Genomic DNA, 56,954 nt, shown 5'->3' with positions numbered 1-56,954 from the left:
CAGCAGGCCTGCGGCGACCTCGTCGTTGGCGAAATGGCCGCGCGTGCCGAACATTTCCAGCCAGCCGTAATTGTCGATGAAGGCCTTGCCGAAATCAGCCTCGGTATAGGTCTGCCCCCAATGCAATTCGTTGCGCCGCTCGGCCAGCAATCGCACCAGGGGTTTCGCATCCGGCGGTGCCAGTTCGGCGGCGCGGTCGAGATGGCGCAGGCAGCCAAGCGGACGCGGCTCCAAATCGCGGGCCGGCATATCCCAGCCGATACGCGCCACGGCGTCGCGCACCAGGGCATCATCGACGGAAGCAAGATAGGCGTGGAACTGTCCCAACAGCTCATCGAATTTTGTCGTCACATCTTGCTCCGGACATGCATTGGTGCACAGCCGCTCCGCGGCGGCTCGGGTTGCGCGGCGGCATCATTGGTCTAGATTGGTGCGCGCGCAAAGCCAAAAACGACAGGCCAGCAGGTCAGACATCAGGGAGCACGCCATGGACGCCGCGGTCGATGCGAGCACCAGCCAGTTCGAACTCACCGAGGAACAGCGCGCCATCCAGGAGATGGCGCAGGCCTTCGCCGCCGATCGCGTCGCGCCGAACGCACTCGACTGGGACCGCAGGAAACTCTTCCCCGCCGACGTGATCCGCGAGACAGGGCCGCTCGGCCTCGGCGGCATCTACATCAGGGATGATGTCGGGGGATCGGCTCTCGGACGCCTCGACGCAGTGCTGATCTTCGAGGCGCTGTCGCACGCGGATCCGGCCTTTTCGTCCTTCATCTCTATCCACAACATGGTGGCATCGATGATCGACCGTTTCGGCAATGAGGAGCAGCGACAGCGCTTCCTGCCGAAGCTCACCTCGATGGAATGGCTGGCGAGCTACTGCCTGACCGAGCCGGGTTCCGGTTCCGATGCCGCCGCCCTGAAGACGCGCGCGGTGAAGAGCGGCGGCGACTATGTGCTCAACGGCGCAAAGCAGTTCATCTCCGGCGCCGGCGACAGCGATGTCTATGCCGTCATGGTGCGCACCGGCGCCGATGGCCCGAAAGGCATCTCCACCATCGTCGTGCCCAAGGATGCGCCAGGCCTGTCCTTCGGGGCCAACGAGCACAAGATGGGCTGGCACATGCAGTCGACCCGCCAAGTCATCTTCGAGGACTGCAAGGTGCCGGCCGAGAACCTCCTGTCGGGCGAAGGCGCCGGTTTCGGCATCGCCATGGCCGGGCTCGACGGCGGCCGGCTGAACATCGCCGCCTGTTCGCTGGGCGGCGCGCAGTCGGCGCTCGACAAGGCGTTGGCCTACACGGCCGAGCGCAAGGCCTTCGGCTCGAAGATCAACCAGTTCCAGGCGCTGCAGTTCAGGCTGGCCGACATGGAGACCGAACTGCAGGCAGCGCGCATCTTCCTCTATGCGGCGGCCTCGAAGCTCGACCGCAAGGCTCCGGACGCCGGTAAATGGTCGGCGATGGCAAAGCGCTTCGTCACCGACACCGGCTTCAACGTCGCCAACGATGCGCTGCAACTGCTCGGCGGCTATGGCTATCTGCATGATTACGGCATCGAGAAGCTGGTCCGCGACCTGCGCGTCCACCAGATTCTGGAAGGCACCAACGAGATCATGCGCGTCATCATCGCGCGGGCGCTGATAGGACGCTGAAGCCAGCAAACTCCGGGAGTGAGACAAATGACGACGATCGCCTTCATCGGCCTCGGTAACATGGGCAATCCGATGGCCGCCAATCTCGTCAAGGCGGGGCATGCGGTGCACGGCTTCGACCTGATGACAGAGAACCTGACGATCGCGCGCGAGCATGGCATCACAATCATGGCCAACGCCGTTGCCGCCGTGAAGGATGCCGATGTCGTCATCACCATGCTGCCTGCCGGCAAGCACGTGCTGTCGGTCTATGAGGATATCGCCCCCAAGGCGAAGAAAAATGCCTTGTTCATCGATTCCTCGACCATCGACGTGGAATCGGCGCGCAAGGCGCATGCAATCGCCGCCAAACACGGCCTGCTGTCGATCGATGCGCCGGTCTCCGGTGGCACCGGCGGGGCGACAGCCGGCACGTTGACCTTCATGGCCGGCGGTTCCGACGATGCCTTCGCCGCCGCCGAGCCGATCCTGAAGCCGATGGCCGGGCGCATCGTCCATTGCGGCGGTGACGGCGCCGGCCAGGCCGCCAAGATCTGCAACAACATGATCCTCGGCATTTCGATGATCGGCGTTGCCGAGGCCTTCGTGCTGGCGGAGAAACTCGGCCTGTCGCATCAGGCGCTGTTCGACGTCGCCTCGACCTCGTCGGGCCAATGCTGGTCTCTGACCACCTATTGCCCGGTGCCCGGCCCGGTGCCCACTTCGCCCGCCAACAGGGATTACAAGCCGGGATTTGCCGCGGCTCTCATGCTGAAAGACCTGAAATTGTCCCAGGAAGCAGCGCTTGGCGCGGGCGCCGTGACACCGCTCGGCGCCGAGGCGGCGCAGCTCTATGCGCTGTTCAACGCCCAGGGCCATGGCGGCGCCGATTTTTCCGGCATAATTAATTTTCTGCGCGGCAACCCGGCCTAAACAGCGGATTCGATAGACTTTTCCCGGGTCTTTGCGGAGAAAGACCCGCAAATTTAGATTTGCTTAAGCTCTCGATAACTCTGCGGTAACGATGTCCCTATAAAACGGATTGCGAGGCGGACATATCGCATCCGCCCGGCGCTCCGGATCAGGTCTCGCGTACCGGAGCCCGTAAGTTTCGCAAGTGTCTTCGTAGCGAAACGCCATGCGTATCTGGCAAAGCCGCGTTCCCGATGGGGCGCGGTTTTTGCATTTCAGGCCCCTTTGCTATCCACGATCATTTATATTCCGATCGCCGCACCCGGGATCGGCACGTGATCTTCATTGGTCAGCACGATCGGTGCATCGACGCCGTCGACGCGGACCACGAGCAGGCGCGTGCTCCATGTGCCTGCATTGCGAACGAGATGCGAAAACACGGTGCCCTTGCCCTTGGCGCCGTGGACGGGAATACTGAACTGGGCGTCGCCGGCGCCATTCGCATTGACATTGAGATTACCGCCGACCCAGAAATTATCGGCCACATCGTCGCCGATCGTGGCCTTCACCCGGGTGTCGGCACGGACGGCGTCCATGGTCATCCGGTAGGCGTCGCTGCCCTTGAGCACGAAAGGGATGCTGCCGACCATCGTCGCACAGCCGCCGATGCTGACCACCCAGACGGCAAGACCGGCAATCGCCCAGTTGCGCTGCGTCTTGCGGAATTGCTCGGCGTCGCGCCAGGCCCGGTTCCGCCAGGCCCAGCGGCTGCCGCGTGCGCCGAGCACGAAGATCATGATGAGGTTGACGACGGGGATCAGCGCCAGCAGCGCGATGAAGGTACTGTTGCCGATGCCCCAAATCCAGTTCAGGAAGAAGGCGCCCCAGTTCCAGCGGTCGAGTTCGGCTGGAATTTCAGCCGGCTGGTTGAGCGGTTGTCCGGCCATTGCTTCCCCCTCAGTAACTATACCGGCTGGTTCTAGCCCATGATCTGGACGATGCGCAAAATCAAAGTTCCGCGCACCCCCATGCGCCTGAGCAGACACTGTGGATCAGGTCTTTGTGGAAAGCCGGCGAAAATTCGCCTTCACCGCTCGGCTGGCGGGCTTCAGCGCGGCGCTGATTGATCGTTCCGCCGCAATGCCATTGAGCAGCGACGGAGTAAGGCCGGAAAAGATCTCGGGCCAGAAACGGGTCGCCGATTGCAGCAGGGACATCTGCGCCGCGATGACGCCTTCAGCCAGCGCAACCGTCTTCTCGTTGACTGCCCGCGCGGTTTCGGTTCCCCACGGCTGGCCGCTTCCGGCGTCCATTGCCATGAGAGGCAGGCGCATCATCGCCACCATCGGCGCCAGCATGAGATCGCTGCCGATCGTGACCGCTTCTCGGCGGCGCCGGCTCCTGCCAGTCCTGTTCATGAACACAATCCCCATAGGGCAGCCGCTGCGCTGCGCCATCAACTACGCGCGGTAGCAATATTCGTTCCGACCGCGACGATATTTTGAGGCAGGCGTCCGATTGGTGGGCGCCTGCCTCGTTTCTTAGCGCTTGCGCAGGTCGGCCTGCGCCAGGTCGAGCGCCTTGCCGATGCGCTCGCAGGCCATGTCGATGGTGTCGCGGGTCCAGATCAGCGGCGGCGACAGGATCATCGTGTCGCCGGTGGCGCGCAGCATCATGCCGTTGGCGATCGCGTGGTCGCGCACAACAACCGCAGCACTTCCCGACGGCAGGAAGCGCTCCTTCGTCGCCTTGTCCTTGACGATCTCGATCGCGCCCATCAGGCCGATGGAACGCACCTCGCCGACCAGATCATGCCCGGCGATGCGCTCCTGCAGCGCCTTGGCGAAATAGGGTCCGGTGTCGTTCCTGACGCGGTCGACCAGGCCTTCCCTCTCGATGATCTCGAGGTTCTTCAGCGCCACGGCGCAGGCAACGGGGTGCCCCGAATAGGTGTAGCCATGGTTGAACTCGCCGCCCTTCTCGACCAGCGCCGACGCAATGCGATCGCCCACCAGCAGCGCCGAGAGCGGCTGATAGCCCGACGTCAGCGCCTTGGCCGTGGTGATGGTGTCCGGTTCGATGCCGAAGGTCTGGGCCGCGAACCACTCGCCTGTGCGGCCATAGCCGGTGATGACCTCGTCCAGCATCAACAGCACATCGTATTTGCGGCAGATGCGCTGCACTTCGGGCCAGTAGCTTGCCGGCGGGATCTTGACGCCGCCCGCGCCCATCACCGGCTCGCCGATGAACGCCGCGACCTTCTCGGCGCCGGCCTCCAGGATGGCATCCTCGACCGATTTGGCCGCGCGCAGGCCGAAATCATGGTCGCTTTCGCCAGGCAGAGCCAGCTCATAGGCATAGGGCATCATCACATGGACGATGTTGGGCACCGCGCCGTTGAGCTGCTTGTGCATGGCATCCATGCCGCCGAGCGAGGTGCCGGCGATGGTCGAGCCGTGATAGGCCATCTTGCGCGAGATGACGCGGTTCTTCTCCGGCTTGCCTTCCAGCACCCAATAGTGGCGCACAAGCCGCAAGGCGGTGTCGTTGGCCTCTGAACCGGACGAGCCATAAAACACCTGGTTGACGTTTTTCGGTGCGATCTCGGCCAGCTTCTTCGACAACAGCACCGGCGTCGGCGTCGAGCATTTGAAGAAGGAATTGTAGTAAGGCAGTTCCTTCATCTGGGCATAGGCAGCCTCGGCCAGTTCGTCACGGCCGTAGCCGATATTGACGCACCACAGGCCGGCCATCCCATCCAGCAGTTCCGTCCCTTCGGAATCGTAGATGAACGGGCCATTGGCGTGAGTGATGACGCGCGCGCCAGCCTCGCGCAACTCCTTATGGTCGGTGAAGGGATGCAAGTGATGCGCGGCGTCGATCTGCTGAAGCTGCTTCAGCGAATAGTTCTGATAGGTCATTGATTTGATCTTTCCTCTGAAATCATTCCGGCGGCGCCGGGGCGAATTCGTCAGAGGACGGCAGGTGGCGAATAACCGATACGGGCGCACAGCCGCAAAAGCTCGGCGCGCAGCGTGCGCGATGACGGTGTCACCGCGACCCGAAACGCACGAGCTGATAGTCTAGCGAGAGCCATGAAGGTACCTTAGAGCAAAGGGCGGTCGAGGTGAACCACCCTTTGCTCAAGTGGTGCTGGAATGAGATCAGGCTTCGCCGCTCAGCGCCCGCTGCAGAAACACATACTTCATCGCCGTCTGCGCCGCCTGCGGCCGGCGGTCGCCGCGCCCGCCATGTCCGCCTTCGGTCTCCTCGAAGAACAGCGTTTTGCCATGTCCGGCCTCCAGCAGGCGGGCCGCCATCTTGCGCGCGTGGCCGGGGTGGACCCGGTCGTCGGCGGTCGAGGTGGTCAAGAGTACCGGCGGATAGGCGGCATCCGCCTTGACATGTTGATAGGGCGAATAGGCCGAAAGCCACTGGGCATCTTCCGGCTTTGACGGATCGCCATATTCGGCCATCCACGAAGCGCCCGGCGGCAATTCGGTGTAGCGCAGCATGTCGAGCAGCGGCACCTCGATGATGACGGCGCCGAAAAGCTCGGGATGCTGTGTCAGGGAAGCGCCGGTCAGCAGGCCGCCGTTGGAGCCGCCCTGAATGCCGAGCGATTGGGCTGTCGCAATACCGCGCCTGACGACATCCTCGGCCACCGCGGCAAAGTCGTCGAAGCCGTTCTGGCGCTTGCCTTTCAGCGCCGCCTGGTGCCAGCCAGGTCCGAATTCGCCACCACCGCGAATGCAGGCCTGCACATAGGCATTGCCTTTCTCCAGCCACAGCCTGCCGCGCACGCCGGCATAGCCAGGCAAGAGCGGCACTTCGAAGCCGCCATAGCCATAGAGCAGCGTCGGCACCGGCCCGTTCTGGTCCCGCCGCCTGACGACGAAGTAAGGGATCATCGTGCCGTCCTTCGATCGTGCCTCGAACTGTTCCGAGATCAGCGGCGAGGCATCGAAGCGGGCCGGCTGCGACTTCACGGTGGCCAGCGTCTCGCCATCGTCATCGGACCAGATGATCGAGCTTGGCGTGAGGAAATCGGTGAAGGAAAAGGACACGGTGGAGCCGAAATGCTCTGCATGGCTGATGCCGACAGTGCCGTTTTCAGGCAGCGCGACAGGCTTCAGCGACCAGGCGCCATCCTTGCGCTCGCAGACGATAACTTTGCCGCGGACATTGTCCATCAGGTTGATGAACAGGCGGTCCTGCGTTCTGGCGAGCCCGGCAATCGAGACGCGATGCGCCGGCGCCAGCAAGGTCTCGATGGCGCCAAAACCGCCAGTTTCGATCCAATACGCGAAGTCGAGCGAATAAAGCCCGTCCGGCTGGCATGCGGTGCCGTCCGGCGCCGTCCACGGAGTGCGCACCCCGAACACCAGCTGATCCCTGAAGAGCGCGGTGTCGGTAACGTCGTCGGGCAGCGGGATGCGGCGGTTCTCGCCCGAAGGGAGGCGCAGGAAACTGTGCGATGCGAAGAAGTTGAGTGTCCGCGCCAGAAACAGATGGCGCTTCTCGCCGTCGAACTCGACGCCGGCGCCAACGGCGAGATCCTCGGTCTTTCCCTCGAAGATCGGGGTTGCCTCTTCCAGCCTGGTGCCGCGCTTCCAGAGCTTGACCACGCGCGGATATCCGGACTCTGTCTTGTCGGCCTCTTCGAACGCGGCCGAGACGATGACCGTGTCCTCATCCAGCCAGCCGAAGCCCGATTTCGAGGCCGACGCCTGAAAACCGCCTTCGACGAAGGACTTGGCCGCGATGTCGAACTCGCGCATTGCACTGGCATCACCGCCATCGGGCGACATCGAGACCAGGCAGCGGTTGAAATCGGGGTAGAGTCTGACAGCGCCGCCGAACACCCACTTTATCCCCTCCTTCGCCGCCAGTTGGTCGAAGTCGATGATCGTTTCCCATTCGGGCTTGTCGGTCTTGTAGGAAGCGACTGTCGTGCGCCGCCACAGGCCGAGCGCATTGGTCTTGTCCTGCCAGAAATTGTAGACATGGCCCGCGATTGCCGCGCCGACCGCGATATTGTCCTCGGCCGTCATCAGGTCGAGTGCCGTCTGGAACGACGCCTGATAGGACGGATCGCCCTGCAATTGCGCCACCGTCACCTCATTCTGCTGGTGAACCCAGTCGAGCGATTGTTTGCTGGTCCTGTCCTCCAGCCAGAGAAAGGGATCTTGCGTCTCGTCAACTGGCCCTGGCTGCCTTTGTGCGATCGAATTGGTCATGCGGGTCTCCGAAAAATTCATCAGGCTCGGTGCCACAAACATCGGCATGACGCTACCGACATTCAACGGGAACACGTAAAACGGTTCGCGGACGCGACAGCTGTTCAGAGCAGGCAGCCGGCATGCAACATCTTCACATCGCAACCGAGAAGTTCAGCCCATTCCACGGAAGCGGGTGGAGGGAATACATCGAGTGGTCGGGCCTCACCCAGTTGACCGAAGTCGTTACGCTCGACGGAATGCTTTGCCCGGTTGCGCTCCCGCAGATCAAGGACAACTACCGGCCTCACATCGTCAACGAAGACAACATGCTCGATTTCTTTGTCGACCTGGACTTCCTGCTCTCGGAATTGGGCGATCCCGCCAACTTCAACATCCTTGGCGTCATCCGAAGGCCTCCGGCAGACGTACGATCGCTTGGTTGGGACGGGTTCACCTTCATGGGCTATGACCTGATGGATCAGGCTGTCGGCGTCAGCGCTTTGACCAATTGCGGTGGCTTCCCAGACGTGTTTGCAAATGCAGAGCTGTCCAGGGTCGGGCTGATTGATGACTTCGATCGAGCCGTGGAGATTCGGGATTCGCCGCGCAGGATGCATCCCGAAGAACGCCATGCCGACTGTGACCTCTGGGCCATTTTCAGGCTGGCGAGCAAACCGGGACCAGGGATTTGAGCATCCCGATACCCCGATGCTACACAACCCGTCTTCGAATAAGCGTCGCCAGCGCCAGCGTGGCGCAGATCGCGCCAAGCGTGGCCGGCAGGCCACCCGCGCCAAGCACATCCATCATGCCACCGGTAAGCGGCGGGACCAGAATGCCGCCGACGCCCCACATCAGCGAGAATGCCGCATTGCCGGCAACCAGCGCCGAGCCGGTAAAGCGCTCGCCGAGCTCGATGATCGACATCGTGTAGATGCCGTAGGACACCGCGCCCCAGACGAAGACGCAGGGCCATATCAGCGGGGTTTCGATCAGCAGCGGCAGCAGCACACAGCCGCCCAGCGTCAGCAAGACGCAGAGGAAACGTACCAGGCGGGCCGTCAGCCGCTCGGCCAGCAGGCCAAGCGGCACCTGCATGGCAATGTTGCCGGCAATCATGACCGCCAGCAGCGCCGACATGCGCGCCTCCGCGATGCCATGATGCGTGCCATAGACAGGCAGCAGCGCCAGCGCCGCCTGCTCGAAGCCGGCGGCCACGACCACCGCCGACAGAAGCAGCCAGGCAAGCGGCATGAAACCCATCACCGAAACCCGATGCCCGGCCTCGTCCACCCTGGGCAGCTGCGGCAGAACCGACGCCAGGCAAAAGCCGCACAGCACGAAGGCGCCAATCCCGACAAGGAATGGCGGCCAGCCTTCCGTGCCGACGGCAAGCAGGCAAAGCGGCCCGGTCGCGAAGCCGGCGGAAATGATCGTCGAATAGAGACCCATGATGCGGCCGCGCCGGGCCGGCGGTGCCAGCGCGATCACCCAGATTTCACTGAGCACATAGAGCGGGTTGGTCACCACGCCGATCAGGAAGCGCAGCGGAAACCAGAGATAGACGTTCTGCGTCCAGCCGATCAACGCCAGCACGATAGCCGAGAATGCGGCGCAGGTGAGCGCCGTGCGCCCTGCCCCGAACCGGCGCGCCAGGCCAGGTATCAGCGGCGATGACAGGATGAAGCCGACAGGGGTCATTGCCGCCGACAGGCCGATCATCGCTGGCGAGACGCCCTGGCGCTGCAGGATGAAGCTCAAAAGCGGATAGGACAGGCCCTGCGCGATGGCGAACACGGACACGGTCGCGATCACACCGGTGATCGCCGCCCACTGCATCCTCTCGTCGCTTTTGGTGTCCACCAAGTCCATGATCCCCAGTGCCGTCGCGGTTGCAGACTTAGCGGTTCGGCCCGATGGCGGTAAGCCCTGCGGCCCGAACCGACGCGCGGCTCCAGCCAAACCTTGTCAGGAGCCTCCGCGGCGGGCCGATCTATAGAGCGCGAAGGCGACCAGCAAAGCGTCGAGGCCAATGATTACGGTCGGCAATCCCAGTGGTCCGATCGCTTGCATCAGCAGGCCCGCACCCGGCGGACCGACGATGCCGCCGACGCCCCACAGCAAGGCGAAAGCCGCATTGCCGGTGACCAGCAGCGAGCCCCCGAAGCGGCTGCCGAGTTCGACGAGCGCCATCGTATAGACGCCGTAGCCGACCGCGCCCATTACCAGAAGCACGCCCCAGATCAGCGGTGTGGTGATCAGCAGCGGCAGCAGGACAGCGCAAGTGGTCGTCGCCACCGCGCAGGCCAGGGTCATCGGCCGGCCACCGAAGCGCTCGGCGAGCAGGCCAAGCGGGATCTGCAAAAGGATGTTGCCCAGCGACAGCGCCATCACCAGCGCGGCGAGCACGGCCTCAGGCTGGCCGTAGCCTGCGCCGAACACCGGGACCAGCGCATAGGTGCTCTGCTGAACGGCGGCCGAGACCAGCACCGCCAGCAGCAGCGCCGGCGCCAGCCGGGCAAAACCGACAAAACTTCCTGCTGGCTGGCCGTCATCCTCAAAGCCGGCAAGCTTCGAGGAGACAAGGCGCAAAATGACCGCGCAAAGCAAAAAGCCGCCAATGCCGACGCTGAAGGGTGCCCAGCCCTCGATCCCGATAAAGGTCAGGGTAAACGGACCGGCCGCGTAGCCGGCGCCCATCAGTGTGTTGAACACCCCCATCACCCGGCCGCGTCGCGACGGCGGCGCCAGCGACAGCGCCCACACCTCGCCAAGGATGTAGAGCGGATTGATGACCACCCCGATGATGAAGCGGATGACGTACCAGGCCAACCAGTTCTGCAGATAGCCGATGCCCAGGAAGCACAGCGCTCCGATCAGCGAGCATCCGACTGCCAGGTTTCGCGCACCGACCAGCCGGACCGCCGCCGGCACGAAGGAGGCCGACAGGATCAGCCCGAGCGGCATCATCGCTGCCGACAGACCGATCAGGCCTGGCGACATGCCTTGCTTCTGCATCAGCAGCGTGAACAGCGGCGAGCTCAGCCCTTGCGCCGCTCCGAACATGGCCAACGCGGCGGTGACGCCGGCGAGCGCTGCCCACTGCGTTCCCGCTTCGCCTTCGCTCGAGCCGGTCGCGACCATGCTGTCATTCCATGTGAGGTGCCGGCTGCCCTCCCGCCGACAGCCCTCACCAGCTACTGGTTCGATCCAGGGAAAGAAAGGGCCGCCGAGGAAAATCCGCTTGCGCCAAGGGATGAATGATCAGCCGAATGTCGCGGCAGCGCGGCTGCCGTTCGGGCATGTCGCTTCCCTCGCCCTAGTGGTCGCCGCCTCCGCAATGGCCGGACGGGCGCCGGTCCATTATGCCGCCCGTTATCGCATCCTACGAGGACCATCATGACCGCCGCCCTACAACCTTCAGAACCGGCTTTGGCACCCGACCGTGCCCGCCGTGGCGGTCGCGCCGGAAAGCGGGCCGGTGGCTCGGCCGCGTTCGAGCAGCCGGCTTTCCGCCAGCTGAAAAATCCACTGACGCCGACCAAGCTGGTTTCCGAGGATGAGCTGGAATCGATCCACCTCGCCTCCCTGCGCGTGCTCAGGGAAATCGGTGTCGATGTCCTGCACGACGAAGCCCGCCGTATCATGAAGGCGCATGGCGCCGATGTCCGCGAGGGCTCGGAGCGGGTGCGCTTCGACAGCGACATGATCCTCGATCTGGTGTCGAACTGCCCGTCCGAATTCACCATCCATGCCCGCAACCCCGCCCACAATGTGCGCTTCGGCGGCGACAATCTGATCATTTCGATGATGGCCTCGGCGCCCAATTGCTCCGACATCGATCGTGGCCGCCGGCCAGGCAACCAGCAGGACTATCGCAATTTCCTGCGGCTGGCCCAGATGCACAACATCCTGAATTGCACGGGCGGCTATCCGGTCGAGCCGACCGATATTCACCCGTCGGTCCGCCACCTCGAATGCATCCGCGACCTCGCAACGCTGACCGACAAGGTGTTCCACATCTATTCGCTCGGCAAGGAGCGCAATGTCGACGGCATCGAGATCACCCGCATCGCGCGCGGCATCAGCCACGAGCAACTGCTCGCGGAGCCGTCCGTCTTCACCATCATCAACACCAACTCGCCGCTCAAGCTCGACGTGCCGATGATGGAAGGCATCATCCAGATGTCGAGCAAGGGCCAGGTCGTCATCGTCACGCCCTTCACCCTGTCGGGCGCCATGGCGCCCGTCACCATTGCCGGCGCGCTGGTGCAGCAGAATGCCGAGGCGCTGTCGGGCATTGCCTTCGCCCAGATGGTGCGCAAGGGCGCGCCGGTCGGCTATGGCGGCTTCACCTCCAATGTCGACATGAAATCCGGGTCACCGGCCTTCGGCACACCCGAATACATGAAGGCGCAACTCGTCGGTGGCCAGCTTGCCCGCCGCTACAACATTCCCTACCGCACCTCCAACACCTGCGCGGCCAACACGGTCGACGCGCAGGCAGCCTATGAAAGCGTGTTCTCGCTGTGGGGTGCCATCCAGGGCGGCGGCAATCTGATGATGCACGCCGCCGGCTGGCTGGAAGGTGGCCTGCGCTGCTCCTACGAGAAGACCATTCTGGACATCGACCTGCTGCAGATGGTGGCAGAATTCCTGACCCCGCTCGACCTCTCCGAAGAGGCGCTCGGCTTCGACGCCATCCAGTCGGTAGGCCCCGGCGGCCACTTCTTCGGCACCCAGCACACGCAGGATCGTTACAAGACCGCCTTCTATTCGCCCATCCTGTCCGACTGGCGCAATTTCGAGACCTGGGCCGAAGCCGGCTCGCCGACAGCGCTGGAAAAGGCCAACAAGGTCTGGAAGGAGCGGCTGGGGTCCTATGAGGAGCCTTACATGGACCCGGCGATCCGCGAGGAACTCAACGCCTTCGTCCAGAAGCGCACCGCCGAAGGCGGCGCACCGACCGATTTTTGATCGTACGCCGTAGTGAGCTTTGACTTCCAAAGTCGAGGCCGCTCGCGGCGAACTGAACCAACTGATTCAATTTACACAAAAACGGACCTATCTTCATGAAATCCCATGTAAAAGCGGTTGTCATCGGCGGTGGTGTCGTCGGCTGTTCGGTGCTCTATCACCTGGCCAAGGCCGGCTGGACCGACATCATGCTGATCGAGCGGTCCGAGCTGACCTCGGGCTCGTCCTGGCACGCGGCGGGCGGCTTTCATACGCTGAACGGCGATCCGAACGTCGCCAAGCTCCAGGCCTACACCGTCCAGCTCTACAAGGAGATCGAGGAGATTTCGGGCCAATCCTGCTCGCTGCACCTGACCGGCGGCGTGATGATGGCCGATACGCCCGAGCGCATGGATTTCCTGCGCCTTGCCCACGCCAAGGGCCGCTATCTCGGCATGGACACCGAGCTGATCACGCCGTCCGAGGCCAAGGCGATGTTCCCGCTGATGGACGAGACCAATTTCGTCGGCGCGATGTGGGATCCGGTCGAAGGCCATCTCGACCCCTCCGGCACCACCATCGCCTACTCCAAGGCGGCCAAGAAACTCGGCGCCGAGATCGTGCTGCGCAACCGCGTCGTCGACCTGACGCAGCAGCCGGACGGCACCTGGAACGTCGTCACCGAACAGGGCACGGTTCACGCTGAACATGTCGTCAACTGCGGTGGCCTGTGGGCGCGCGAGATCGGCCGCATGGTCGGCGTCGAGCTGCCGGTGCTGGCCATGGAGCACATGTATCTCCTGACCGAGCCGATGCCGGAGGTCGAGGAATTCAACAAGTCGACCGGCCGCGAAATGATCGGAGTGCTTGACTTCAAGGGCGAGATCTACACCCGCCAGGAACGCAACGGCATCCTGCTCGGCACTTACGAGAAGGCCTGCAAGCCGTGGTCGCCGGTCAACACACCGTGGGATTTCGGCCATGAACTGCTGCCGCCCGATCTCGACCGCATCGCGCCGTCGCTCGAAATCGGCTTCAAGCATTTCCCCGGTATCGAAAAGGCCGGCATCAAGCAGATCATCAACGGCCCCTTCACCTTCGCGCTCGACGGCAACCCGCTGGTCGGCCCGGTGCAGGGCCTGACCAATTTCTGGTGCGCCTGCGCTGTTATGGCCGGCTTCAGCCAGGGCGGCGGCGTTGGCCTCGCTCTCTCCAATTGGATGGTCCATGGCGATCCGGGCTTCGACGTCTGGGGCATGGATGTCGCCCGCTTCGGCGAATGGGCCGGCCTGCGCTACACCAACGCCAAGGTGCGCGAAAATTATTCCAGGCGCTTCTCCATCCGCTTCCCCAACGAGGAACTGCCGGCCGCACGTCCGGCGCAGACGACGCCGCTCTATGACACCATGCTCGCCAACAACGCCGTCATGGGCGACTCGTGGGGCCTCGAGACACCGCTCTGGTTCGCGCCCAAGGGCAAGGAGCCGAAGGACATCGTCTCCTTCCACCGCTCCAACGATTTTGGGCCGATCGGCGAGGAAGTGCGCGCCACCCGTGAAAGGGTCGGCGTCACCGAAATCGCCAACTTCGCCAAATACGAAGTATCGGGGCCGGGTGCGGAAGAGTTCCTCAACCGGCTGATGACCAACCGCATGCCGAAGACCGGCCGCATCGTGCTGACGCCGATGATCAACGAATTCGGCAAGCTGATCGGCGACTTCACCATCGCCAAGGCTGGCGAAGACCGCTTCATGATCTGGGGTTCGTCGGCCGCGCAGAAGTACCACATGCGCTGGTTCGAAAAGCATCTGCCGAAGGATGGTTCGGTCCGCATTCATCGCTTCGACCAGACATTGGTCGGCCTCTCCATCGCCGGGCCGAAGTCGCGTGACCTCCTGCAGAAGCTGGTCGATGTCGACATTTCGACCAAGGTTTTCCGTTTCATGGATTTCCGCGAAATGGCGGTCGGCGGCGCACCGTGCCTGGTCAACCGCATCACCTACACCGGCGACCTCGGCTACGAAATCTGGATGGCGCCGGCCTACGAGCGCCTGGTCTATAAGGCGATCAAGGATGCCGGGGAGGAATTCGGCATCGTCGATTTCGGCATGCGCGCCTTGCTGTCCATGCGCCTGGAAAAGAACTTCCCGACCTGGTTCCGCGAGCTGCGGCCGATCTATGGCCCGTTTGAAGGTTCGATGGACCGCTTCATCAAGCTCGAGAAGAACGATTTCATCGGTCGTCAAGCCGCCGCCAAGGAACAGGCGGAAGGCCCAAAACTGCGCCGCGTCTCTTTCATCGTCGACGCGGCCGATGCCGACGTGATGGGCGACGAGCCGATCTGGGCCAAGGTCAGCAAGGATTACGGCACCGTCGAAAAGCCGCATGGCTACGGCGCGCCGCGCTTCGACACTTCAGGCAAGGAAATACGCGGTTCAAAGGCCGCCGAAGGCGCGTCCGCCGTGCGCGGCATCGTCGACGGCGACTGGCGCGTGGTCGGCTGGGTGACGTCGGGCGGCTATGCGCATTACGTGCAGAAATCGATGGCGCAAGGCTATGTGCCGGCGGCACTCGCCGAGGATGAAAGCGCCGGCCTGTTCGAGATCGAAATCCTCGGTCACCGGCGTCCGGCCCGCATCAATGTCGAGGCGCCCTTCGACCCGAGTGGCGAGAAGATGCGGAGCTGAGGTTTCGCCATGGACAGCGCGGCGCCAAAGGGAAGCTTCGGCCGCCACCGCAAGATCATGCCTTTTGTATCAGGCTCGATCGAGGCGCTGCGCGACGCCTCACGACAGAAGGCCGCTGGGCTCAACCAGCATGTGCTGGGTTATGGCGCGGTGGCTGAAGCGGAATGGGCCGCGGCAGACATTGCCGCTCCCGACCTGCCCGCCATGCGGCAATATCGGCTCGACCGCATTCGCGCCGAGCTGAAGCGCCGCGGCTATGCCGGCGCCCTGCTCTACGACCCGGTCAATATCCGCTATGCGACCGACAGCACCAACATGCAGCTCTGGGTGGCGCACAATCCGACGCGGCATTGCTTCGTCGCCACCGACGGGCCGGTGGTTCTGTTCGACTACTTTTCCTGCGAGCATCTTTCCGACCACTCCGGTGTCGTCGATGAAGTCCGCCCCGCCATTTCATGGATGTATCTCTATGGCGGCGAACTGACCGAGCACAAAGTCCGCCGCTGGGCCGCCGGCATCGCCGATCTGGTCAGGGAGCACGGCGGCGGCAACAACCGCATCGCCGTCGACCACATCAATCCGGAAGGCGTCGAAGAGCTCCACCGCCTTGGTATCTCCATCGGCAATGGCGAAGCCGTGATGGAAAATGCCCGGCTGATCAAATCACCGGACGAAATCCTTGCCATGCGCCGCGCCATTGTCGCTTGCGAGGCGGCGATGGGCGAGATGGAACAGGCGTTGAAGCCCGGCATCTCCGAGAACGAATTGTGGGCCGAACTGCATCGCGGCAACATCGCGCGCGGCGGCGAATGGATCGAAACGCGGCTGCTGACATCGGGACCGCGCACCAATCCGTGGTTCCAGGAATGCTCGTCGCGGATCATTGTATCAGGCGATCTTGTCGCCTTCGACACCGACCTGATCGGCCCCTACGGCTTCTGCGCCGATCTCTCACGCACTTGGCTCTGCGGCGATATAAAGCCGACCAACAAACAGCGCGACCTGTTCCGCATCGCCGCCGATCAGATCGAACACAACACGGCACTGATGCAGCCCGGCATCTCCTTCCGCGACCTTGTCGAACGCTCAGCAGTGCCGCCAGGAGACTGCTTCCCGACCCGCTACGGCGTTCTCTACCACGGCGTCGGACTTGCCGACGAATACCCGACCTTGCCGCATGCCAGCGACTGGACATCCGATACGCCCGACGGTGTGCTGGAACCAGACATGGTGCTGTGCGTGGAGAGCTATATCGGCCGGCTCGGCGGCGGCGAAGGCGTCAAGATCGAGGAGCAAATCCTGATCACCGAGACCGGCAACGAAAAACTTTCAACCTACCCGTTGGATCAGCGGCTGCTCGGCTAGGCCGGCAAGCGCCTCGCGCATCGCGCGCACGGTCTTTTCCGGCGTCGTTTTCGCGGTGATGAACGGCAGACCTTTGCGCCGTGCTGTCCAGCCGACGATCACGACCTTGCGCGCCGCCGGCTCGAAGCGTTGTGCCAGCGCCCAGCTTTCGCAATCGAGCGCGGCGACATCCGCCATGCCTTCGGCGACCGCCACGATCGAGTCGCGATGGCCGCCGCTTTCGCCACGCGATGAAAAGATGTCCAGGTTTTCGCCGACCGCTTCCAGGTCGCGCGTCAGCGCGATGATGCCCGACATGGAATCGAGGCTGTTGAAGGTGAAGCGCTTGCCTCGGATGAGATCGAGCGGCAGTAAGGCCTTGCCGTCGGCGGGTGACCGAACCTCTGGCCCCTCGCCCGAGCGCATCACCAGCGCGCTGGAATAGAGCTCGCCCTGTCCGCCCTCATAGGCGTCATAGCTTGGCTGGCCGACCACCTGCACATGCCGCGACAGACCGAGCTCCATCGGCCCCCAGCAGGTCTGCGCGAACAGCAGCGCCGGATGAAGCCAGAGCTTGTGGAAATCGAGCTCGTCCGGTGGCAGCGTCGCCGGATCCGGAGCGATCAGCCCCCCCTGGGCGTCGTGGATACCGCCTGGCACGGCGGGCAGGTCAGCGTTGCGCCGCACGATGGATTGCGGCGCATCGATACCCCTAGGCCGGAAAGCATCGCGCAACGACGCCCATTGCGCGTCGACCTCGTCGCGCACTTCGGGCCAGTCGTACATCGGCAACGCCGCAATCAATTCGCTCATGCCGATATCAAACCACATGCCTCGAAAAAAGTTCGCAAAAACGCGGCGCCCAATCAGAATTGGCCGACACGGCATCCACCCTATCGGCGGATCCTATTCCTTGGGTGGCTCGGCCGGGACCGGCACCGTGCCAAGTCCATTGATGTTGCGCGCCCTGACGCGCGGCTTGAACGCCCTGCCTGGCTCGGGCGCACGCCGCAGCACCGGATGCACGATCGGCTCCTTGGCCTTGAAGGCATAGGATTTGAGCAGCGCGAAATAGTTCGGGTAGGCATAGCCATTGTTCATCCGCAGCCATTCCTCGCGCCGGTCACGAAACAGCTTCGGCAGCCGGTACCAGGCGATCGTCGGGCTCTTGTGATGGACGAAGTGCAGATTGTTGTTGAGGAACAGGAACGACAGCGGCGAGCGCTCGACGATCACCGTGCGGCCTTCCGGATGCTCCGACCACTGATGCTCGGCATAGGTGCGGATCGAGATCAGCGACTGGCCGAGCCACACCGGCACCAGCACATAGAGCCAAACCGGCATGCCGAACCCGAACTGCACGACCGGCAGCACCACGGCAAGGCCGATCGCATGCAGCAGCCAGGCCTTGCGGATCGCCTTGTCGCCGGCAATCACATGCTTGGCATCGTCGATGAAGAAGCCGATGCAGGACAGCCACGGGCCGAGCACCAGACGACCAGCCATGGTGTTGTTGACCTTCAGCACGAATTTCATCAGCGGCGGCATTTCTTCGTGCATCCAGAGCGCCTGGTAATAGCTCTCGGGATCGTCCAGCGGATCGGTCAGGCGCTCGTCCGCATGGTGGCGCAGGTGAATGGTCTTGAAGCGGCGGAACGGCCACGCAAGACCGATCGGCAGGAAGACGAAGGCCTCATTGACCAAAGCGTTGCGGGTCGGGTGACCATGAAGCACCTCATGCATGATCGAGGACTGCAGAGCCAATGTAACGGCCATGACGACAAGGGCCAGGATGGGATAGGATGGCCAGAGGAAGAGGCCGGCGGCGAACCACGTGCCGTAGCAGAAGAAAGTGAGGACCACGGTCGGCCATTCGATGGCCGGTTTGCTGCTTCGACGGATGCTCTTGCCTGGTATGCTTGCCATGCTATCGACCACTGTCCCTCAGTCGCCGGAACCCCAAATGGTTCCTGACAGCATTGTGTCAGGAGAAGTGATTCCACTCAACGCGACAAAGTGCACAAAATGTTGCGATTGCGCATTTTTGACTGCATATGTTGTACATTGTAAACAATCTTAGGGATTCATTTACGCCTCGGAGCCCTGCTGCAGGGGCTTCGGCGCAAATTTTTCCTCCGGAAGACGGGAGCAAGGCCATGGACAAGCGCGATCTGTCGACGATCTTTCGGGAGCGTCTGAAGCTCCTCCTGACACGCTCGGATCTCAATCAGTCGGCGTTCGCGTCAGCGGTCGGCATCGATCGGTCGGCGCTGTCGCAGCTGATGTCGGGCGCGTCGACCCGCCTGCCGCGAGCCGAAACGCTGCTCAACATAGCCGCCGAATTCAAGGTGTCGCTGGACTGGCTGCTCGGCTTGAGCCAGGACGAAGGCGTAACCGGCGAAATCCGCGAGAGCCTCGAAATCGAGGAAGCGCCCGACGGCTTCGACCGCACGCTGCTCGCCAAATGGTTCGCTGAAGCCGCCGGCACCAAGATCCGTTATGTGCCGGCCGGCATTCCCGATCTCCTGCGCACCCGCGCGCTCGTCGACTACGAGGCCAACATCACCAACAGGAGCCGCCTGGCGCAGGCCAGCGAGACGCAATACCGCATCGAATACAACCGGCGTCCGGAAACCGACATGGAAGTCTGCATGCCGCGCCACACGCTGGAAATCTTCGCCCGCGGCCTCGGGGTGTGGGACCGTTTCCCGGCAGCCGACCGCCAGCAGCAACTTGCCCATATGGCGACGCTGCTCGACGACCTCTATCCGACCTTCCGCCTGTTCCTCTATGACGGCCGCATGCGCTATTCCATCCCGCTCACCATCTTCGGTCCCTATCGCGCCGCCATCTATGTCGGAGACATGTATGTGGTGCTGAACGCCACGCAGCCGGTCCAGGCGCTGACACAGCATTTCGACAATCTGATCCGTGCCGCAGACATCAACCCGCATGAGGCTGCCGCCTTCGCCCGCAACCTGGCCGGCATGTCGTTCGCATCAGGCTAAGCCTGAGCGCGCTCTACATCGCAATTTCATTGACTAGACATAAAGACTTCTTTATATCCTTATTCGAATTTCAAGACATGAAAGCCAATCCGATGACGACGAGCAATCCGATCGAAGCCCTGCTGGCTGAAAAGGGCGTGCTGCTGGCCGATGGCGCCACCGGCACCAATCTGTTCGCCATGGGTCTGGAGGCCGGCGAGGCGCCGGAACTGCTGAACGAAACCGCGCCCGACACCATCACCAGCCTGCACCAGAATTTCGTCGACGCCGGCGCCGACATCATCCTGACCAACTCCTTCGGCGGCACCCGCCACCGGCTGAAGCTCCACCATGCCCAGGACCGCGTGCATGCGCTGAACAAGCGCGCCGCCGAAATCGCCCGTGCCGTCGCCGACAAGGCAGGCCGCAAGGTGATCGTCGCCGGTTCGGTCGGCCCGACCGGCGAATTGCTGGTGCCGCTTGGCGCCATGACTTATGACGAGGCGGTCGACGCCTTTGCCGAACAGATCGAGGGCCTCAAGGAAGGTGGCGCCGAAGTCGCCTGGATCGAGACCATGTCGGCGCCCGACGAGATCCGCGCCGCCGCCGAGGCCGCCATCCGCGTCGGCCTGCCCTACACCTATACCGGGTCGTTCGACACCGCCGGCCGCACCATGATGGGCCTGCTGCCGAAAGATATCCACGGCGTCGCCGACGGCCTGTCGCAGGCACCGCTCGGCGTTGGCGCCAATTGCGGCGTCGGCGCCTCCGACATCCTGGCTTCGCTGCTCGATATGACGCAGGCGAAGCCGGAGGCGACCGTCATCGTCAAGGGCAATTGCGGCATTCCCGAATTCCGTGGCACCGAAATCCACTATTCCGGCACGCCGGAATTGATGGCCGACTATGTCCGGCTCGCTGTGGATGGCGGAGCCAAAATCATCGGCGGCTGCTGCGGCACTTCGTTTCAGCATCTTGCCGCGATGCGCAAGGCGCTCGACGCCCACACCAGGGCGGATCGTCCGACGGTCGAAAAAATCGTCGAGCGCATCGGTCCGATGCGCAACAAGGTGGCGACGGCAAACACCGCCGAGACCAGCGAAGCCCGCCGCGAGCGGCGGCGCGGCCGGGCCTGACGCGATTTCTTTTGCGGCTATTCGCTGTTGTCGGCGTAGCTCGACTGCGCCGACCTGAAATCGACGACATTGTCGCCGCGCATTGTCGCCAGCACACCCGATGCGCCCGGATCGGTAATCTGCTCCAGCATGGCGCGGAAGCGGTCATTGGTCAGCGCCGACATGGCGGTGTGACGCGCCTGCGCGACATCATCGCTGATGCGTCTGGATTCGGCTGACGGGGCTGATGAAACCGCCGAAGCATCCCGTGCCGGCGGAGTCGAGTTGGCGATGGTTCTGATCTGCAATTCCGGCTCCCTCAAGCCTTAGACATGACCGGTGTAGCGAGAGGAAATTGCTATCCGGTACCGGAAATGCAGCGCAATTTAACGATCCGGCGCGCTGCCCTAGGATCTGTTGAGATTCAGGTCAGGCCGAGCCGAAAACAGTGACTTTCGAGAACCGGAGCGGAGCGTACTTAAGTACGTGAGCACCGGAAGCGCAGGGAGCGTACTTAAGTACGTGAGCACCGGAAGCGCAGGAAGCCACTGTTTGCAGGCCGGCATCACCTGAATATCAACAGATCCGAAAAAAAGGCCGGCAAGGGAAAGTATCCCTCGCCGGCCTGCCTCACCCGCCCGTGGGCCGGCTATCAGAACGATCCCATCATCTGAAAGAAGCCGGCCTTCATCGCCACTACCGGTTACCGCCCAGCGCCGAGGCAAGGCGCACAAGCGAAAGGAACTCGGACCTGTACCCAAACGGGTCGGCTCCTCGGGCGGCAGTGGCAATCTCCATGATCTTGTCGTAGCCGAGCTTCGCGGTCGCATCCTCGTCGCGCAGCTTCTGGCCGAAGGCCGCCACCGCGACGGAGAAACGCTGGTCGGTGCTCGCCTGGTCGAAGGAAGCCACCTCGTTGGCAGAGGTCACCGGCGTGGTGATCAGCTTCGAGACGTCCTCGTTGGGCAGCTTGTAGCGTATCTTGACGAAGGCATATTCGTCCGCATTGGCAACGCCGCCATTGTTGACCGTGGCCTGACCATAGCGCAGCGGATCGATCTGCTCGCCGCCACTGCCTTTGGGCGTGATCTCATAGATCGCGGTGACCGAATGGCCCGAGCCGATGTCGCCGGCATCCACGCGGTCATTGTTGAAATCCTCGCGGTTGAGCGCCCGAGTCTCGTAGCCGATCAGGCGGTATTCCGAGACCTTGCTCGGGTTGAACTCAACCTGGATCTTCACATCCTTGGCGATCGGGAACAGGGTCGAGGAGGCATCCTTGACCAGCACCTTCTCCGCCTCGGCCAGCGTGTCGATATAGGCGGCGGTGCCGTTGCCGTTCTGTGCGATGGTCTGCATCATCTGGTCGTTCAGATTGTCGTGGCCGAAGCCGAACACCGACAGGAAGACACCCGACTTGCGCTCCTGTTCGATCAGGCGCTTCAGATCATCGTCGTCGCTCTGGCCGACATTGAAGTCGCCATCGGTGGCCAGCATCACCCGGTTGACGCCATCCTTGACGAAGGATTGCTGGGCAAGCTTGTAGGCCTCCTTGATGCCGGCCTCGCCGGCCGTCGAACCGCCGGGCGTCAGATTGTCGATGGCGTTGAGGATCTTGTCCTTTTCGGCCGCCTTGGTCGGCATCAGCACGGTGCCGGCCTCTCCGGCATAGGTGACGATGGAGATCGTGTCGTCGACCTTCAGCTTGCTGACCAGCAGACGGAATGCCGATTTGAGCAGCGGCAGCTTGTCCGGCTCGTCCATCGAGCCCGAGACATCGATCAGGAAGACCAGATTGGCCTTCGGCTGCTCGGTCGGCTTGATGTCGAACCCTTTGATGGCGACATGCATCAGCTTGGTGTGCTCGTTCCACGGCGTCGGCATGACGCTGACGGTCGAGTTGAACGGCGTCGATGCCGAGTCCGGCCCCTTCCAGTCATAGGGGAAGTAATTGATCATCTCCTCGACCCGGACCGTGTCGGCCTGCGGAACCGACCCTTCCTTCAACGAACGGCGCACGAAGGAATAGGAGGCGGTGTCGACATCGATCGAGAAGGTCGAGACCGGGTCTTGCAGGGCCGCATGCACCGGATTGGTCTTGAAGTCCTCGATGCGGTTGCGGTTTTCCTCTTGCGGCGCGATCTGATCCGCCGGTGCGGTCGGCTGCGGCGCCATCAGCTTGGATTCGGCAGCCGGCATGCGGGCAACCCGCGACGGCGCGCTTGTCGTGCCGTCGACCGCGAACTCGCCTGTCGGGGCCGGCGCTGGCTTGTAAGCCCGCAAAGTGGCCGACTCGGGTTCGTTGACCGTTGCCGGGGCCTCATTCGGCGTCACGTCACGCGTGCGTCCGTCCTGCTGCGCCACGCCGCCTGCGGCAGTCGTCTGCGGCTGCGGCGGCGAGGCTGGTGGCGCAAGCGCGTCGCTGGCATCGCGGCTTTCCACATCCGCGTCGGCCTTCTTGTCTTTCGCCAGTTCCGTCGGGGCCTGCTTCGGCTCGGCGGTGGTCGGCTTCACGGTAGCCGGCTTGTCGGCCAGCGTTTCGGTGATCTTCTGGTCGCCGCCAAATTTGGGCGGCTGTTCCCTCAGCACATGGAAGGTGGCGTATCCGGCGATCGGCAGGGCGACGAGCCCGGCAAGGGCCGGCGTGGCAATGAGTTTCTTTTGCATGATCTCGCTCCAGAGCTTTTGTGCTCGCTCTGTGAGACGAAGGCCGCCGGCCGATCCTTGGGTGACAGCAGAAATATTTTCCTGGTCGTAGGCGCGCAGGGCGGCCTCGAAGGCACGCGCCTTCGCGCTCTCGCCGGGTGCGGGTATTGCTGCGTCACGCAGCTTTCTGAGTTCGTTGTCGTCGACCATGGTCACACTTCCCCGGCTGAACGCATCAACGTCTTCAGCCGTTTCTTCGCTTCATGGATGTGCCAGGAAACCGTCGTCTCCGAGATCGCCATCGCCTCGGCGGCGGCCGCGTGGCTCAAGCCTTCGCCATAGACAAGCATCACGGCATCGCGCTGCTTGTCCGGCAATTGCCGCACCGCCGCCCACAGCGCTTCGGCAGGGTCTTCGCTCTCGGCCGGGGCCTCACCCGAAATCAGCGCATGGACGCCATAGGCCTCGGTCTTGACCGTCTCGCGCGCGGTCTTGCGCATCATATCGCGCGCGGCGTTCATCGTCATGGTATAAAGCCATGTCGTGAACGCACCGCCGCCGCGATAATCGCGGATCGCCTTGCCGAGCCGGACGCAGACTTCCTGGGCGATGTCTTCGGCATCGGCCTTCCTGCCGCACCAGCGATAGGCGGCGCGATAGACGAAGTCGTAGTGACGCTCCAGCAATTTGCCGAAGGCCCCCCTGTCTCCGCCCTTCGCCCGCCCGATCAGTTCGGCGTCGGAGGCTTCGCTCTCATCCAGCATCATCGCCATCATTTGCCTGTTGGACGAAGGCTAATGGCTAATCCTTGGGGTGATGGAAAGATTTTTTTCGAAAAGGGCCTTTTGCCCCTGTTGAGGTTCAGGTCAGGCCGGCCTCACCTGAATGTCAACACGCCTGGCCCGCCGCCCAGCCCGACGACCATGCCCACTGGAAATTATAGCCGCCGAGCCAGCCCGTGACGTCGACGACCTCGCCGATGAAGAACAGGCCGGGTATCGATTTCACCCGCATCGTCTTCTGGTCGAGCCCGTTGGTGTCCACCCCGCCGAGCGTCACTTCGGCCGTCCGGTAGCCTTCCGAACCGGCTGGCTTGATGCGCCAGTCGTTGACCGCGGCCTCGACGGTTTTGACCTGGGCCTCGGAAAGATCGGCAAGATTGCCATTGAGCCCGGTTCGCTCGGCTATCGCTTGGGCAAGCCGTTTCGGCAAGTGATTTGCCAGCACGGTCTGCACCGCTTGCCGGCCATTGCCGCGCTTGGCGGCGCGGAGGAGCTCAGCCACGTCCGTGCCCGGCAGCATGGCGATGCGGATTTCATCACCCTCTCGCCAATAGGATGAGATCTGCAGGATGGATGGCCCGCTGACGCCGCGATGCGTGAACAGCATCGCCTCGGAGAACCGCGCCTTGCCGCAGGCAATCTCGGCGTCGACGGCGTTCCCGGCCAGGGGCGAAAGCCGCTCGAGCGTTTTTGCATCGAAGGTCAGCGGCACCAGGGCAGGCCGTGTTTCGACGACGGCAAGGCCAAACCGATCGGCAAGTTCGTAGCCGAAGCCCGTCGCGCCCATCTTGGGGATCGACTTGCCGCCACAGGCCACCACCAGGGACCGGCAAGAGACCGAGCCGGTGGAAAGCCTGAGTTCAAATCCTTCCTCGGTTTTGCTGACGGTCTCGACGGAAGTCGACAATACCAGCTCTGCGCCCCTGCCCTGCATTTCCGAGACCAGCATGTCGATGATCTGGCGCGCCGAGCCGTCACAAAACAGCTGCCCCAGTGTCTTCTCGTGATAGGCAATGCCGTAGCGTTCGACGAGCGCAATGAAGTCGCGCTGCGTATAGCGGCTGAGCGCCGAGGTGCAGAAATGCGGATTCCTCGAGATAAAATTCTTCGGGCTCGTATGGATGTTGGTGAAATTGCACCGACCGCCGCCGGAGATGCGGATCTTTTCGCCAGGTGCCGCCGCATGATCGAGGACTAGCACCGAACGGCCGCGCTTGGCGGCCTCCACGGCGCACATCATTCCGGCGGCGCCGGCGCCAATGATCACGACACCATAGGATTGCATCAGGCTTATCGTTCCCGCATGACCCGCGCCGCTTTAGCGGGCGAGCCGGTCATCCCGCCTGATACCTCCAATGTGGCGCGCGGCCAACAGGGTGGCGAAGGCTCAGACCAGCGTTTCGGCGAACAAATCCGTCAATCGCTTCCAATGCCGCTCGGCACCGGCTGCATTGAAGACACTATGGTCGGGCACACACCAGCCATGCGCCATGCCGACATAATTCTCGATCGTGTGGTCGACTTCAGCATTCCGCAGCGCCTCTTCCAGCCTCGTCGACTGTTCCGGCGGAAAGCTCCGGTCGACGCCCGCCATACCGACATAGATGCGCGCCTTGATGGAAGCCGCCTTGCGGTGCGGACTGTCGGCGGCATCGCTGGCGAGGTTGCCGCCATGGAAACTGGCGGCGGCCCGGATCCTGTCGGGATAGGTCGCGGCGGCGTTGAGCGCCCGCGCGCCGCCCATGCAATAGCCGACGACACCAACAGGTCCGGCGATCCTCTCGGCGGCCAGAGCATCGAGGAAGGCGCTGCTGTCGCGGATGGTCATGCCCTGCGTCGTGCCGCCGCTCAGCATCAACAGCAGGGCCTTGGTCTTTGCCTCGGCAAAGGCGGTTTTGGGATCGAACGGGCCATAGGGCGCATAGCGGTAAAAGAGATCGGGCACCAGCACGGCATAGCCATGCCCGGCGAGGCGCTCGGCCATCTGGTCGAGCACCGGACGCGGACCGAAAATATCCATGTAGAGGATGACGCCGGCCCTGGCGGGCGCGGCTGGACGAAACAGCCGTGCCTTCGCCGTGCCGTCCAAGGTCTTGATCTCGATGTCCTGCTTCGTCATTGCGCGCTCCGCCGGTTGCCAGGCGATAGATATCCGCGTCGCCCGCCAGGGCAAGCCGCGACCTCTCGATCGCAGTCAAGTTTCCGTGCGTTCGGAGGAACCCTACAGCCCGGCGAACGCCGCCATGTGGAAAGCCTGGACATGGGCCGGATAGCGATGCTCAGCGCCGTAGGGACAGGCGTTGCGGTCGAGGCAGCCTTCGGCGCGGCAAGGCGCACCATCCGTGCCGCGCACATGCGCCAGGCACGCCTGGTGCGCGAAGCCGTCCACCGAATAGGCGCCAACTGGACAGGATTTCAGGCAGGGTTTTTCGATGCATGCGTCGCAAAGGTGAATCGCTGTGTCAGCTTCGGGGGTCGCGATCTCCCGATCGAACAGCAATGCGCCGCGATAGGCGTGCCAGAGCCCATATTTCGGATGCATCAGGATGCCGAGCGGCGACGGTCTCAGCCCCTCGGCCCGCATCGCCCATCGCTGGAACGGCAGATACGGGCGGTCCGAAGGCGACACAGCACGCGCGCCGAAATCGTCGGCCACGGCGCCGATGACCGCGCGCGACCATGTGTCGAGCGGATTGATGGCGGACGGTGGCTGCTTCTCACGCCACCGCAGGAAGTACGGCCACGGCGCGGCGCCCGCCTGCCCGACCAGCAGCACCGATTTGGCTGGAGCGCCGGAAAATCCGGCTGGCGCCACCTCGTCATCGCCGAGCCTGAAACCACCACGAAGGATCAAGCCGTTGGCGCCAAGCGCGGCCGTGATCTCCTCGATCATGCCGCCCACGCAATCACCCCTTCTTGTCCGGATCGGAGAACGCGCTCCGCCAGACTTCCTTGTGGATGATGTTGGCGACTTTAGCCCCGCCTGACTCGGGCTCCTTTCAGGTGAAGGCGTCGGGCATCGACCCCTTCTTCTTGGCGATGAAGTCCTTCAGGGCTTCGTCGATGCCTTCATCAAGGTGCGGCGCCTCGTAAGCCTCCAGCCAGCGGCGGGCGAGATCGTTAGCACGCTGCGGGGCGGTCTTCTGGCCTTCGGCCAGCCACTGCTCATAGGAGTTGTTGTCGGCGATCGACGAGCGGTAGAAGGCGGTCTGGAAATTGGCCTGGGTATGGTCGCAGCCGAGATAGTGGCTGCCCGGGCCGACCTGGCGGATGGCATCCATCGCCTGGCCGTTTTCCGACAGGTCGACGCCTTCGCAGAATTTCTGCTGCATGCCGAGCTGGTCGATATCCATCATGAATTTTTCATAGCAGGACGCCAGCCCGCCCTCGAGCCAGCCGGCCGAATGCAGCACGAAATTGGTGCCGGCGAGAATGGTCGAGTTCAGCGTGTTGGCGCTTTCATAGGCCGCCTGTGCATCCGGAACCTTGGACGCGCAGAGCGAGCCGCCGGTGCGGAACGGCAGTCCGAGGCGGCGGGCGAGTTGCGCGGCGCCATAGGAAACCAGCGACGGTTCCGGCGTGCCGAAGGTCGGCGCGCCCGACTGCATCGATATCGACGAGGCGAAGGTACCGAACAGCACCGGCGCGCCCGGACGGATCAGCTGCGTGAACGATGCGCCGGCCAGCACTTCGGCCAGGACCTGCGTCAGCGTGCCGGCCACCGTCACCGGGCTCATCGCACCGGCGAGGATGAACGGCGTGACGATGCAGGCCTGGTTATGCCGCGAATAGACTTTCAGGGCGCCAAGCATGGTCTCGTCGAACACCATCGGCGAGTTGGCGTTGATCAGGCTGGTCAGCACCGTGTTGTTCTCGACGAAGTCGTCGCCGAACACCAGCTTGGCCATCGCCACAGTGTCCTCGGCGCGCTCCGGCGCGGTCACCGAACCCATGAACGGCTTGTCGGAATATTTGATGTGTGCGTAGACCATGTCGAGATGGCGCTTGTTGACCGGCACGTCGACCGGCTCGCACACCGTGCCGCCCGAATGGTGGATCGACGGCGCCATATAGGCGAGCTTCACGAAATTCTGGAAATCCTCGATCGTCGCATAGCGCCTGACGCCGTCGAGATCACGCACGAAGGGCGGACCATAGACCGGCGCGAACACGGTCGCATTGCCGCCGATCTGCACCGAGCGCTCCGAATTGCGGGCATGCTGGGTATAGATGGACGGCGCGGTCTTCAGGAGCGAACGGCAGAGCCCCTTGGGAAAATGCACGCGCTCGCCCTTGACGTCGGCGCCGGCCTCTTTCCACAATTGCAGCGCTTCCGCGTCATCGCGAAAAATGATGCCGATCTCTTCCAGCACCGTGTCGGTGTTCTTCTCGATCAGCGCCAGGCCTTCCTCGTTCAGCACCTCGTAGACGTTGATCTTGCGCTTGATGTAGGTGAGCTGGGTGCCGGGGCCGCCGCCGGAACGCGCGGCCCGGCGGGCCGCCGCTCCACCGCTGGCGCCGCGCCCACGCCGCGCGTTGGACGCTTCCTGGTCGACTGCCGCGTGTTCGCTCATGATCGCTCTTCCCTGAATATGGCCTGCCTGACTATGGCCGGTCCGTAACCGTTGCGGCCGCATGGCGCGGCTTTCGCCGGATCGTAGCCATGCACCCTATTCGAAACGGCCCGTCCGCGCCAACGCCTGTCGCAAAATCGACAAGAAATCCGATAGATTTTCCAGTCGCTTTCCTTTTGCGGGAAGTCGCAAATCAGCTATGGATACCCGCCCGTTGCGGGTTAGGTATGAACGCCATTATTTTGTGCCTTGCGACACAGTCGCGATGCCGTGAGGAGCTGGATTAAAATGTCCGACGACGAGATCATCCTTTCTGAACTTTCCGACGACGAGTTGGTGCAGCAGATGCACGACGATCTCTATGACGGGTTGAAGGAAGAGATCGAGGAAGGTACGCGCATCCTGCTCGAGCGCGGCTGGGCTCCTTACAAGGTGCTGACCGAGGCGCTGGTCGAAGGCATGCGTATCGTCGGCGAGGACTTTCGCGACGGCATCCTGTTCGTTCCCGAAGTGCTGCTGTCGGCCAATGCGATGAAGGCCGGCATGTTCATCCTGCGTCCGCTGCTCGCCGCCACCGGCGCGCCCAAGCAGGGCAAGATGGTGATCGGCACCGTCAAGGGCGACATCCACGACATCGGCAAGAACCTCGTCGGCATGATGATGGAAGGCGCGGGCTTCGACGTCATCGACCTCGGCATCAACAACGCTGTCGAGAAGTATCTCGATGCGATCGAGCAGCACCAGCCCGACATCATCGGCATGTCGGCGCTGCTCACCACCACCATGCCCTACATGAAGGTCGTCATCGACACGATGAAGGAAAAGGGCATCCGCGACGACTATGTCGTGCTGGTTGGCGGCGCGCCGCTCAACGAGGAATTCGGCAAGGCCGTCGGCGCCGACGCCTATTGCCGCGACGCGGCGGTGGCGGTCGAGACCGCCAAGGATTTCATGAAGCGCAAGCACAACGTGCGCGCTTCGGCCTGATCCAGGCATCGGGATGACGAAAAAGAAGCCGCGCCTTGCAGCGCGGCTTTTTTGTTCCCAGATGAGGGACGTGGCTGCCGATCAATTGGCGACGGTGTCTTTGACCGCCCTCGCCGTCGATTTGACGTCCTTGCCGACACCCCGAATGGTGTTGGCGCAGGCCGTGAGTGCAAGCGCGCAGGCAAGGATGGCGATCGGCGCAATGCGTAGCAGTTTCATGGACGGTGTCTCCCTCGACAGATAATAGCCCCGCAGCGAAAGCCGGTTCTACTTGGTCAAGACGAAAAAAACCAAACCGAATCAGACAGGCAGGCTGCTCGTCATCGCCTGCGGAATGATTGCGCGTGAGGTATTGGCCGTCAAGGAACAGCTCGGGCTGAGCCACCTGGAATTGACCTGTTTGCCGGCGGAATTTCATTTCTATCCGGACCGCATCGCGCCGGCCATGGACAAGGCCATCGAAAAGGCCAAGGCGGAGGGTTACGAACACATCTTCGTCGGTTATGCCGATTGCGGTACGGGCGGTCTGCTTGACCGCGTGCTGGAAAAGCATGGCGTCGAGCGCATGGCCGGCCCGCATTGCTTCGCCTTCTACCAAGGCATGGACGCCTATGCGAAGGTCGCCGACGACGACATGATGTCTTTCTACATGACCGACTTCCTGTGCCGTCAGTTCGATGCCTTCTTCATGAAGCCGCTCGGCCTGGACAAGCATCCGGAGCTGATCAAGGACTATTTCGGCAACTACGAGAGACTGATCTATCTGGCGCAGACCGATGATCCTGAGCTCGACAAGGTTGCGGAAAAAGCCGCCGCCCTGCTCGGCCTCGCCTACGAGCGCCGCTCGACCGGTTACGGCGATCTGACGCCGGAGCTAGCGCGGATCGCATCGAACGCCTGACGGCTTCAGGCAGCTTCTTCCGCCGCCAGCGCCGTCAGCACATCGGCAAAGCTCGTCCTGCAGACAAAACCCAGCCTGTCCCTAGCCCGCGATGCGTCATAGACCCGGTCGATCGAGGAAAACATCGTCCAGCCCTTGCGCGCATAAAGGGCGGGAAATTCGGGATAATAACGCGCCACGATCGATGGAGCGTCGGCGATCAAGTCCGCGCAATCATCGGGCTGGAACGGCGTTGGCGCACAGGCGATGAAGATGTCGAAGCCGAGCTCCGGCGCCTTCTCCAATGCCGCGACATGCGCCCGCGCCGCGTCGTCCACCGTCAGCCGCCGAAACAGCAGTTCGTTCGCCTTGGTGTTGGCGTCCGACTGTTCGATCGCATGCGCCATGTCGTCGGCTTCGGGAAAGAAGCGGGCCGTGCGGAGCACAACCACCGGCAGGCCATGCTGAAGATGGTAGAGGCGGCAAAGATGTTCGGCCGAGAGCTTGGTCAGGCCATAGATGTTGCGCGGCTCGGGCGACATCGCTTCCGTCAGCCACGCCGCCCTGCGCGCACCGCCCTTGAAGCCGTCGCGTATCGCCTGCGAGATCATCAGCGAGGTTGTGGACGTAAAGACGAAGCGTTGCACATTGGCCGCCACCGCCGCATCGAGCAGGTTTAGCGTGCCTTGCACGTTGGTCGCGATGAAATCGCTGTTGGCATGGCTTTCTATGTTGGGCTTGTGCAGCGCGCCGCTGTGAATGATGGCCTCGATCCGGTTTTCCCCAACGGCGCGCATGACGAGGTCACGGTCGGCAATCGAACCGACGATCCGCGTTTCGGCCGACGGAACGGGATCGAGGCCGGTGACGTCATGTCCAAGCCCACGCAGGAGCGGCGCCAACGCGCTTCCCAGCCAACCCGATGACCCCGTAAGCAAGATTCGCATTCGTCACACCATGAATTTCGACCGTGACGCTGTTAAGCACGGATGACAGGCGCCAGCGACCCGGTAAGTTATGCACCAGGCGGCAGCGGCGCCGTTCCAGACAAAACAGGGAATCCTTCGATGAACCTCCGCCCCTTGCTTGCCGTTGTCGGCCTGCTCTGCTGCACCTTGCCCACCCTTGCCGACGGTCAAGTGCAGAAACTGATCACCGCCGCCGACAAGGCGCGGCTCGACAAATATGGCGACACCCGCAAGGCGGCACTCGCCGAGGCAAAGGCGGGCAACCCCGCAGAGGTCAAGCAGCTCGACGCGCTGCTGGCCAAGCCGCTGGTCGCCTTCTCCGACAAGGATCTCACCGGCAACTGGCGGTGCCGTACGATCAAGGTCGGCGGACTGAGCCCGCTCGTCATCTATGGCTGGTTCAAATGCAGGGTCACCGATGATGGCTCCGGCTGGCGGCTGGAAAAGATCAGCGGTTCGCAGCGCACCCAGGGCCGCTTCTTCGACGATGGCGACAAGCGCTCGATCTATCTTGGCTCCGGCTCCGTCAACGACGACCGGGCAAAGCCCTATGGCAGCGGTCCGCAGACCGATCAGGCCGGTTACGCCTTCCGCAACAGCGCCAAGGAATGGCGCATCGAATTCCCCGCGCCATATTACGAATCGAAGCTCGACATCATGGAGTTCAAACGCTGACCGGTCTTCATGCCCTGGTAAGGCTTCCGGCATACCAAGGATTAACCCGCCTGCCCTAAGGTCCGGCCACGTCAGCCGGTCCTTGGAGCATGACAAGATCAATGGCAGCGTCGGAATCCAATCCGCGACCGATTGTAGTCGTCACCGGCGGCGGTGCGCATGTCTGGGCCATGATCAACGATCTCGCCGACCGCGTCGGCCCTGTCAGCGTCGTCCTCGAAATCCCTGAATCTAAAAAGCAATTGCTGCGTGGCCGCGCCCGACGCCAGGGCTGGATCTCCGCCATGGGCCAGCTCGGCACCATGGTGCTGAGCAGGCTTGGCAAACGGCTCAACGTCAAACATGCCGCCCGGTTGATTGCCGAGGAGAAGCTTGAAACGGAGCCTCGGCAAGGCCAGGTCGTCGTCCATGTGGAATCCGCCAACGGGCCGGAATGCCTGCAGGCGATCGAGACGATCAAGCCCGGCGTCGTGCTGTTGAACGGGTGCAGGCTGATTTCCAGGGAGATGCTGGCCAAAATGCCTTGCCCGGTACTCAACTATCATGCCGGCATCACGCCGAAATACCGCGGCATGAATGGCGGCTATTGGGCATTGACGTCAGGCGATCCGCAGAATTTCGGCACGACCGTCCATCTGGTCGATGCGGGCGTCGACACCGGCGGCGTGTTGAAGCAGGTGCGCGGCAAGCCCAAACAAGGCGACACCATCTCTAGCTATGCGCTGCGCCAGGCGGCGTTTTCGCGCGACATCTGCGTCGAGGCGGTCAGCGATGCGCTGGCCGGAAAACTCGCAACGTTCGATCCAGGGCTGCCATCGAAACAGTGGTACCACCCAACGATCTGGTTCTACGTCTGGACAGGGCTGAGAACCGGCATCTGGTGACGCATCCAGCCTCGGCAACAGCGCAAACTCGGCCGCCATATTGCTGCATTGACCCCGTCGCGACATGGGTCGCAAACGAATAAACCCACCTTTCATTTTACGACATCCAAATGCGTCGCTTTTGAATGCGCGCGCGTCGTCCCATAACAAGCAGCCTTACGACGCTTGCGGCAATGCTCGGAATATCGAGGAGCGAGAATTCATGGCCGATCTTATCGTCGTCTACTGGCGCGACATCCCTGCCCAGGTCATCGTCAGGAAAGGTCGGCAGAACGCCAAGCGCGAATTGCCGTTGCGCTTCACCGAAGCCATCGACATGTGCGCCATGCGCACCGGCGCCGGTGGCACCGACGACTATCTCGCCGAATGGCGCAAGGCCGAACCGGTTCCGGTCGGTGACGATCTCGAAGCCGAGGTCGAAAAGGCTTTCCACGAGCTCGACGCGAAATACGACCGCGAGCGGCTGGTCGCTCTGGTCAAGGCGGGCGGGAAAGAAAATGTCTGACGAGAACCCGACGGTTACCCAGGCCACGTTGGTCAAGAAGGCTGCGGCGAAATCCGACTACAAGCCGGCCGACGTCTCACCGCAGCGCCGCGTGCAGCGCTCGTTCGCGGTGAGATTATGGTCTGTCCGGCACTCCCGCCTGCTTGAATGGTTTTATGCCCGCTTCGCCGACATGTTCCTGCTGCTGCATCCCTTGTGGAAGGGCATCGGCTATGGCCGCGTCGAGGCCCCGGTGAAATTCATCGAGAAGCGCGTAAAAGGCTTTATGTTCGACTGCCGCATGTGCGGCCAGTGCATCCTGTCCTCCACCGGTATGTCTTGTCCGATGAACTGCCCCAAGCAGTTGCGCAACGGCCCTTGCGGCGGCGTGCGCGCCAACGGCAATTGCGAGGTCGAGCCCAATATGCCCTGCGTCTGGGTCAAGGCCTGGGAAGGTTCGCAGAACATGGTCAACTCCGACAGGATCCTCACCGTGCAGAAGCCGGTCGACCAGTCGCTGCGCGAAACCTCGGCCTGGCTGCGCGTCACCGCGCAGGCGGCGGCAACCCGCGAAGCCGCCGCCGCGCCAAAGACCGGAGCCGCCGCATGACCGGCCGTCAGCGTGACGAGAACCCGGCCGGCATTCACCTGCCGCTCGATCCCCTGCCCGGCCACACCTCGCGCGGCCGGCTGGAGCGCGTGCTGCGGCGCGGCGAATTCGCGGTGACCACCGAGCTCAACCCACCCGACAGCGCCGATCCCGAGGATGTCTACAACAGGGCGAAGATCTTCGACGGCTGGGTCGACGCCATCAACGCTGTCGATGCGTCCGGCGCCAACTGCCACATGTCGTCGGTTGGTATTTGCGCGCTGCTGACCCGCATGGGCTACGCACCGATCATGCAGATCGCCTGCCGCGACAAGAACCGCATCGCCATCCAGGGCGACGTGCTGGGCGGCGCTGCGATGGGCGTCGCCAACATGCTGTGCCTGACCGGCGACGGTGTGCAGGCCGGCGACCAGCCGGGCGCCAAGCCGGTGTTCGATCTCGATTCCATGTCGCTGCTGGAGACCTGCCGCATCATGCGTGACAACGGCAAGTTTCTGTCCGGCCGCAAGCTGACGACGCCGCCGCAGCTGTTCCTGGGCGCTGCCGTCAACCCGTTCGCGCCGCCCTTCGACTTTCGCCCGATCCATCTCGGCAAGAAGATCGCCGCCGGTGCGCAGTTCGTGCAGACGCAGTATTGCTTCGATGTGCCGATGTTCAAGACCTTCATGCAGAAGGCGCGCGATCTCGGCCACACCGAGAAAGTGTTCATCCTGTGCGGCGTCGGCCCCTTGGCCTCGGCCAAGACGGCAAAATGGATCCGCTCCAACGTGCCGGGCATCCATATTCCGGATGCCGTCATCAAGCGGCTGGAAGGCGCCCAGGACCAGAAGAAGGAAGGCAAGCAGCTCTGCACCGACATCATCAACGAGGTGAAGGAAATTCCCGGTGTCTCGGGCATCCATGTGATGGCCTATCGCCAGGAGGAATATGTCGCCGAGATCGTCGATGAATCGGGCGTGCTGAAGGGCCGCCAGCCATGGAAGCGTGAAATCCGCCGCGACGACCAGATGGTCGCCGACCGGCTGGACCGCATCCTGCACGAAGATATTACAGAAACCCAGGTGGACATGGTGAAGACCGCGCATTGACCCGCGCGGAACGCACCATTCGCTTGATCGACAAGAGATAACGATATAAAGAACTCTTTATATCACGACGGAGAGATTTCATGACCCGGACCATCGTCGCCTCGGCGACACGAGAAATCATCATCGGCTTCGACCAGCCCTTCTGCGTGATTGGCGAGCGCATCAACCCGACGGGGCGCAAGAAGCTCGCCGCCGAGATGGTGGTTGGCAATTTCGAGACCGTCATCAAGGACGCGCTGGAGCAGGCCGCCTGCGGCGCCACCATGCTCGACGTCAATGCCGGCGTCACCTCGGTCAACCCGAACGAAACCGAACCTGGTCTTTTGGTGCAGACGCTGGAAATCGTCCAGGGCCTGGTCGATCTGCCGCTGTCGATCGACAGTTCCGTCACCGCAGCGATCGAGGCGGCGCTGAAGGTCGCCAAGGGCCGGCCGCTGGTCAACTCCGTTACCGGCGAGGAAGAAAAGCTCGAGGCCATCCTGCCGCTGGTCAAGAAATACAACGTGCCCGTCGTTGCCATCTCCAATGACGAGACCGGCATTTCGATGGATCCGGACGTCCGCTTCGCCGTCGCCAAGAAGATCGTGCAGCGCTGCGCCGATTTCGGCATTCCCGCGCACGACGTCGTCGTCGACCCGCTGGTCATGCCGATCGGTGCGCTTGGCGATGCCGGCCGCCAGGTGTTCGCGCTCTTGCGCCGCCTGCGCGAGGAGCTCAAGGTCAACACCACTTGCGGCCTCTCCAACATCTCCTTCGGCCTACCGCACCGCCATGGCATCAACGCCGCCTTCATCCCGATGGTGATCGGCGCCGGCATGACCTCGGCGATCATGAACCCGGTGCGCCCGCAGGAAATGGAAGCCGTGCGCGGCGCCAACGTGCTCAACGGCACCGACGAGAACTGCACCAACTGGATCCGCACCTACAAGGACTACAAGCCGGCCGAAGGCGGCCACCCGGTGGCGGCGCCGACAGCGGTCAATGCACCGGGCGAAGGCGGCGGCAATGGCGGCCGCCGGCGCGGTGGCCGTGAAGCCCGGATGGGCCGGGGATAAGCGCGCAATCGTGAATTCACCTGCAAACATTACCGATCCGCTCGTGCTGTTCATGCCGTCAGGCAAGCGCGGGCGGTTCCCTGTCGGCACGCCAGTGCTCGACGCCGCGCGTCAGCTCGGCGTCTATGTCGAAAGCGTGTGCGGCGGGCGCGCCACGTGCGGGCGCTGCCAGATCGAGGTGCAGGAAGGCAATTTCGCCAAGCACAAGATCACCTCCTCAAACGACCACATCTCGCCCAAAGGCCCCAAGGAAGAGCGCTACGAGCGTGTGCGCGGCCTGCCCGAACGGCGCCGCCTCTCCTGCTCGGCGCAGATCCTCGGCGATCTCGTCATCGACGTGCCGCAGGATACAGTCATCAATGCGCAGACCATCCGCAAGGATGCCGACACCAGGGTGATCGCCCGCGATACGGCGATCCGCATGTGCTATGTCGAGATCGAAGAGCCCGACATGCACAAGCCGCTGGGCGATCTCGACCGGCTCAAGATCGCGCTGATGAAGGACTGGGGTTTAAAAAACCTCGAATTCGACTTCTATCTGCTGCCGCAGGTGCAAGGCATATTGCGCAAGGGCAACTGGACCGCGACAGCGGCCATCCACAAGGATGCCGACAGCGACATAGCGCGCGTCATCGCGCTGTGGCCAGGCCTCAAGAACGAGGCCTATGGCCTGGCCTGCGACATCGGCTCGACCACGATCGCCATGCATCTGGTGTCGCTGCTGTCGGGCCGCGTCGCCGCCTCTTCGGGTACGTCGAACCCGCAGATCCGCTTCGGCGAGGATCTGATGAGCCGCGTCTCCTATGTGATGATGAACCCGGACGGCCGCGAAGGCATGACGGTTGCGGTCCGCGAGGCGATCTCCAGCCTCGTCGACAAGGTCTGCGCCGAAGGCAACGTCCAGCGCAACGACATCCTGGATTCCGTCTTCGTCGGCAATCCGATCATGCATCATTTGTTCCTCGGCATCGATCCGACCGAGCTTGGTGGCGCGCCCTTCGCACTCGCGGTCTCCGGCGCGGTCCGCATCAAGGCATCCGATATCGGCCTCAAGCTCAACCAGGGCGCGCGCCTCTATATGCTGCCTTGCATCGCCGGCCATGTCGGCGCCGATGCGGCGGCGGTGACGCTGTCGGAAGGCCCGCATCGCCAGGACGAGATGATGTTGATCGTCGATGTCGGCACCAATGCCGAGATCGTACTCGGCAATCGCGCGCGTGTCGTGGCTGCCTCCTCGCCCACCGGTCCGGCCTTCGAAGGCGCCGAAATCTCCGGCGGCCAGCGGGCAGCGCCTGGCGCCATCGAGCGCGTGCGCATCGATCCCGACACGCTGGAGCCGAAATACCGCGTCATCGGCTCGGAATTGTGGTCCGACGAACCCGGCTTCCTCGACAGCGTGCAGGCGACCGGCGTCACCGGCATCTGCGGCTCCGGCATCATCGAGATCGTTGCCGAAATGTATCTCGCCGGCATTATCTCGGAGGATGGTGTCGTCGACGGTTCGCTTGCCGCGCGCTCGCCGCGCGTCGTCGCCAACGGCCGCACCTTCTCCTACGTGCTGAAGGAAGGCGAACCCAAGATCACCATCACCCAGACCGACGTGCGCGCCATCCAGCTTGCCAAGGCCGCACTTTATGCCGGCACCAAGCTGTTGATGGAAAAACAGAACACCGAGCATGTCGACCGCATCCATTTCGCCGGCGCCTTCGGCTCCTTCATCGATCCGAAATACGCCATGGTGCTCGGCCTGATCCCCGACTGCGATCTCGACAAGGTCTCGGCCGTCGGTAACGCCGCCGGTGCGGGCGCGCGGATGGCGCTGCTCAATCGCGGCTACCGCCGCGAGATCGAGGAGACGGTGAGCCAGATCGAGAAGATCGAGACAGCGCTGGAACCGAAATTCCAGGAGCATTTCGTCTACGCCATGGCGCTGCCCAACAAGGTCGATCCGTTCCCGAAACTGTCGGCGGCGGTGAAACTGCCGCCACGCAAGACGGTGAGCGATGAGGGCATCGCCGGCGACGCCGCGCCGCGCCGGCGCTCGCGCGAGGGCCACGCGGCACGGCGCAGCCGCGAATAGGCCCGCCGGCCCCTCCCTCGATTTCATTTGTATGCAAATGTTTCCGGATCGAACCGATCCGGAAACCGAAACGCTGCTTCCGCGAAATCCATCCGATACATGGCAGGCGCATTTACCCCGCATCGAACGGCGGCCGAGGATAGTCCTTGGCCACGGCCGTTCTTCAAGGGAGATGAAAATGTCGATGTTCGAAAATCTCGGCCGCTTCGGTGTGACCATCAGGCAAGCCCATGCCAGGAACAAGGCGATCCGCGCGCTGAACAGCTTGCCGGCGCATGTCCAGAAGGACATCGGCTGGCCGGCATCGCCGCCGAACGATCCGCAGGTGACGCTCGCCTCGCTGCTTCTGGGTACGACGCGCTGATGACGTTCGCCGACAAATGCAAATTGCTCGGCATCCGCCGGGGATCTCGCACATCCCCGGTGGCCACCAGCAACCGATTGCGCGCGGCGCTTTTGCCGCGGCGCCGACGACAGCGCGCGGATCACACCAGCGTGTGGGCACAGCGTAAATCTTGACATTTTCGGCCAAGGCACGATCTTCGCTTGGAGGGGGAATTCTCTTAGTCGGCTGCCGCCGAAGTTCGTGTCTCCGCATGCCAAGTTTGAAAAGCCACGTCGTATCCTTCGTGCTCAGGCACAGCCGCAAGCAGGCCTTTTCCAGCCCGGAAAACCTGCGGCGCTGGATCGCGGCCGCGCGCAAAACCGAGGATCACCATCCACCGGCCGCGCTGCAGCAGCGTTACGACATCCAGACGCGCAGCGTGGACGGTTTCCCGGTCTACGAAATCGCCCCCCGGGCCGGAGAGCACAAGCGAATTCTCTACCTGCACGGCGGCGCCTATGTCTTTGAGATCACGCCCTATCACTGGTATCTGATCGCCGACATGGCCGACCGGCTGGGCTACGGCATCACCGTGCCGATCTATCCCATCGCACCGGAACACGATTTCCACGCCATGTTCGGCATGGTCGGCAATGTCTATCGCCAGATGATCGAGGAGACGGAGGCGGAAGAGATCATCTTCATGGGCGATTCCGCGGGTGGCAACATGGCGGTGGTACTGACCATGATGGCGGCGGAAGAGGGCCTGCCCCTACCCTCGCGCCATGTGCTGATTTCACCCGGGCTCGACGTCTCGCTCGCAAACCCCGAAGTGTTCGAGGCGGAGCGAAACGACCCATGGTTGGGCATTGCCGGTGGGCGGGAGGCAATCCGGCTCTATAGTGCCGGCATGGATCCGGCAGACTGGCGCATCAGCCCGGTCTATGGCGATCTGTCGGTGTTGCCGAAGACATTGCTCCTGACGGGCTCCCGCGATCTTCTCACACCCGACAATCTGATCTTCGCACAAAAAGCCCGCGCCGCCGGTGTCGAGGTGGAGCTGGTCTACGAGGAAGGCATGTTCCACGTCTGGCCGCTGATTGACATGCCCGAAGCGCGGCGCGCGCGCCAACACATCGTTGCTTTCCTCAACGAGAGCCCTTCGCCGATCGTTCAAGGCACGGCGGCAAGGTTCAAGGCGCCCTCCGCGGAGGCTGCGGAGCAGCGCCTCCAGTCCGGGTATCCCGGATAATCAGAACTTGCCGGTTTCCCGGAACACTTCGAAGGTCGCGCGGATGTGGTCGGCGACGGCCTTGACCGGCGCGCTGGCGTCCGGCGCCACCACCATGGCAAGATTGTAAGTGCCGATATCGGGCATGCCGTCCTTCGGGCAGAGTTCGACCATGTCATTGCCGAGGAACGAACGCGGCAGCGGCGCGACCGCGAGGTCGGCCATGATGGCGGCGCGCTGGCCGGCCGTATGGGCGCTCATGTAAGCGACGCGGTAATTGCGGCCCTCGCGGCCCAATGCCTCGAGCGCACCGGCCCGCCAGGCGCAGCCTTCTTCCCAAAGCGAAACCGGCAAAGGTTCGCGCAGATGCGCACAGCCACCCTTGGCGCCGGCCCACACGATCGGCTCGGTCAAAAGCACCTCGGCGCCGAGCGCGCTGGTCTTGTACGAGTTCGTCAACAGCGTGATGTCGAGCGCCCGGTCGTCCATGCGGCGGCGCAGATTGCTGCTCTGGTCGATGGTGACGTCGACGGCGATCGAGGGATGCGACTGCGCGAAACGTTTCAGCACATGCGGCAGCACGCGCTCGCCATAGTCATCGGGGGAGCCCAGCCGCACAACGCCGACAATATCGGGGATGATGAACTTCGACACCACCTCGCGGTTGATCGACAAAAGCCGGCGGGCATAACCGAGCAGCATTTCGCCGTCCGTGGTCAGCGTTACCGAACGCGCATCGCGCGCGAACACCGAGCGGCCGAGAATATCCTCCAGCTTCTTGATCTGCATGGAGACGGCCGACGGCGTGCGGAACACCGCATTGGCCGCAGTGGTGAAACTGCCGGTCTCGGCAATCGCCACGAAAGTGCGCAAAACGTCGAGGTCGAGCAGCGGCAGCGGATGATTGAGTGGGGCGTTCATGGCGATCAGCCTTCAATTTTTCTGATACAAAGCATCATTCCATTTCGTTTGATTGAACATCAGATCAGGAGCATAGTCAACTCCATCGAAGCAGCATGCTGCCAAAAGCGGTCACCAAACGACCACGGCGCAGACCTGCATTCGGCATGAAATGAAGCTGAAACAGACCTGACGTAACGCATTGCCGGCGCCTCCCGCGCCGCTGCAAAGGAGATCGAAATGTCTATCCTGTCGTCCCTCGGCCGCATCGCGACCGAATTCAACGCGGCCCGCGCCCGCTACCAGACCGAACGCGCCATCCGTTCCCTGCCGATCGAGTTGCAGAAAGATATCGGCTGGCCGGAAGCTTCCGACGCCAAGACCGGCATTCGCAATGGCGTCGGATCCTGGGCTGGAGCAAAGTAGATCGTGTGTACCCCGTGCTGAAGGCCTGCCGCGCAAACCGCCCGGCAGGCCTTCTCTATTTTATTTGTATTCAAACGAATTCAGGAGCCATGCCGCCGCTGCATGGCGCATATGAGCAAGCCGCATAGCAGCTCGTTTTTGAAGCTAACCGTCTGTAAATATTCGTAAAAATTGGGCACGACGGCTTCACTCTGCCCAAATTTGTCGCATTTGGTGTCGCTTTTCATATCAAGCGCTTCGCTTTTGCGATTTAGTTTCCGCTCACACAAGCCTATATCACCGTCAGCAAACGAGCTGCCCCACTCCATCAAGCGAAGGCGACCCGTCTGAGCAACCGATTGGAGATGATCATGAAGCTTTTTGCCCGCCTCTTCGCCCGCCGCGAAATGAACCTGACCACGGCGCTCGAGCGTCAGCGCCTCGCCAAGACCATGCCTGGCCAGACCGGCGCCATGGCTGCGGCGCGCCTCGGCTTCGTCGCCTGAATAAGACTAGTTCCAGGAAAATCGTGTAACGGTTTTCCGTTCGGGACTGCATAGAAACACAAAATACCTCCAGAGCCGCGCTCCCCTGCCACGGCTTCAGAGTTGACTGCCGCCGCTTCGGTCCGCCGAGGCGGCGTTTATTTTGTTGCGCTTCCATCGTCTTTACACAACCTGACGGTGGCCTGGTTTGAGCAGCACCGCGCGGCGATTGCCCATTTGCGACCCATGTCGCAAATTTAATCTTGCCAAAGCCACCTAGCCGATTGACAGGAATGGTTTTTCCTGATGACGCTATGCTATTCGCGACATCCTGTTCGCGTCATGGCCAGATGAGGTTCCCCGTGAACGCCGTCAAGCATCCGATCAAGCGGTCGTTTGTGTTCTTCCTTGTTCCCGATTTCACCATGATCGCTTTTGCGACCGCGCTGGACCCGCTGCGCTCCGCCAATCGGATGCTCGGTTACGAGGCCTATCGCTGGCGCCTTGCCAGCATCGACGGCAAGCCGGTGCGCGCCTCCAACGGCGTCGAATGCGCCGTCAACACCTCGCTGGAAGAGGAACGCAAGAAGATGGCGGGGCCGGATCGTCCCAACATGGCCATCGTCTGCAGCGGCATCAATGTCGAACGCTACCAGAACAAGTCGGCCTTTGCCTGGCTGCGTGAGGAATACAATCGCGGCGTCGCGGTGGGTGGCCTGTGCACCGGTGCGCATATCCTCGCCTCCGCCGGGCTGTTGTCGAACAAGCGCTGCGCCATCCATTGGGAAAACCTGCCGGGCTTTTCCGAGGCCTTCCCGAAAGCCAATGTCTTTGCCGACCTGTTCGAGATCGACCAGAACATCTACACCTGCGCCGGCGGAACCGCCGCGCTCGACATGATGCTGAAGCTGATCGGCGACGACTTCGACGAGAACCTCGTCAACCGCGTCTGCGAGCAGGTGCTGACCGACCGCGTGCGCAGCCCGACCGACCGCCAGCGCCTGCCGCTGCGCGCCCGGCTTGGTGTGCAGAACTCGAAAGTGCTGACCATCATCGAACTGATGGAGGCCAATCTGTCCGAGCCGCTGTCGCTGATCGAGATCGCCGACCATGTCGACCTGTCGCGCCGCCAGATAGAGCGCCTGTTCCGAACCGAGATGGGACGCTCCCCTGCCCGCTACTATCTCGAAATCCGCCTCGACCGCGCAAGGCATCTCTTGATCCAGTCGTCGATGCCGGTGGTCGAGGTGGCGGTCGCCTGCGGCTTCGTCTCGGCCTCGCATTTCTCGAAATGCTACCGCGAACTCTATGCCCGCTCGCCGCAGCAGGAGCGCGTCGACCGCAAGCAATTGCTGGCGGCCTGACCCAAACCATACGCGCGGACGACCGAACCGTGAGCGGTTAGTGCACGTCCGCGGTCCGCATCGCCTCGACGCGGATGTCCTCGGTCAGCCGCGCCTTCAACGCCGAGAATTCCGGACTGGTCTTGAGCGTGTAGTGGCGCGGATGCGGCAGGTCGATGGCGACATCCGACTTGATGCGGCCGGGCCGCGCCGTCATCACGATCACGCGCGAAGCCATGAAGATCGCCTCCTCGATGTCGTGGGTGACGAACAGCACCGTCTTCTTGCGCCGTTCCCATATGCCGAGCAGCAATTCCTGCATCAGCCCGCGCGTCTGGTTGTCCAGAGCCCCGAACGGCTCGTCCAGCAACAGGATTTCCGGATCGTTGGCCAGCGCCCGGGCGATCGCCGTGCGCTGCTGCATGCCGCCGGAAAGCTGCTTCGGCCAATGGTTCTCGAACCCTTTCAGGCCGACGAGATCGACATAGGAGGCGACGATCCCGTCCCGCTCCTCTTCGGCCATGCCGCGTTCGCGCAAGCCAAAGGCGATATTTTCGGCGACCGTGAGCCAGGGAAACAGCGTGTAGGACTGGAAGACCATGCCGCGGTCCGGTCCCGGTCTCGTCACCGCCTTGCCGTCAAGCAGAACGCGGCCTTCGCTTGGCGCCTCCAGACCGGCGACGATCCGCAACAGCGTCGACTTTCCGCAACCCGACGGCCCCAGAATGGTGATGAAGTCATTGGCCGCGACCGCCAGGTCGACCGGCATCAGCGCCCTGACGGGTTCTCCGCCCCGCACGCCGGCAAAGGTGCGCGAAACACCCTCGATGAGAAGCTTGCTCACGTCAGGCTCCACGGAAAGAGCCAGCGGTTGAACGCCTTGAAAGCGAAGTCGGACAACAGCCCGATCAGGCCGATGACGATGATGCCGAAGATGATCTGCCCGGTCGCCAGCCGCGACTGGCTGTTGATGATCATATAGCCGATGCCCGACGACGAGCCGATCAGTTCGGCGACGATGACGTAGGTCCAGGCCCAGCCGAGCACCAGCCGCAGCGTCTCGACGATTTCAGGCGCGTTGGCCGGCATGATCACCCGCCTGACGATGCCATTGTTGGGCGAGCCCAGCGTATAGGCCGCCTCGACCAGGTCGCGCCGCGTTGATCCGACCTTGACGGCAATGATCAGGATGATCTGGAACACCGAGCCGACGAAGATGACGAGCAGTTTTTCCAGTTCGCCAATGCCGGCCCACAGGATGAGCAGTGGAATGAAGGCCGATGCCGGCAGATAGCGGGCGAAGGAGACGAAGGGCTCCAGAAAGGCTTCCACCGGCTTCCAGGCGCCCATGGCGATGCCGAGCGGCACGGAGACGACCGAGGCCAGCACAAAGCCGCCGAAGACTCGCCAAATGGTGATCAGTATGTCGAGCCAGAAACGGTCCTCGACCAGCAGCCGCCAGCCGTCCCGCAGCATCGACAGCGGATCGGCGAGGAAGATGCGGTTGACGTGGCCGCCAAGCGTGATCCAGGCCCAGAAGACCACGAACAGCACGAAGAAGGAAATGCCGAGCACTGTTCGCAGGCCCGGCGAGACAGGATGCAAGGGGCGCATCTTCGTCCTTTGTCAGCAGGAAGGCGGCGGCGCTCTGCGCCACCGCACGGTATCCAGGGGTTGAGCCGTCAATTCGCCACGGCGCTGGTGTCGGCCAGCGTGGCGACGTCGGGCGCCTCCTTGATCAGCCCCATCTGCAGCAGCAGGTCGCCGGCGGTCTTGGAAAAGTCCTGGAATTCCTTGGTGAAGAACTGCTTGTTGTCGGCCTTGTCGGCCCATTTCAGGTACTTCGCCGAATCCTCGAATTCCTTGGCCGACTGTTTCACGTCGGCGCCCATGATCTCGTAGGATTTCTGCGGATCTTTCTTGATCAGGTCGAGCGCGTCGAAATAGCTGTCGGCAAGCGCCTTGGCGGCGTCGGGATTGGCCTTGAGGAATTCGGGCGTGCAGCCGACCGTATCGAGAACCATCGGATAGTCGAGCGTGGTCGCCAGGATATGGCCCTGGTCGGCCTTGTCGCGCACGGCCGAGATGAAAGGCTCATAGGTAACAGCCGCGTCATTCTGGCCGGCGAGGAAGGCTTGTGCCGCCGCGTCAGGCTCGAGATTGACGACCGTCACGTCCTTGGTCGACATGCCGTTCTTGTTCAGCACCCAGGCCAGCATGAAATAGGGCGACGTTCCCGGCGCGGAGGACGCTACGTTCTTGCCCTTGAGATCGGCGACGGTCTTGATGTCGTTGCGCACCACGATGCCGTCGGCACCATAGGATTTGTCGAGCTGGAAAATCTGCTTGGTGGTCACCCCGCTGGCGTTCCAGACCAGCCAAGTCTCGACCGTGGTGGCGGCGCATTGCAGGTCGCCGCTGGCTATTGCGAGCGGCCTACTGGCCTGCGGCACCTTCTTCAAGGTCACGTCGAGGCCATGTTTCTCGAACAGCCCTGCCTGCTTGGCGAGTGTCAGCGGCGCGAAGCCGGTCCAGCCGCTGATGCCGATGGTCAGTGACGTGGCGGCCATCACCGGTGCGGATAAGCCCGCGGCAAGCGTCAATGTCGCGGCAAATACGGTTATCCTGTTCATATCAGTTCCCCTTTGTTTTTCTGGGGGAAATTGTTCACAGAGGCCGATGGGCTTGTCAATCAACAGGAACGTGTTCGCGCGGAAAGCAGCCGACAACCCGGTTTGGGATTGCCCTACCGGCTGTCGGGCATCCAGTTGCGGTTGCGCCACATTTTCTCGCCGATCTGGCAGTCGGCGGCGGACTTGTCCTGCGCCAGCACCACCGGCGGGTGATCCGCCTCCGCCGCCGCCCATTGCGGTGACGCCGGGCCGGCAAGCTCCAGCACCAGCTTGCGGCGGATGGCTTCGGGAAATTGCGTCCAGTCGTTGACCGGGATCATGAAGGCGCCGGCGCCGCCGATGACGCAATCACTGTAGTAGCGGTCGAGATCGTTGACGTCATAGACGCCGGAAAAGCCGCCTCGGGTCATCAGCGGCAGGCCGTTGATGACGATGCCTTGCCTGACCACCCCGTCGCGGACGAGATTGACCGGCGCGCCCTGGTTGTTTGGCCCGTCGCCCGAAATGTCGATGACGCGCTTGGTTCCCTGGTAGCCGCTTTCGGCGAAAAGGTCGCTGCCGAACTCAAGCGCGCCGGAGATCGAGGTGCGCCGCGCGCTGTTGGGCGGCTGGGCCGACAATTGCGCCACCACCCGCTCCGCGTCGGCCGGGGTCGCGATTACCGTCCACGGCACGATGACGCGTTGCCAGCTGGTGCCGGCCCATTCGACATAGGTGACGGCGATCTTGCCATAGGCGCCATCGGCGATCGCCTGCAGCACATTGTCATGCGTCAGCGCCGCCGCGTAACCATGGCGCTGAATCTCCAGCTCCTCCGCCGACATCGACAGCGAAACGTCCACCGCCAGCACCAGCTCGACATCGACCGGCTCGTCCGCGCGGGACGTTGGCGCCAGCCAGAGCACCAACGCCAGTGCAGCAGAGGCGGAAAGCAGATGTCTTGCGCAGGGCAAACCAGACATTGCGCAAGGGTAAGCGAGAATCGTCCACCGAAAAAGAGAAAAGCCCGGCCGTGGCCGGGCTGATCCAATCTATGCGAGCCCTACCGCTGGGCGATCAGCTCCGCGGCTTCAGATTTTCCGGGTCGTAAAGCGGCCTGTAACCGACGCCGACGACTTCGACCGGATAGGTCTCGCCGAAATACTCGACCATGAGCTTGCGGCCCTCCTGCGCATAGGCCCAGGGCAGATAGGCGAGCGCGATGTTCTTGCCGATCGTCGGGCCGTAGGCGACCGATGTGGTGAAGGAGCGACGGCCGAGTTCGTCGACCAGCGTTTCTCCGCTCTCCGGGTCAATCACCGGCATGATGCCGACGGGATAACGGGCAACACCCCTGGAATCCGTATTCTCGGTCATCACCAGCGTGCACAGCATGGCCGGCTGATGCGCGCGTTCGCGGTATTCGACATGCTTGGCCTTGCCGCAGAAATCGTTCTCCTTGACCTTCGGACGGGCGAGATCGGCCTCCAGCAGATTGTACTCGGTCAAGAGGTCGGCATTCTGCAACCGCAGGCTCTTTTCCATGCGGCGGGTGTTGGCATAGGTCTCGACACCGAACGGCATGACGCCGGTCGAGCGCAGCGCGTCCCAGACGGCGAGGCCATCCTCGTAGCGCATATGCAGTTCCCAGCCTTGCTCGCCGACATAGGATATGCGGAACGCGGTGACATCCTTGCCACCGATGCGGACCGGCTTGATGGCCGCGAATGGAAAATTCTCCGGTGAAAGCCCATCCGGGTTCTCGACCACCTTTTGCAAGGTGGTGCGGGCGTTCGGCCCCCAGATGCCGATGGTGACGTACTTCTCGGTCACATCGGTGATGGTGACATCGAACCCTTTGTCCTGAGCCGTGCGGCGCATGTACTGGAAGTCGCGCGGCCCGGCATCGGCGCCGTCGATCAGCCGGCAGCGGTCGGCCATGCGGATCACGGTGAAGTCGGCGCGCACCATGCCTTCCTCATCGAGGAAGTGGGTGTAGATGCCCTTGCCGATGTTGTTGTCGCCGCCGATCTTGGCCGCGCACAGCCATTCCAGCAGTGCGACATGGTCGGGTCCCTCGATGTCATACATCGAGAAATGCGAGAGGTTGACGATGCCGCAATCCTCGCTCATCGCCAAATGCTCTGCGTTCGAGACGCGCCAGAAGTGGCGGTTGTCCCACTCGTTCTCGCGCACGGGCACCCGGTTGCCGTACTTCTCGAGCAGATGCTCGTTGGCGGCGTAACCATGGGCGCGCTCCCAGCCGCCGAGTTCCATGAAATAGCCGCCGAGTTCCTTCTCACGCTCCCAGAATGGCGAGCGCCTGATGTTGCGGCCCTTGGAGAAGGGTTCGCGCGGATGCACCGCCGGATTGTAGACCTTCATCGCCGTCTCGGTGCAGCGATCCCAGATGAATTGCTCCTTGGTCTGGTGCGGGTAGAAGCGCGCATAGTCGATGGCGTGGTGGTCGATCGCGGTGCGGCCGTCGGTCATCCAGTCGGCGATCAGCTTGCCCATGCCGGGGCCGTCCTTGACCCAGATGGCGACGGCGTACCAGAGACCCCTCACCTTCTGGCTCTCGCCCATCGACGGCCCGCCATCGGCGGTCACCTGCAACAGGCCGTTGAAGGAATGGCCTTCGTTGTAGCCGAGTTCGCCCAGGATCGGCGTCAGTTCCATGGCGCGTTCGAGCGGCGCCAGGATCTGCTCCATGTCGAGATCGCGCTGCGACGGCGACAGCCGGGCCTGGTCCTTTTCAAGCAGATCGCGCGGGTGGCAGAGGCGTGGATTGGTCTCCTCGTAGTAGCCCCATTCGATCTGGCCGCCCTCGGCGGTCTTGGGGTCGCCGGTGTCGCGCATATAGGCCGAGTTGCCCTGGTCGCGCAGCAGTGGCCAGCCGATCTCCTTGCCGGTGCCGGCAAACTCGGTGTACGGGCCGAAGAAGGTCAGCGGATGGTCGATCGGCATGACCGGCAGATCCTCGCCGACCATCTCGGCGATCAGCCGCCCCCAGATGCCGGCGCAGACGATGACATAGTCGGCCTCGATCGTGCCGCGGTCGGTCACCACGGCGCTGATGCGGCCGTCCTTGACGACAAGCGACTTCGCCGGCGTGTTGGCGAAGGATTTGAGTTTGCCGGATGCCTCAGCCTGGTCGACCAGCTTGCCGGCAACGGTCTGCGAGCGCGGGATGACGAGGCCGGCGTCCGGATCCCACAGGCCGCCCTGCACCAGATCCTGTTCGATCAGCGGGAACTTTTCCTTGATCTCGGCTGGTTCGATCAGCCGGGCACGCGTGCCGAAGGCCTTGGCCGAAGCGATCTTGCGCTTGATCTCGTCCATGCGGCTGTCGTCGCCGACGCGGGCGACCTCGAGGCCGCCGACGCGCGCGTAATGGCCCATCTTCTCGTAGAAATCGATGGAGTAGAGCGTCGTCCAACAGGACAGGAAATCGTGGCTGGTGGTGTAGCAGAAATCAGACGCGTGCGCCGTCGAGCCGATATCGGTCGGGATGCCCGACTTGTCGATGCCGACAATGTCGTCCCAGCCGCGTTCGATCAGATGATGAGCGATCGATGCACCGACAATGCCGCCAAGGCCAATGATGACGACCTTCGCTTTTTTCGGAAACTCTGCCATTGCCCGCGACTCCAAGTGCTGTTGCGGGCGGCGTCGGCGCCCGTTTGATCGGCGCACAATATGCAGGCGGCGGGCACGGCGCTACCGCCTGTTTGCGACACGCCACGGATGCGGCGCGACCCGCCATGAATCAGGAAAAACAGCTACCCGTCAGGCAAACGCCCAGACGTCCTCGGCCTGGAAGCCGACCTCGTAGCCCGCCGTTTTGAGCTTGACCACGACCTGGCCGATTTCCAGGGCGGGTAGCGCGCCGACCTCGACCTTGATCATGCCGGGACGGTAGCGCTTGAGGTCGAGCTGCTCGAACACGATCCAGTCGGCGCCTTCGCAATCGACGAGGAAGGCGTCGATATGGGTGATGCCGTTGCGGTCGAGCAATGTCTGCAAGGTCTCCGACGGCACCTCGATGTCTTTCAGATGCGGCGCGAACTTGTTGAAGTTGGCGTCGGCCTCGCCCCAGGCGTTCTTGCCCGACATCAAATTGGTGTCGGTCACCGACGAGCAGCCGATGAACTCGATCGGCAGCGTGCCGGCCTCCAGCGCCGCGGCATCGAAAGTGTGGACGGTGATGGTGCCCTTGGTCCTGGTGACGGCAACCGGCTCGATGATGAAGCGGTCGGTATCGGGATAGTTGGCGCGCAGCCGCTTCTGGTTGTACGGGATCGGCTCGACCAGCATGGCGCGGGCCTTTGGAATGCGGTGCAGCCACGGCGTCACGTCATCGAACAGCGCGCCATCGCAGGCGCCCACATTGACCATCTGGAATGGCCGGCCGCCAACACCGAAGCGCGCCTTCAGCGCCGCCTTGGCCAGGAATTTGGTGCCGCGCAGTGACGGCCCGCGATCGAGCAGGCCGGCGGGAAGGCCAAGCGACAGGGCAATGCGCGCCAGGCTTGAAACCGAACTCATGATTTGTCTCCGGGAATGACGTGCAAGGCGGCGCGATGCTGGCCACGGGCGACCGCCGCCCACAGTTCCATGAAGGGCGGCGCCAGCAGCAGGAATGGCGGGATCAGATGCGGGAAATAGATGCGCGTGTCGTGGATCGGAAAGACGGTGAATTTGGCCAGCGCGCCGAGCACCAGTGCCGCGAACAGGATACCGGCGCGGCGATCGAGCTTGAAGCCGGCCCGGCCGGCCGCGAACCACCCGGCCAGCGCCAGCACCGAGACCCCGACCCAGCTGTTCAGGTTGACGGCGCGCAGCAGCGAGGCGGCAAACGCCCGGAGATAGGCGGTGACGGAAAAACCCGGCTCGAACCCGTCCATATTGTAATGCTGCTCGATGCTGGAGAACCACAGATGCGGCCACCAGCCGGGATGATGCGCCCAATGCGAAATGGCGAAATAGGCGGCCAGCGAGGCGCCAAACCCCGCCAATGCACCCCATGCCTTCTGCCGGAGCACGACCAGCAGGACCGCCAAAACGGCAAGGAAAACAATGTTGTCAGGCCGCACCATGAAGGCGAGGAAGAGCAGGGTCGCCGTCGCTGCCTCGCGGCCGCGGACATAGGCATAGAGACCACCGAGCAGCAGCGCTGACGTCAGCAGGTCCGGCGTCGAGGCGCGCGCGGCGTCACCGAAATCGGCCACGATCAGCAGCGCGCCGACCACCGGCGCCAACGCCAATGCCTTTTCCCCGCGCAGCCAGAGCAGCGTGATCATGCCGAACAGCAGTACCGAAAAAACCTGCACCAGCCGCATCGCCTCGACCGGCGACATCACCGCGCTCAGGGTCGACAGGATCTCGGCATAGAGAAACTTGATCCGGTACATGCCGAGCAGCGAATGGAAGTCGGCGGCGTTCTGCGCCATGTGGCTGCGGAAGCCGCCGCCATCGTCGGTCAGCGCCTTGTAGTCGCCGGCCGAGACACCCGATTTGACGGTGTCGTAGGTATAGTCATGCAGCGCTTGCGCATCGGGGTAGGTGCTCTCCTCCGATATGGCGAGATAGGGCAGCATGTCCCAGTTGGCGTCGGGCATCACCCAGGCCGTGAACGCCGTCAGAAGGATATAGAGCGCGAAAGCCGCGGCGCCGATCGGAGCCGCCAGCCGCGCATAAGTTCCCTCACCCCACGCCAGACCGGCCTCGACGAGCCGGTCGAGTGGATTCTTTGCAGAGGGCGACTTGGTCAGCATGACAGTGTTCAGCGAACCTCGTTAACGGACTTGGCTTTTGACGAAATCCTTCACGATCGCCACGATGCCGCGCGACAAAAGGCTGTCGAAGGCGTCGACGAAGCGGTCGACATGCTCGCGCTGGCAGATCAGCGGCGGCTCCAGCCGGATGACGTTGCGGTTGTATTCGGTGAAGGCGACGAGCACGTCATAGTCGCGCAACAACAGCGCGCCGACGAAGCCGGACAGCGAGCCCTTCAGCTTGTCGTCGAGCACGCTGACGATGGGGCGCAGTACCATAGGCAAGGTCTGCGAGAAGTCGTGGAACTCCAGGCCAATCATGAAACCCTTGCCACGCACGTCCTTGATGATCTTGGGGTATTTTTCCCTGAGCGCCTGCAGGCGCTGCAGCAGGTAATCGCCGGTGACGGCGGCGTTGTCGATCAGCCCCTCGTCGTAGAGCACGTTGATGCCCTCGATCGCGGTGGCGCACGCCTCGCCCATGCCACCGAAGGTGGCCATGGCATGGATCATCGCCGTCTTCGGCGTGCCGTAGGCCTTCATGTAGATTTCGCGGCGCGCAATCATCGCACCGACCGCTGCCTTGCCGGCGCCAAGCGACTTGGCCAATGCCGTCACGTCAGGCACGACGCCGTAATGCTCGAAGGCATAGAAGCGGCCCGAGCGGCCATAGCCGCACTGGACTTCGTCGGCGACCCACAGCACGCCATACTGGTCGCACAGCGCCCGCAGCTTTTGCCAGTATTCAGTCGGCGCCTGAATGATGCCGCCGCCGCCCTGGATGGTTTCCAGCACGATGACGCCGACTTCCGGATCGGAGCGGAACAGGCGCTCCACGGCTTCGATGTCGGCGAAGGGAATGCGCACCGTGTTGTCGGCCATCTTGAAGTCGGCGCGATAGAGCTGGCCGTCGGTGATGCCCAGCACACCCTTGGTCTTGCCGTGGAAGGAATTCTCAGCATAGACGATCTTCGGCCGCTTCGGACCGGCGGCGCGCTCGGCGAGCTTCACCGCCGCTTCCATCGCTTCCGAGCCGGACGAGCCGAGGAACACCATATCGAGATCGCCAGGCGAGCATTTGGCGATGTTGTGCGCCAACGCGGCCGCATATTGCGACATGAAGGCGATGGCGATTTCCTGCCGCTTTTCCTCCTGGAATTTTTTGCGGACTTCCAGAATGCGCGGATGGTTGTGGCCGAAGGCCAACGAACCGAAGCCGCCGAAGAAATCGAGGATCTTGCGGCCGTTCTGGTCGATGTAGAACATACCCTCGGCACGCTCGATCTTGATCTTGTGGAAGCCGAGCAACTTCATGAAATGCAGCTGGCCGGGGTTGAGATGCGCCTTGAACAGGTCGGTCATCCCTGCGACATCCATCGCCTTCGCCTGCTCGACGCTGATCAGGTCGGGCTTGGCGATGGTGGCGGGCGACAGCGCCGGCGCGCTGACCAGGGCGCGCGTATTCGTCTGCTCCGGCTTGGCCATGACGGTCATTTCAATCTCCTGTCAGCGCTCCGACCAGCGTCGTGCGCAATAAGCTGTGTTGGCAGGCCGCTATTCGCCGGGCACATGTTTGGTGGCGACAGCGGGACCTGCCTTCTTGGCGCGGTATTCGCTGTAGGCGGCGATCAGCATGTCCTCGTCGCGGTATTGCGGCACCCAGCCGAGCTGGCGCTCGGCCTTGGATACGTCGAGCACGCATTCCTCGTCGGCGATCAGATATTGCTCGGGATCCATGATCGGCAGGTTGATGAGATCAAGCAGGTCGAGCGTGCGCTTGACCGCCCAGCCGGGCGTAGGCAGCAGGATCGACTTCGAGCCGGCATGCCGGATCAGGTCGCCGAGCAATTTTCTCACCGGCGGCGGGTTGAGCGAGCCGAGATTATAGGCCTCGTTGGGCACACCGGCCTTCCAGGCCGCGCGTGCGGCCTCGGCGCAGTCGAACACCGAGATGAATTGATAAGGGTTGCGGCCCGAACCGATCATCGGCACCGGAAAACTCCAGTCGATCAGCTTGAACAGCTTTTCCAGGATGCCGAGCCGGCCGGGCCCGATGATCAGGCGCGGACGAAACAGCGAGATCGACATGCCGCGCCTGCGCCATTCGGCGGCCAGTTCCTCGGTCTTCTGCTTCGACCAGCCATATTCGCCCAGCGGCGCGACCGGATGCTCCTCGGTCATCGGCTGGGTGACCGTGTGGCCGTAGATCATGTCGGTCGTGTAGTGGACAAGCTTCGGCGCGCCAGCCTTGTCCATGGCCTGCATGATGTGCTCGGTGCCGTGGACGTTGACCGGAAAGAAGAAATCGTGCCGCTTGGCACGCACCTGGATAGGCGACAGCATCTTGGCCGACAAATTGTAGACCATGTCGTCGGCTTTCAGCCCGACCGCGGCAACCGAGCCCGGGTCGGTGACGTCGCACTTGATGAAGCGGACATTGCGGTAATGCGCAAGGTCGCTCTTGGCGATGTCGACGACGACGACTTCCTCACCATCGGCCACAAGCTTCGGCGCAAGGTGGCGGCCGACGAAGCCGTCACCGCCGAAAATCACATGTCTCATCGAACGATCTCGTTTGCCTGTATCTTGTCGGAGGTGATGGACGCGCTCTGCTCCTCATGCCCTCGCCCACTTTGCGCGATCAGCACCGTGCCGACGCAGATGCAGGCGATGCCGGCGATGCGCCAGCCGTTGAGATCCTCGCGGAACACGAAATAGGCGAAGATCGCGACGGCGACGTAAGCCAGGCTGAGAAACGGATAGGCAAAGGAGAGTTCGACTTTGGAAAGCACATAGAGGTGCGAGACCATCGAAATGACGAAGGTGCACAGGCCAAGGAAGACCCAGGGGCTGAAGACGATCTGCAACAGCTTGATCAGCGGATTGGTGCCCTCGAACGAAATCGGTCCGAGCGACATCATGCCTTGCTTCAGCATAAGCTGCGCGGCGGCATTGGTCATGACCGTAAAGAGAATGAAGACGATATATTTCATTTCAACCCGCCACCCCCGCAATATCAGGTAATACAAATCTGAAAAGATTTCGTGAACTCACGAGACTATTTTGAGTAAACCTTGCCGTTAAGCGCTCAGAAACCATGATTAATTCCAATTTTATCTATTCGGCCGCCTCGGCGCCGCGGCGCCTGTGGTCGATGCTCCCGGCCGTACGCGCCCAGAAATCGGATATGAAGGCGGGATCGCGCAACGCTTCCAGTCTCGGCCAGTCGGGGAACGAAGCGCTGAAGGTCGCAGCCGACATGCGTGCATCCTTGTAAGGGTTGACCGCCCCGCCGGCCGCGATGGTCATGCGGTCGAGCTCGCCGAGCAGGGCAAGCGTCGCCGCTCCCCTGTTGGGGAAGTCCAGCGTCAGCGTGTAGCCCGGCCTCGGGAACGACAGCAGTGCCGGCGAGCGGACTCCGCCGAAGCGCTTCAGGACGGTGAGGAAGGACCCCTGCCTGGCCTGGCGGGCAGCCGTCAGCAATGCCGGCACGATCGCGCGCGCCGCCTCTTCCGGGACCACGCTTTGATGCTGGAACAGCCCCTTCGGGCCATAGAGCCTGTTCCAGTCGTGCAAACCGTCGAGCGGGAAGAAAAAGCCCTGGTATTCGACCTGGCGCGGCACGGTAGCCGGGCGTTTTTTCCACCTGTAGGCAGCGTTGAACGCGGTCAGGAACGGCCGGCTGAGCACGTTGAAAGGCGGCTGGAACGGCACCGAGAATTTCCCGTTTGCACGCGCGGCCGCGTGCGAGCCATGCTCGGCGTGGTTGCCGGTAAACAGCAAGCCCCGTCCGCTGTCGCGGCCACCGGCAAGTTGGTCGATCCAGGCGACGGCATATTCATTGGCCTGGTCCGCAGCCTCGGCAAGGTCGAAATATTCGCCGAGATCGCGAAACCGCGCCGTCTTTTCGATGATGTCGAGCGAGGGAACCCGCATCAGCCGGATCGAGGCCGACAGGATCAGGCCGGTGAGGCCCATGCCGCCGATGGTCGCCCGAAACAGGCGCGGATTGTCAGTCGCCGAGCAGCGATAGCTGCGCCCGTCCGACCGCAGCAGGGTGAAGCTTTCCACATGGCAACCGAACGTGCCGCGCCGGTGATGGTTCTTGCCATGGACATCGTTGGCAATGGCGCCGCCGAGCGTGACGAATTGTGTGCCGGGGACCGCCGCCGGAAAGAAACCGTGAGGCGCGGCGTGTGCAATGACATCCGCGAGCAGCACACCGGCATCCGCTTCGAGCAGACCGCTCTCGGCGTTGAAGCCGCGAATGCGGTTCAGGGGCCGCATGTCGATGACCGTACCGGCCTGGTTCTGGCAGGAATCGCCGTAGGACCGGCCATTGCCATAGGCAAGCAGCGATGCTTGCCTGGCCTGGCCGCCTTTCAGCAGTGCAATGGCGTCATCGGCATGCATCGCCCTTGCCGCAGGCGGCGTGGCAAGGCCAAAGCTCTGGAAGCGCTCGGCCATGCCTACCAGCCCCCGATGACCAGCAGCACGGCGCCGATCGCCACCACGATCTGGCTGCGCCAGTCGCGTATGATGAAGACGACCGGGTCGTCGTGCATTTCGTCGCGGCGCGCCAGGATCCAGACGCGCATGGTGAGGTAGAGCACGATCGGCGACAGCGGCCAGATCAGCCAGGGATGCGGATAAAGTTCGCGCACCGCGACGCTGTCCATGTAGAGCGCCAGCACCAGCGCCGAGGAGAAGGCCGAAGCCATGCCGGCCTGGGCGACGATCTCCTGGTCTTCGGTGCGATAGCCGCGGCCGGCAATGCGTTCGCCTGGCGGAATGGCGGTGGTGCGCAATTCGACGAAGCGCTTCACCAGCGCCAGCGACAGGAAGAAGAAGATCGAGAAGGCGAGCAGCCAGAACGAGACGTCGACGCCTGTGGCGGCCGCGCCCGCCAGCACACGGATCGTATACAGCCCGGCGAGCGTCAGTACGTCGACCAGAAGCATCCGCTTGAACGACAGCGAATAGGCCGTGGAGACGACCATATAGCTGCCGAGCACTCCGAGGAATTCGATCGGCAGAAGGCAGCCGGTGCCGACGCCGATCGCCAGCAGCACCGCGATCGCGCCAAGGCCGAACGGGATCGAGAGCGCGCCGCTGGCGAACGGCCTGTTGCGCTTAGTGACGTGCTTGCGGTCGAGCGCAAGGTCGAAGAAGTCGTTGAGGATATAGATCGCCGAGGCAACGGCGCTGAACGAGACGAACGCCAGCAGGCATTCCCAGATCATGTTGGAGTTGAAATATTCGTGCGACAGCATCATCGGCACGGCGATCAGCGAATTCTTCAGCCAT

At 62.9% G+C, this 56,954-nt stretch carries 53 protein-coding genes (2 of these 53 running past the window's edge); 22 read left to right on the top strand and 31 right to left on the bottom strand.

Features of this window, described 5'->3' with window-relative positions; all coding sequences use genetic code 11:
* A protein-coding gene (locus EN851_RS02225; protein ID WP_127872714.1) for a dimethylsulfonioproprionate lyase family protein crosses the window boundary here: on the bottom strand, positions 1-351 show its 5' portion. 264 nt of this gene lie to the left of the window's left edge; the window shows 351 of its 615 coding nt (coding positions 1-351); the start codon lies at positions 349-351; its stop codon lies off the left edge, out of view.
* 136 nt (positions 352-487) lie between these two features.
* On the opposite strand from EN851_RS02225, the gene EN851_RS02220 reads away from it, so the two are divergent.
* Both EN851_RS02220 and mmsB read left to right on the top strand, forming a co-directional pair.
* Positions 488-1,654: an isobutyryl-CoA dehydrogenase gene (locus EN851_RS02220; protein ID WP_135915721.1), complete on the top strand. Its 1,167-nt coding sequence runs from the start codon at positions 488-490 to the stop codon at positions 1,652-1,654.
* A gap of 27 nt (positions 1,655-1,681) precedes the next feature.
* Positions 1,682-2,566 (top strand): 3-hydroxyisobutyrate dehydrogenase, encoded by an 885-nt coding sequence (gene mmsB / locus EN851_RS02215; protein WP_127279363.1) that lies wholly within the window; start codon positions 1,682-1,684, stop codon positions 2,564-2,566.
* A 281-nt stretch (positions 2,567-2,847) separates the two neighbouring features.
* Here the strand turns inward: mmsB and EN851_RS02210 are convergent, their stop codons facing one another.
* The 4 genes from EN851_RS02210 to EN851_RS02190 all read right to left on the bottom strand — a co-directional run bounded on the left by EN851_RS02210 (position 2,848) and on the right by EN851_RS02190 (position 7,785).
* Positions 2,848-3,492 (bottom strand): cytochrome c oxidase assembly factor Coa1 family protein, encoded by a 645-nt coding sequence (locus EN851_RS02210; RefSeq protein ID WP_127279362.1) that lies wholly within the window; start codon positions 3,490-3,492, stop codon positions 2,848-2,850.
* Between the two features lie 105 nt (positions 3,493-3,597).
* Entirely contained in the window at positions 3,598-3,963 is a 366-nt protein-coding gene (locus EN851_RS02205; protein WP_135929134.1) for a hypothetical protein, read from the bottom strand.
* A gap of 123 nt (positions 3,964-4,086) precedes the next feature.
* The gene (locus EN851_RS02200; RefSeq protein WP_127279361.1) at positions 4,087-5,466 is read right to left on the bottom strand and encodes an aspartate aminotransferase family protein; all 1,380 of its coding nucleotides are present in this window, start codon (positions 5,464-5,466) and stop codon (positions 4,087-4,089) included.
* Positions 5,467-5,709: 243 nt separating this feature from the next.
* Positions 5,710-7,785: a prolyl oligopeptidase family protein gene (locus EN851_RS02190; RefSeq protein ID WP_135866742.1), complete on the bottom strand. Its 2,076-nt coding sequence runs from the start codon at positions 7,783-7,785 to the stop codon at positions 5,710-5,712.
* A 122-nt stretch (positions 7,786-7,907) separates the two neighbouring features.
* Between EN851_RS02190 and EN851_RS02185 the strand changes: the two genes are divergently transcribed.
* Complete coding sequence (locus EN851_RS02185) at positions 7,908-8,459, top strand: hypothetical protein (RefSeq protein ID WP_135928438.1); 552 nt, start codon at positions 7,908-7,910, stop codon at positions 8,457-8,459.
* Positions 8,460-8,478: 19 nt separating this feature from the next.
* Here the strand turns inward: EN851_RS02185 and EN851_RS02180 are convergent, their stop codons facing one another.
* Positions 8,479-9,639 carry an MFS transporter gene (locus tag EN851_RS02180; protein ID WP_135866738.1) on the bottom strand — a complete coding sequence of 387 codons (1,161 nt, stop codon included), beginning with the start codon at positions 9,637-9,639 and terminating at the stop codon, positions 8,479-8,481.
* Positions 9,640-9,735: 96 nt separating this feature from the next.
* Entirely contained in the window at positions 9,736-10,911 is a 1,176-nt protein-coding gene (locus EN851_RS02175; RefSeq protein WP_135928437.1) for an MFS transporter, read from the bottom strand.
* Between the two features lie 255 nt (positions 10,912-11,166).
* Here EN851_RS02175 and EN851_RS02170 point away from each other — a divergent pair, with 255 nt between their 5' ends.
* From EN851_RS02170 to EN851_RS02160, 3 genes are all read left to right on the top strand, one after another.
* Positions 11,167-12,744: a trimethylamine methyltransferase family protein gene (locus EN851_RS02170; RefSeq protein ID WP_135928436.1), complete on the top strand. Its 1,578-nt coding sequence runs from the start codon at positions 11,167-11,169 to the stop codon at positions 12,742-12,744.
* Between the two features lie 95 nt (positions 12,745-12,839).
* Positions 12,840-15,410, top strand: coding sequence for an FAD-dependent oxidoreductase (locus tag EN851_RS02165; protein ID WP_135928435.1), 2,571 nt, complete (start codon positions 12,840-12,842; stop codon positions 15,408-15,410).
* Positions 15,411-15,419: 9 nt separating this feature from the next.
* On the top strand, positions 15,420-16,775 hold the full coding sequence (locus tag EN851_RS02160; RefSeq protein WP_135928434.1) for a Xaa-Pro peptidase family protein: 1,356 nt from the start codon (positions 15,420-15,422) through the stop codon (positions 16,773-16,775).
* On the opposite strand, the gene EN851_RS02155 is transcribed toward EN851_RS02160, so the two are convergent.
* Both EN851_RS02155 and EN851_RS02150 read right to left on the bottom strand, forming a co-directional pair.
* On the bottom strand, positions 16,740-17,567 hold the full coding sequence (locus EN851_RS02155) for a PhnD/SsuA/transferrin family substrate-binding protein (protein ID WP_135928433.1): 828 nt from the start codon (positions 17,565-17,567) through the stop codon (positions 16,740-16,742). The two genes, EN851_RS02160 and EN851_RS02155, sit on opposite strands and share 36 nt — an antisense overlap.
* A 93-nt stretch (positions 17,568-17,660) precedes the next feature.
* The gene (locus tag EN851_RS02150) at positions 17,661-18,680 is read right to left on the bottom strand and encodes a fatty acid desaturase (RefSeq protein ID WP_189521747.1); all 1,020 of its coding nucleotides are present in this window, start codon (positions 18,678-18,680) and stop codon (positions 17,661-17,663) included.
* Positions 18,681-18,910: 230 nt separating this feature from the next.
* Here EN851_RS02150 and EN851_RS02145 point away from each other — a divergent pair, with 230 nt between their 5' ends.
* Together EN851_RS02145 and bmt are read left to right on the top strand one after the other, a co-directional pair.
* Positions 18,911-19,762, top strand: coding sequence for a helix-turn-helix transcriptional regulator (locus EN851_RS02145; protein ID WP_135928432.1), 852 nt, complete (start codon positions 18,911-18,913; stop codon positions 19,760-19,762).
* A 92-nt stretch (positions 19,763-19,854) separates the two neighbouring features.
* Complete coding sequence (gene bmt, locus EN851_RS02140; protein ID WP_189521746.1) at positions 19,855-20,877, top strand: betaine--homocysteine S-methyltransferase; 1,023 nt, start codon at positions 19,855-19,857, stop codon at positions 20,875-20,877.
* Positions 20,878-20,894: 17 nt separating this feature from the next.
* Here the strand turns inward: bmt and EN851_RS36135 are convergent, their stop codons facing one another.
* The 7 genes from EN851_RS36135 to EN851_RS02100 form a co-directional block, all read right to left on the bottom strand.
* Complete coding sequence (locus tag EN851_RS36135; protein ID WP_167531374.1) at positions 20,895-21,164, bottom strand: hypothetical protein; 270 nt, start codon at positions 21,162-21,164, stop codon at positions 20,895-20,897.
* A gap of 388 nt (positions 21,165-21,552) precedes the next feature.
* Complete coding sequence (locus EN851_RS02125; protein ID WP_135928430.1) at positions 21,553-23,712, bottom strand: von Willebrand factor type A domain-containing protein; 2,160 nt, start codon at positions 23,710-23,712, stop codon at positions 21,553-21,555.
* 2 nt (positions 23,713-23,714) lie between these two features.
* Positions 23,715-24,275, bottom strand: a complete 561-nt coding sequence (locus tag EN851_RS02120; protein WP_127871520.1) for an RNA polymerase sigma factor — start codon at positions 24,273-24,275, stop codon at positions 23,715-23,717.
* Positions 24,276-24,390: 115 nt separating this feature from the next.
* Complete coding sequence (locus EN851_RS02115) at positions 24,391-25,569, bottom strand: NAD(P)/FAD-dependent oxidoreductase (protein ID WP_135928429.1); 1,179 nt, start codon at positions 25,567-25,569, stop codon at positions 24,391-24,393.
* A 102-nt stretch (positions 25,570-25,671) separates the two neighbouring features.
* Positions 25,672-26,403: a dienelactone hydrolase family protein gene (locus EN851_RS02110; RefSeq protein ID WP_135928428.1), complete on the bottom strand. Its 732-nt coding sequence runs from the start codon at positions 26,401-26,403 to the stop codon at positions 25,672-25,674.
* A 102-nt stretch (positions 26,404-26,505) separates the two neighbouring features.
* Positions 26,506-27,186: a hypothetical protein gene (locus tag EN851_RS02105; RefSeq protein ID WP_135928427.1), complete on the bottom strand. Its 681-nt coding sequence runs from the start codon at positions 27,184-27,186 to the stop codon at positions 26,506-26,508.
* A 97-nt stretch (positions 27,187-27,283) separates the two neighbouring features.
* On the bottom strand, positions 27,284-28,858 hold the full coding sequence (locus tag EN851_RS02100; protein WP_127278059.1) for a trimethylamine methyltransferase family protein: 1,575 nt from the start codon (positions 28,856-28,858) through the stop codon (positions 27,284-27,286).
* Between the two features lie 288 nt (positions 28,859-29,146).
* On the opposite strand from EN851_RS02100, the gene EN851_RS02095 reads away from it, so the two are divergent.
* Positions 29,147-29,845, top strand: coding sequence for a B12-binding domain-containing protein (locus EN851_RS02095; protein WP_032930649.1), 699 nt, complete (start codon positions 29,147-29,149; stop codon positions 29,843-29,845).
* 81 nt (positions 29,846-29,926) lie between these two features.
* Here EN851_RS02095 and EN851_RS02090 read toward each other — a convergent pair whose 3' ends face one another.
* Positions 29,927-30,064: an entericidin A/B family lipoprotein gene (locus EN851_RS02090; RefSeq protein WP_019858698.1), complete on the bottom strand. Its 138-nt coding sequence runs from the start codon at positions 30,062-30,064 to the stop codon at positions 29,927-29,929.
* Between the two features lie 52 nt (positions 30,065-30,116).
* On the opposite strand from EN851_RS02090, the gene EN851_RS02085 reads away from it, so the two are divergent.
* Positions 30,117-30,746 (top strand): DUF1638 domain-containing protein, encoded by a 630-nt coding sequence (locus tag EN851_RS02085; RefSeq protein ID WP_127871523.1) that lies wholly within the window; start codon positions 30,117-30,119, stop codon positions 30,744-30,746.
* Positions 30,747-30,751: 5 nt separating this feature from the next.
* On the opposite strand, the gene EN851_RS02080 is transcribed toward EN851_RS02085, so the two are convergent.
* Entirely contained in the window at positions 30,752-31,672 is a 921-nt protein-coding gene (locus tag EN851_RS02080) for an NAD(P)-dependent oxidoreductase (protein WP_135928426.1), read from the bottom strand.
* A gap of 120 nt (positions 31,673-31,792) precedes the next feature.
* Between EN851_RS02080 and EN851_RS02075 the strand changes: the two genes are divergently transcribed.
* The 9 genes from EN851_RS02075 (at position 31,793) to EN851_RS02035 (ending at position 40,146) form a co-directional block, all read left to right on the top strand.
* A complete protein-coding gene (locus EN851_RS02075; RefSeq protein WP_135928425.1) occupies positions 31,793-32,368 on the top strand; it encodes a DUF4893 domain-containing protein in 576 nt (191 codons plus the stop codon).
* A 101-nt stretch (positions 32,369-32,469) separates the two neighbouring features.
* On the top strand, positions 32,470-33,252 hold the full coding sequence (locus EN851_RS02070; protein WP_135928424.1) for a formyl transferase: 783 nt from the start codon (positions 32,470-32,472) through the stop codon (positions 33,250-33,252).
* A gap of 202 nt (positions 33,253-33,454) precedes the next feature.
* On the top strand, positions 33,455-33,757 hold the full coding sequence (locus EN851_RS02065; protein ID WP_127871527.1) for a virulence factor: 303 nt from the start codon (positions 33,455-33,457) through the stop codon (positions 33,755-33,757).
* Positions 33,750-34,346: a methylenetetrahydrofolate reductase C-terminal domain-containing protein gene (locus EN851_RS02060; protein WP_135880615.1), complete on the top strand. Its 597-nt coding sequence runs from the start codon at positions 33,750-33,752 to the stop codon at positions 34,344-34,346. Before EN851_RS02065 ends, EN851_RS02060 begins: the two co-directional genes overlap by 8 nt.
* Positions 34,343-35,434, top strand: a complete 1,092-nt coding sequence (locus EN851_RS02055; protein WP_127278052.1) for a methylenetetrahydrofolate reductase — start codon at positions 34,343-34,345, stop codon at positions 35,432-35,434. The genes EN851_RS02060 and EN851_RS02055 overlap by 4 nt, the downstream gene beginning before the upstream one ends.
* Positions 35,435-35,514: 80 nt before the next feature.
* Positions 35,515-36,489, top strand: a complete 975-nt coding sequence (locus tag EN851_RS02050; RefSeq protein ID WP_135866672.1) for a methyltetrahydrofolate cobalamin methyltransferase — start codon at positions 35,515-35,517, stop codon at positions 36,487-36,489.
* Complete coding sequence (locus EN851_RS02045; RefSeq protein WP_135928423.1) at positions 36,440-38,569, top strand: ASKHA domain-containing protein; 2,130 nt, start codon at positions 36,440-36,442, stop codon at positions 38,567-38,569. The genes EN851_RS02050 and EN851_RS02045 overlap by 50 nt, the downstream gene beginning before the upstream one ends.
* A gap of 178 nt (positions 38,570-38,747) precedes the next feature.
* Positions 38,748-38,933, top strand: a complete 186-nt coding sequence (locus EN851_RS36130) for a hypothetical protein (protein ID WP_167531375.1) — start codon at positions 38,748-38,750, stop codon at positions 38,931-38,933.
* 232 nt (positions 38,934-39,165) lie between these two features.
* Complete coding sequence (locus EN851_RS02035) at positions 39,166-40,146, top strand: alpha/beta hydrolase (RefSeq protein WP_127871532.1); 981 nt, start codon at positions 39,166-39,168, stop codon at positions 40,144-40,146.
* Here EN851_RS02035 and EN851_RS02030 read toward each other — a convergent pair whose 3' ends face one another.
* Positions 40,147-41,046, bottom strand: coding sequence for a LysR substrate-binding domain-containing protein (locus EN851_RS02030; RefSeq protein ID WP_015317416.1), 900 nt, complete (start codon positions 41,044-41,046; stop codon positions 40,147-40,149). It abuts the gene before it with no gap.
* 219 nt (positions 41,047-41,265) lie between these two features.
* On the opposite strand from EN851_RS02030, the gene EN851_RS02025 reads away from it, so the two are divergent.
* The 3 genes from EN851_RS02025 to EN851_RS02015 all read left to right on the top strand — a co-directional run bounded on the left by EN851_RS02025 (position 41,266) and on the right by EN851_RS02015 (position 43,279).
* Positions 41,266-41,451 (top strand): hypothetical protein, encoded by a 186-nt coding sequence (locus EN851_RS02025; RefSeq protein WP_127280941.1) that lies wholly within the window; start codon positions 41,266-41,268, stop codon positions 41,449-41,451.
* A gap of 350 nt (positions 41,452-41,801) precedes the next feature.
* Complete coding sequence (locus EN851_RS37660) at positions 41,802-41,936, top strand: hypothetical protein (RefSeq protein WP_127281166.1); 135 nt, start codon at positions 41,802-41,804, stop codon at positions 41,934-41,936.
* A gap of 404 nt (positions 41,937-42,340) precedes the next feature.
* A complete protein-coding gene (locus tag EN851_RS02015) occupies positions 42,341-43,279 on the top strand; it encodes a GlxA family transcriptional regulator (protein WP_348630721.1) in 939 nt (312 codons plus the stop codon).
* Positions 43,280-43,316: 37 nt separating this feature from the next.
* On the opposite strand, the gene EN851_RS02010 is transcribed toward EN851_RS02015, so the two are convergent.
* The 12 genes from EN851_RS02010 to EN851_RS01955 form a co-directional block, all read right to left on the bottom strand.
* Entirely contained in the window at positions 43,317-44,102 is a 786-nt protein-coding gene (locus EN851_RS02010) for an ABC transporter ATP-binding protein (protein ID WP_127871534.1), read from the bottom strand.
* Positions 44,099-44,872, bottom strand: coding sequence for an ABC transporter permease (locus EN851_RS02005; protein ID WP_135928422.1), 774 nt, complete (start codon positions 44,870-44,872; stop codon positions 44,099-44,101). Before EN851_RS02005 ends, EN851_RS02010 begins: the two co-directional genes overlap by 4 nt.
* 68 nt (positions 44,873-44,940) lie before the next feature.
* On the bottom strand, positions 44,941-45,891 hold the full coding sequence (locus tag EN851_RS02000; RefSeq protein WP_127279860.1) for an ABC transporter substrate-binding protein: 951 nt from the start codon (positions 45,889-45,891) through the stop codon (positions 44,941-44,943).
* Between the two features lie 113 nt (positions 45,892-46,004).
* Positions 46,005-46,853, bottom strand: a complete 849-nt coding sequence (locus EN851_RS01995) for a DUF1194 domain-containing protein (RefSeq protein ID WP_189521745.1) — start codon at positions 46,851-46,853, stop codon at positions 46,005-46,007.
* Positions 46,854-46,947: 94 nt separating this feature from the next.
* The gene (locus EN851_RS01990; RefSeq protein ID WP_135928420.1) at positions 46,948-49,509 is read right to left on the bottom strand and encodes an FAD-dependent oxidoreductase; all 2,562 of its coding nucleotides are present in this window, start codon (positions 49,507-49,509) and stop codon (positions 46,948-46,950) included.
* 150 nt (positions 49,510-49,659) lie between these two features.
* The gene (locus EN851_RS01985; protein WP_135928419.1) at positions 49,660-50,418 is read right to left on the bottom strand and encodes an FkbM family methyltransferase; all 759 of its coding nucleotides are present in this window, start codon (positions 50,416-50,418) and stop codon (positions 49,660-49,662) included.
* The gene (locus EN851_RS01980; protein WP_135928418.1) at positions 50,415-51,647 is read right to left on the bottom strand and encodes a hypothetical protein; all 1,233 of its coding nucleotides are present in this window, start codon (positions 51,645-51,647) and stop codon (positions 50,415-50,417) included. Before EN851_RS01980 ends, EN851_RS01985 begins: the two co-directional genes overlap by 4 nt.
* A gap of 21 nt (positions 51,648-51,668) precedes the next feature.
* Positions 51,669-53,141 carry an aspartate aminotransferase family protein gene (locus tag EN851_RS01975; protein WP_135928417.1) on the bottom strand — a complete coding sequence of 491 codons (1,473 nt, stop codon included), beginning with the start codon at positions 53,139-53,141 and terminating at the stop codon, positions 51,669-51,671.
* A 60-nt stretch (positions 53,142-53,201) separates the two neighbouring features.
* On the bottom strand, positions 53,202-54,209 hold the full coding sequence (locus EN851_RS01970) for an NAD(P)-dependent oxidoreductase (RefSeq protein WP_127277685.1): 1,008 nt from the start codon (positions 54,207-54,209) through the stop codon (positions 53,202-53,204).
* Positions 54,206-54,640 carry an EamA family transporter gene (locus tag EN851_RS01965; RefSeq protein WP_127277684.1) on the bottom strand — a complete coding sequence of 145 codons (435 nt, stop codon included), beginning with the start codon at positions 54,638-54,640 and terminating at the stop codon, positions 54,206-54,208. The genes EN851_RS01970 and EN851_RS01965 overlap by 4 nt, the downstream gene beginning before the upstream one ends.
* Positions 54,641-54,764: 124 nt before the next feature.
* The gene (locus EN851_RS01960; protein ID WP_135928416.1) at positions 54,765-56,114 is read right to left on the bottom strand and encodes an FAD-binding oxidoreductase; all 1,350 of its coding nucleotides are present in this window, start codon (positions 56,112-56,114) and stop codon (positions 54,765-54,767) included.
* Between the two features lie 2 nt (positions 56,115-56,116).
* Positions 56,117-56,954, bottom strand: the 3' portion of a protein-coding gene (locus EN851_RS01955) for a UbiA family prenyltransferase (protein ID WP_135928415.1). Its footprint extends 596 nt past the window's final position; 838 of the gene's 1,434 nt are visible here — the last part of the coding sequence; the start codon falls outside the window, past its right edge; the stop codon is at positions 56,117-56,119.

Source organism: Mesorhizobium sp. M8A.F.Ca.ET.208.01.1.1 (genome assembly GCF_004791315.1).
GTDB lineage: Bacteria > Pseudomonadota > Alphaproteobacteria > Rhizobiales > Rhizobiaceae > Mesorhizobium.
This window is presented reverse-complemented; position numbering and strand designations above follow the sequence as displayed.

Excerpts from the sequence above, each read along its gene's own strand:
- EN851_RS02220 (WP_135915721.1), top strand. The coding sequence starts at position 488 with ATGGACGCCGCGGTCGATGCGAGCACCAGCCAGTTCGAACTCACCGAG.
- mmsB (WP_127279363.1), top strand. The coding sequence starts at position 1,682 with ATGACGACGATCGCCTTCATCGGCCTCGGTAACATGGGCAATCCGATG.
- EN851_RS02210 (WP_127279362.1), bottom strand. The coding sequence starts at position 3,492 with ATGGCCGGACAACCGCTCAACCAGCCGGCTGAAATTCCAGCCGAACTC.
- EN851_RS02205 (WP_135929134.1), bottom strand. The coding sequence starts at position 3,963 with ATGAACAGGACTGGCAGGAGCCGGCGCCGCCGAGAAGCGGTCACGATC.
- EN851_RS02200 (WP_127279361.1), bottom strand. The coding sequence starts at position 5,466 with ATGACCTATCAGAACTATTCGCTGAAGCAGCTTCAGCAGATCGACGCC.
- EN851_RS02190 (WP_135866742.1), bottom strand. The coding sequence starts at position 7,785 with ATGACCAATTCGATCGCACAAAGGCAGCCAGGGCCAGTTGACGAGACG.
- EN851_RS02185 (WP_135928438.1), top strand. The coding sequence starts at position 7,908 with ATGCAACATCTTCACATCGCAACCGAGAAGTTCAGCCCATTCCACGGA.
- EN851_RS02180 (WP_135866738.1), bottom strand. The coding sequence starts at position 9,639 with ATGGACTTGGTGGACACCAAAAGCGACGAGAGGATGCAGTGGGCGGCG.
- EN851_RS02175 (WP_135928437.1), bottom strand. The coding sequence starts at position 10,911 with ATGGTCGCGACCGGCTCGAGCGAAGGCGAAGCGGGAACGCAGTGGGCA.
- EN851_RS02170 (WP_135928436.1), top strand. The coding sequence starts at position 11,167 with ATGACCGCCGCCCTACAACCTTCAGAACCGGCTTTGGCACCCGACCGT.
- EN851_RS02165 (WP_135928435.1), top strand. The coding sequence starts at position 12,840 with ATGAAATCCCATGTAAAAGCGGTTGTCATCGGCGGTGGTGTCGTCGGC.
- EN851_RS02160 (WP_135928434.1), top strand. The coding sequence starts at position 15,420 with ATGGACAGCGCGGCGCCAAAGGGAAGCTTCGGCCGCCACCGCAAGATC.
- EN851_RS02155 (WP_135928433.1), bottom strand. The coding sequence starts at position 17,567 with ATGAGCGAATTGATTGCGGCGTTGCCGATGTACGACTGGCCCGAAGTG.
- EN851_RS02150 (WP_189521747.1), bottom strand. The coding sequence starts at position 18,680 with ATGGCAAGCATACCAGGCAAGAGCATCCGTCGAAGCAGCAAACCGGCC.
- EN851_RS02145 (WP_135928432.1), top strand. The coding sequence starts at position 18,911 with ATGGACAAGCGCGATCTGTCGACGATCTTTCGGGAGCGTCTGAAGCTC.
- bmt (WP_189521746.1), top strand. The coding sequence starts at position 19,855 with ATGACGACGAGCAATCCGATCGAAGCCCTGCTGGCTGAAAAGGGCGTG.
- EN851_RS02125 (WP_135928430.1), bottom strand. The coding sequence starts at position 23,712 with ATGGTCGACGACAACGAACTCAGAAAGCTGCGTGACGCAGCAATACCC.
- EN851_RS02120 (WP_127871520.1), bottom strand. The coding sequence starts at position 24,275 with ATGGCGATGATGCTGGATGAGAGCGAAGCCTCCGACGCCGAACTGATC.
- EN851_RS02115 (WP_135928429.1), bottom strand. The coding sequence starts at position 25,569 with ATGCAATCCTATGGTGTCGTGATCATTGGCGCCGGCGCCGCCGGAATG.
- EN851_RS02110 (WP_135928428.1), bottom strand. The coding sequence starts at position 26,403 with ATGACGAAGCAGGACATCGAGATCAAGACCTTGGACGGCACGGCGAAG.
- EN851_RS02100 (WP_127278059.1), bottom strand. The coding sequence starts at position 28,858 with ATGAGCGAACACGCGGCAGTCGACCAGGAAGCGTCCAACGCGCGGCGT.
- EN851_RS02095 (WP_032930649.1), top strand. The coding sequence starts at position 29,147 with ATGTCCGACGACGAGATCATCCTTTCTGAACTTTCCGACGACGAGTTG.
- EN851_RS02090 (WP_019858698.1), bottom strand. The coding sequence starts at position 30,064 with ATGAAACTGCTACGCATTGCGCCGATCGCCATCCTTGCCTGCGCGCTT.
- EN851_RS02080 (WP_135928426.1), bottom strand. The coding sequence starts at position 31,672 with ATGCGAATCTTGCTTACGGGGTCATCGGGTTGGCTGGGAAGCGCGTTG.
- EN851_RS02075 (WP_135928425.1), top strand. The coding sequence starts at position 31,793 with ATGAACCTCCGCCCCTTGCTTGCCGTTGTCGGCCTGCTCTGCTGCACC.
- EN851_RS02070 (WP_135928424.1), top strand. The coding sequence starts at position 32,470 with ATGGCAGCGTCGGAATCCAATCCGCGACCGATTGTAGTCGTCACCGGC.
- EN851_RS02065 (WP_127871527.1), top strand. The coding sequence starts at position 33,455 with ATGGCCGATCTTATCGTCGTCTACTGGCGCGACATCCCTGCCCAGGTC.
- EN851_RS02060 (WP_135880615.1), top strand. The coding sequence starts at position 33,750 with ATGTCTGACGAGAACCCGACGGTTACCCAGGCCACGTTGGTCAAGAAG.
- EN851_RS02055 (WP_127278052.1), top strand. The coding sequence starts at position 34,343 with ATGACCGGCCGTCAGCGTGACGAGAACCCGGCCGGCATTCACCTGCCG.
- EN851_RS02050 (WP_135866672.1), top strand. The coding sequence starts at position 35,515 with ATGACCCGGACCATCGTCGCCTCGGCGACACGAGAAATCATCATCGGC.
- EN851_RS02045 (WP_135928423.1), top strand. The coding sequence starts at position 36,440 with ATGGCGGCCGCCGGCGCGGTGGCCGTGAAGCCCGGATGGGCCGGGGAT.
- EN851_RS36130 (WP_167531375.1), top strand. The coding sequence starts at position 38,748 with ATGTCGATGTTCGAAAATCTCGGCCGCTTCGGTGTGACCATCAGGCAA.
- EN851_RS02035 (WP_127871532.1), top strand. The coding sequence starts at position 39,166 with ATGCCAAGTTTGAAAAGCCACGTCGTATCCTTCGTGCTCAGGCACAGC.
- EN851_RS02030 (WP_015317416.1), bottom strand. The coding sequence starts at position 41,046 with ATGAACGCCCCACTCAATCATCCGCTGCCGCTGCTCGACCTCGACGTT.
- EN851_RS02025 (WP_127280941.1), top strand. The coding sequence starts at position 41,266 with ATGTCTATCCTGTCGTCCCTCGGCCGCATCGCGACCGAATTCAACGCG.
- EN851_RS37660 (WP_127281166.1), top strand. The coding sequence starts at position 41,802 with ATGAAGCTTTTTGCCCGCCTCTTCGCCCGCCGCGAAATGAACCTGACC.
- EN851_RS02015 (WP_348630721.1), top strand. The coding sequence starts at position 42,341 with ATGATCGCTTTTGCGACCGCGCTGGACCCGCTGCGCTCCGCCAATCGG.
- EN851_RS02005 (WP_135928422.1), bottom strand. The coding sequence starts at position 44,872 with ATGCGCCCCTTGCATCCTGTCTCGCCGGGCCTGCGAACAGTGCTCGGC.
- EN851_RS02000 (WP_127279860.1), bottom strand. The coding sequence starts at position 45,891 with ATGAACAGGATAACCGTATTTGCCGCGACATTGACGCTTGCCGCGGGC.
- EN851_RS01995 (WP_189521745.1), bottom strand. The coding sequence starts at position 46,853 with ATGTCTGGTTTGCCCTGCGCAAGACATCTGCTTTCCGCCTCTGCTGCA.
- EN851_RS01990 (WP_135928420.1), bottom strand. The coding sequence starts at position 49,509 with ATGGCAGAGTTTCCGAAAAAAGCGAAGGTCGTCATCATTGGCCTTGGC.
- EN851_RS01985 (WP_135928419.1), bottom strand. The coding sequence starts at position 50,418 with ATGAGTTCGGTTTCAAGCCTGGCGCGCATTGCCCTGTCGCTTGGCCTT.
- EN851_RS01980 (WP_135928418.1), bottom strand. The coding sequence starts at position 51,647 with ATGCTGACCAAGTCGCCCTCTGCAAAGAATCCACTCGACCGGCTCGTC.
- EN851_RS01975 (WP_135928417.1), bottom strand. The coding sequence starts at position 53,141 with ATGACCGTCATGGCCAAGCCGGAGCAGACGAATACGCGCGCCCTGGTC.
- EN851_RS01970 (WP_127277685.1), bottom strand. The coding sequence starts at position 54,209 with ATGAGACATGTGATTTTCGGCGGTGACGGCTTCGTCGGCCGCCACCTT.
- EN851_RS01965 (WP_127277684.1), bottom strand. The coding sequence starts at position 54,640 with ATGAAATATATCGTCTTCATTCTCTTTACGGTCATGACCAATGCCGCC.
- EN851_RS01960 (WP_135928416.1), bottom strand. The coding sequence starts at position 56,114 with ATGGCCGAGCGCTTCCAGAGCTTTGGCCTTGCCACGCCGCCTGCGGCA.